Source organism: Bombilactobacillus bombi, from assembly GCF_003522965.1.
Taxonomy (GTDB): Bacteria; Bacillota; Bacilli; order Lactobacillales; family Lactobacillaceae; genus Bombilactobacillus; species Bombilactobacillus bombi.
In genome coordinates, this window is record NZ_CP031513.1 from 1,672,473 (window position 1) to 1,730,143 (window position 57,671).

A 57,671-nucleotide genomic window follows, 5' to 3' on the forward strand; every position below is an offset into this window, starting at 1 on the left:
CTTTTCATTATCAATAACATCAGTGGCAAATCCACCTAGTTTTTGATTTTGTAAAGCTTGTATTACGGCCTTAACATCTACGATTTCAGCACGAGCGGTATTAATAAGAACAGCTGTTGGTTTCATCAAAGAAATTAATTCTGCATTGACAAATCGATCATTTTTACCTGGGAAATAAGGAACATGCAAAGAAACAATATCAGCTTGTTGAAAAAGTTCTTCTTGGTCTACAAATTCAACAACTTCTTTAGCGGCATCTGATTGGAAAACATCATAACCTAGCACCTGAGCTCCTAAAGCTTGATAGTTCTGGGCTTCAGTTACACCAATACGGCCTGTACCAATAATACCAACTGTTAAATCATGAATTTCTTGACTAAACTCTTCAGTTTTAACTTGAAAATCTTTTTGCTGACTATTATAAGTAGCTAAACTAATATGGCGTTGTAAGGTTAGTCCCAGACTAAAAGCCAAATCTGCTACAGCATGGGGAGAATATGACGGTACTCGAGCTACTACTTGATTGTTGGCATGAGCTGCAGTTAAATCAATATGATTATAGCCAACAGTTCGGGTAAAGACATATTTAATACCCCAATCTTTTAATTGGTTTAAATTATCAGCATCAGCTACGCAATTAGCACGTAACAAAACTGCATCCATTCCTTGAGCAGTATCAATGTTTTCATGAGTCAATAACTCAGGGATTAATTTTAATTCATAATTATATTTGTTCAAATTTTTAAAATAATCAATCTCATTTTCGCGAACACCATATGCTGCGATTTTAAAAGTCATATCTTTTCCTCCTTAATATAATTTAGAAAATACCAGCAGATCCGACAATTGAAATAATTACAATCCAGATTGGAATCATAATCACTGCCCCTAAAGTTGATAAGAATGAGGCGTTAGATGTCATGACGGCTTCACGGTCAAATCCAATCGCATAAGAAGAAACAACTGCGGCTGTTGGAGTAGCCATCATAATAATCATGGTCGCTAAAGCAACTAAGTCAACAGGCATAATGTTGGTGATTTTTAGTACAAATAACAATACAAAGGTAATTAGCGGTACGATAACAGTCTTCATAAAGGTATAGTACCAAGAAGTTTTGTTTCTAGCAGCATCTTTAATACTGATCTCACCTAAGGTTGAACCAATAGCTAACCAAGCAAGTGGAGATGATAAACTGGCCAAGTATGTTAATGGTTTGAACAGCCACGGTGCAGTGACATCAATACGATAAAATGCTACATTAACAGCTGCTTTGGTAGTGGGATCAATACCGCCAATTTGAGGCATATAAGGCTGGATAATCCAAAGAATTAAACCTAAAAAAGTAGCCAATACTACGGGGTTTAAAAACATTTGTTTGACGTTCTTTTTATCCATTTTTAAACCGCTCATGACAATATAAGCGTATGAATATAAGAAAATACGATATCCAATATTAAAAATTGAAGCATACATTGTTCCTTTGGGTCCATAAATAGCAGAGACAATCGGAATACCAAAAAATGTTGTTGAACCAAAAGTGGTTAAAACACTTAAAACAGTTCGTTTATCACGATCTGAATAATTCAAATATAGTAACGGGGTTACTAAAATTAAAACAATATAAATGATAATTCCAAAAATTAAAACATTAATACCATGCTGCAGTGTTTTTTCATCGATGGGAACCATAAATGAATTAAACGCTAAAGCTGGCAATGAGACAGATAGTACTACTTTAGTCATCATTTTGCCAAATTTTCCATCAAAGATTCCCTTTTTTCGTAGGATAAACCCAAGTAAAATAATTAACAAAGTAGACGAAATAGCACTTATTATGTCCATATTGGTGAAAGTTTTTTGTAAAACTTTCGCTAAATTCATGATGCTCCTCCTTATATATTCCAATCTGTATTACAACTTAAGTATAACGAAATAACAATTTACTGGCAACCAATAACAATATTTGATAATCAGGTATGTGCCAACAGTGTAAACGATTTCTTTTATTAGTCAAAAGTTCATTAAATAACAATATATTATTGAAGTTGTCAGTGATTTTAAAGATTATTTTTAAATAAAAGTGTGCGGTTATATATTAATCATGTCCAGTTAGATAAACCATTATATTTTCTTTGTCATAGCGGTGGTGGGTTTCGGATAATTCAAAAGGAATATCATTTCCTAAAAATACTACTTGCTTTACTTTTAAAACTGGATCATCAATTTTACAATCTAAATACTTTTTGTCATCATTACTGGGTTTAGCGGCACTGATTTTCCTATAAGCAGCACCAATTTTTTGATGAAGTTGTCTTTCTATGTATTCATAGATAGATTCTTTTAGAACATTTTCATCAATACCTGGAATAACTTTGACAGGCATTTTCGTATACTCTAATGCATAAGATTCATTATCAACTATTCTTAATCTATGAATATCGTAAATCATATCGTGACTTTTTAAATTTAAATATTGCATATCGAGTTTATCAGGGTAATGAAAGCCAAAGCTAATAATTTTACTATTAATATTATGATTTTTACCCAATAGTTTAGTTGTTCCAACATATTGATCAATATTGGCATTAAACTGGGTCATTATTTGTGCATCAGCGCGAACAAATGTTCCAGAACCACGTTGTGTATAGACTAAACCAGTTTTAATTAGATGCTCTAAAGCTTTGCGAATAGTGACACGACTAGTGTTGAACTCCAAAGCTAATTTATTTTGCTGAGGAAAAGGAGAACCAGGGGGATAAACACCATCCTTTATTCTTTTTCTAAGGATATTTTCAATTTCCAAGTATTTAGGCAATAGACTCTCTTCATTTCACAGATATTTTGGAATTAATCCATTTAAATAATCCCAATTTAATATCATTATAAAAGAATTATATAAGCAAAACCAGTATTGATTTACAAATAAGTATTTACTTTTATAAATAAAAGTATATACTTATTTTTGTATAAAATAGCGTTTTCAAAGGAGTGTTTGCGAATGACAGTATTAAAATCTGATTTTTTCTGGGGTAATTCTACTTCCAGTATGCAAACGGAAGGAGCAATCAATGAAGGTGGAAAAGGTCAATCAGTGTATGATGTGCGACCATCTACAAAGAATGCATCTGATTGGAAAGTAGCAATTGATGAATATCATCGCTATCCAGAAGATATTTCCTTGATGAAAGATTTAGGTATGAATTTTTATCGATTTCAAATTTCTTGGAGTCGTGTGCAGCCTAAAGGTGAGGGTGAATTTAATCCTGAAGGAATTAAATTTTATCATGATTTGATTGATGAACTGTTAGCTAACAATATTCAGCCCATGATTTGTCTATATCATTTTGATATGCCGCTTTATCAAGCTCAACAATATAACGGTTTTATCAGTAAAAAGGTTATTAACCATTTTGTGACATATGGTAAAAAAATGATTGAGGAATTTGGTAATCAAGTCAAATATTGGATTACTTTTAATGAACAAAACTTGTACAGTACGCGCGAAGCCTTTAATTGTAGTGGGTACTTAACTGGTGAACAGTCAGTACATGATCTTTATCAAATTCAACATAATATTGTATTGGCACATGCACGGATTACAAATTATATTCATCAAAATTATCCTAATTTGTTAATTGGCGGAATGGAAGCGTTTCAGGAGATGTATCCAGCTACATCTAATCCGCAAGATGTTGCAGCAGTTCGTAAATGTAAAGAATTTAATGACTATAACTTATTGCGAATATTTACTGAAGGTCAATATTCTGATGAAGTTGTAGCCTTTATGAAGCAAAACTATCTAGCTGATATCTTACAAGTAGATGAATTAGCTGAAATTGCCCAAACTCGTAGCGATTTTATTAGTTTTAGTTACTATGCTACATCTTGTATTGATAGCAGTAAGATTCCTGTAGGGACAATTCCTAATGATTATAGCTACTTGGGACAAGCACATAATCATTATTTAGCAACTAATGAATGGAATTGGCAAATTGACTCTCAAGGGTTTTATGGTGTTTTAATGGATCTTTATAATCGGACACATTTACCAATTTTTCCAATTGAAAATGGTATTGGTGTACGTGAGAACTGGGATGGTCAACATCCAATTAATGACACTTATCGAATTCAATATCATCGCCATCATCTGCAAGCTCTCAAAAATGCAGTAGCTGATGGAGCTAATGTTATCGGGTATTTAGGTTGGGGTTTAATTGATATACCTAGTTCACAAGGAAATATGGACAAACGTTATGGTGTAGTTTATGTAAACCGCTCTAATCATGATTTAAAAGATTTAAAGCGAATACCTAAGCAAAGTTATTACTGGCTCCAACGTGTAATTAAATCTAATGGAGAAAGTTTATATTGAAAGTGTCTTGAAAGAAGGAAAATAAATGGCTACTCTAACTAAGAGTCGTGGGAAAAAATTTTTTGATAAATTTACTGCTGTATCTGTAAAGATTGGTAATGAAATACACTTGCGTTCTTTACGTGATTCATTTGCTGTTATTATGCCCTTGTTTATTTTAGCTGGCTTAGGAGTATTAATGAATAATGTGCTTTTCCCACAATTTGTTCATGGACAAAATTTAACTAACTTGCAATTATGGGGAAATAATATTACTAACGGAACTCTAAATATCGCAGGATTAGCTTTGGCTCCTGTAATTGGCTATACTTTAGCGATTAATAAACAATTTAAGAATGGAATACTTTCAGCAGTTATAGCATTAGCTAGTTTAATTATAATGATGCCTAGTTCAATTAAATTAACAACTTTAAAAGGTGCTAAAAATACATTAGTTACAGGTGGTCTATCTTATACTAATTTAGGTACAACAGGTATGTTTTCAGGAATTATTATTGGATTAGTAGCTACTGAATTGTTTATTTGGTTTTCTAAGATGAAGCATCTAAAAATTCATTTAGGAGAAAATATCCCTCCAGCAGTAGCAGCTTCTTTTAATGATTTAATTCCAGCAATTTTTACGTTAAGTATTTTTGCATTAATTTCTACTTTATTAGTTATATATGGTAATACTAACTTAATTGATTTAATTACAAACTTAATTCAAGAACCATTACGAAAATTTAATACTAGCTTACCAGGAATGTTGTTTATTTATAGTGTTGGTAATTTTCTATTTACCTTAGGAATACATCAGACTGTAATTAATGGCACATTATTAGATCCAGTCTTATTAATTAATATGAACAAGAATATGGCGGCTTATGCTGCTCATAAACATATACCATATATTTTGACTTATACATTTCGTGATGTGTTTGGTATGGTAGGTGGGACTGGCTGTACATTATGCCTTTTGATTGCTATTTTCTTATTTTCAAAAATGAAATCTAGCAAGGATATTGCAAGTTTAGCTGTTGCTCCAGGACTATTTAATATTAATGAACCGGTAATTTTTGGATATCCAATTGTATTTAATATTCCAATGATGATTCCTTTTGTGTTGATGCCGGTCGTTGGAGATTTGATTGCTTATTTCTTTACATCCATTGGTTGGATGAATCGAGTAGTTGTGATGGTTCCTTGGACGACACCTCCGTTACTTAATGCATACTTGTGTACTGCTGGTGATTGGAGAGCAGTACTAGTCCAATTACTTATTATTGTTATTGGGGTTATCTTTTATATACCGTTTATGTTTATGAGTGAAAAAGTTATGCAAAAAACGGCTCAACTACAACAATAATTATTTTATAAAATCCATTTTACTAGTTAAGTTTTAATGACAGCATATGTTTACTTTTACTATATCCAATAATTTATTAATTAGATTAGCAATTAACATAATAATTGGCTCGTCAGTACCTGATTGCATTTTTCTTAGTATAATTAGCAGACTATTATTTACAATTACTATATAATGAAAGGGTAAACAAATAAAACTTGAGGTGACAATTTTATGCGGATGTTAGGCGTTTCGGTTTATCCTGAGCAATCTACTTTTGCTAAAGACAAGGAGTACTTAGATTTAGCTCATAAATATGGTTATCAACGTGTGTTCACGTCGCTATTGCAATTAGTAGGCGATGACGGTGAAGATATTCTGGGAAAATTTAAACAAGTAGTGAATCATGCCAATTCTTTAGGAATGAAAGTTATTGTTGATATTAATCCGAGTTTGTTTGAATCTTTAAACATTAAATACGATGATTTATCCTTTTTCCACGAGTTAAAAGTTTGGGGACTGCGTTTGGATGAAGGCTTTAGCGGTCTTGAGGAAGCACAAATGACTCGCAATCCTTATGGCTTGAAGATTGAACTAAATATGAGTCGTGGAACGCATTATTTACAACAAATTATGGATTATGCACCTAATCCAGACAATTTATTGGGATGTCATAACTTTTATCCACAATCTTACACAGGTTTAAGTGAAGAAATTTTTCTAGATTATTCCCAATTATATCGTAAATTTAATATTCATAGTGCTGCTTTTATTTCATCCCATGCAGCTACAACTGGTCCATGGCCAGTTAGTGAAGGGTTACCGACTCTTGAAAGTGATCGCCAACGTCCAGTGACTTCTCAAGTTAATCATTTAATTCTAACAAATATGGTTGATGATGTGATTATTGGTAATGCCTATGCTTCAGAAGAAGAACTTAAAGCAATTGCCAGTGCATTTAAAGCTCCAGAACCATTTTTGCAAGTAGAATTCAATGCCAACATAAATGGTACAGAACGTAAGATTGCTTTGGACGAACTGCAATTGTATCGAGGAGATGCTTCCGCTTATCTTTTGCGTTCCACAATGTCACGCATTAAATATAAAGACGAAATTATTCCAGCACATGATAATGAAGCTGACTTTCAGCGCGGAGATGTAATCGTAGTTAACGATAAGTATGCCCGCTATAAGGGTGAACTCCAAATTGCTTTGTGTTCTTTCCCTAATGATGGTCGACGCAATGTAATTGGTAAGATTGCTGAAAGTGATCTAGCATTATTAGACTACATTAAACCTTGGAGCAGCTTTAAATTAGTAGAAAAATAAACATTAATGTTAATCAATGTCATGATTAGATTGTCTCATAATTATTAGTTAAACACTAATGATTGTGAGATTTTTTTATTACAGAAAGAAAGTGTTTTAATGATACAATTATCAGGAATATTGAGTGCATTTATTTGGTAAAGTGTTTTTTTCTTTGAAACAGTTTTCGAGTTTAAGGAAGGTGACAAATTGAGTTATATTATTGGAATTGACGTTGGGACCACAAATACAAAAGCTATTTTATATAATTTGACTGGAAAAGCCTTAGGACAAGCAAGCGCCAGTTATCCAATGTATCAAGATAGTCCCGATATGGCGGAAGAGGATGCAGAAGAAATTTTTCAGGCCAGTTTAAAAGTGATTAACCAAGTGATTATTAATGCTCAAGTTGCAGGAAATGAAGTAATAGCACTTTCCTGGTCTGCTCAACAGCATAGCTTATTAGCTTTAGATACGGATTATCATCCTTTAATGCGAGTAATGACTTGGGCTGATAATCGTGCCGCTGCGATTACGCAAGAATTGAAAGAAACCGGTGTTGGATTAAAGATTTATCAACGTACCGGTTTACCAATTCATCCCATGGGACCAATTTACAAGTTATTATGGCTTCAAAAGCAGCAAGCTCAACTTTTTCAAAAAGCTTCTTATTGGGTTGGCATCAAAGAATATTTGATTTGGCGATATACTGGAAAATTACAAGAAGAACAGTCGATGGCAGCCTCAACAGGCTTAATGAATCTACAAACTCTGACCTGGGATCCAAAATTGTTAGCTATTGCTGGAGTTAAAGAAGAACAATTACCACCACTAGTACCAATTACCACGAAAATTACGGGTTTACGCTCTAAGTATGCTCAAGCTACAGGTTTGAGTACTAATGTTACAACAGTAATGGGAGCTACTGATGGAGCCTTATCAACCTTAGGATTAAGTGGCTTACAAACTGATACTTTAACAATTAATATTGGCACTTCGGCAGCAGTTCGAACGGTTAGTCCGCAGCCAATATTGGATCAAAAAGCACGTTTATTTTGTTATCCGATTTTGCGTGGCCAATATCTTATTGGTGGTCCTTTGAATAATGGCGGTATTATATTTGATTGGGCTAAAAATGCTTTATTTAAGGATCAACAAACAACAGCTCAACTTTTAAAAATTAATGATTTTGATTTGTTAAATAAGATTGCTGCCACTTCACCTGTGGGAGCGCGGGGATTATTATTTCATCCTTATTTAGGAGGAGAGCGAGCGCCTTTGTGGAATGCTGATGCTCGAGGCTCATTTTACGGTTTAAATCGACATCATACACGTGCTGATATGCTAAGAGCAGTGTTGGAAGGTATTGTCTTTAATATTTATACAGTAGCAACCACTTTGAAGCAAATAGTTCCTGCGCCTCAACAAATTTTAGTAACTGGAGGATTTGTTCAATCGACTTTAGGTGGACAAATCTTAGCAGATGTTTTTAATCAAAAAATTAGTATTCCTCAAATTCATGAAAGTGGTTGTTTAGCTGCGATGTTTTTAGCGAAAATTGCTTTGGGATTAGAAACTGATTGGTCTCATATTCAAAATAATATTAATTTACAACAGACTTTCATACCAAATTATGAAGCTGTTCAACGATATCAGGAATTATTCCCTATTTATCTCCGGTTAAATAAGCATTTGTCTAATGAATATCAAGCAATTGCTAAATACCAACGTAAATATCAAAATAATTAAACAAATATAAAAGTTCATTATTGATAATTTGTCAATAATGGACTTTTTATTAATGTTTTTTTAGATGAAACACTTTTTGCTCTACAGCCCTTTAAGCAGGGTTGTTTTAATTTCTGAGTATGATAAATTAGTTTTTGTGAAACCGGTATCACTAGATACAATGTTTTTCAGGAGGCTAATTAAGTGGTAAATAACAAAAAATTAAGATCTGATTTTCTCTGGGGTGGTGCAGTAGCTGCTCATCAATTAGAAGGAGGATGGCAAGAAGGGGGTAAAGGTGTTAGTGTTGCTGATGTTATGACTGCTGGTGCCAATGGCGTAGAACGCAAAATTACTGATGGAGTACAACCCGGACTTTATTATCCAAATCATGAAGGTATTGACTTTTATCATCGTTATCCCGAAGATATTAAATTATTTGCGGAAATGGGATTTAAATGCTTTCGGACTTCGATTGCTTGGACGCGAATCTTTCCTAAAGGCGATGAAATTGAACCTAACGAAGCAGGATTAAAATTTTATGATGATTTATTTGATGAATGTTTGAAATATAATATTGAACCTGTGATTACCTTGTCTCACTTTGAAATGCCGTATCACTTAGTTCAAGAATATGGTGGCTGGCGTAATCGAAAGCTGATCGATTTCTTTATGAATTTTGCAGAAGTAGTCTTTAAGCGCTATCAAAACAAAGTTAAATATTGGATGACTTTTAATGAAATCAATAATCAGACTGATTATGATAATGACTTTTCGCTAATGACTAATTCCGGTTTAAAACCACAAAATGGCGAAAACATGGAAAAAACCATGTATCAAGCAGCTCATTATGAACTAGTGGCTAGTGCTCAAGCAGTTAAACTAGGACATCAGATTAATCCTAATTTTCAGATTGGTTCAATGATTGCTATGGTTCCTTTATATCCCGCAACATCGAAACCTGCTGATGTAATGAAAGCAGAACGTGCGATGCAGGCTCGTTATTGGTTTGAAGATGTTCAGTCTAATGGACAATATCCACTGTGGTTGCAACAATATCAAGTCAATCAAGGTTGGAATTTAGATATTACTGCAGAAGATTTACAAATCTTACAACAAGGGACTGTCGATTATATCGGTTTTAGTTATTATATGTCTCGTTGTGTTCAAGCTCATGAGGATGAACCATTGAGTTATAGTTACAAAGAAGAAAAGGATGGCGTTCCTAATAAATATGTCAAAGCATCCGAATGGGGTTGGCAAATTGATCCGGAAGGTTTACGTTATGCCATGAATTGGATGGCTGATCGTTATGATAAGCCACAATTTATCGTAGAAAACGGTTTTGGAGCGATTGATCAAAAAGAATCCGATGGCCGTGTACATGATCAATATCGAATCGATTATTTGAAAGCCCACATTGAACAAATGAAGTTAGCAGTTACAGAAGATGGTGTGGACTTAATGGGTTATACACCATGGGGTTGCATTGATTTAGTTTCTGCAGGTACAGGACAAATGTCTAAACGTTATGGCTTTATTTATGTGGATAAGGATGATGAAGGTCATGGCAGCTTAGAGCGTTCTAAGAAGGACTCCTTTGCTTGGTATCAAAAAGTAATTAAATCTAATGGTGAAAATTTATAATTTAGGATGTGAAAATAATGTCTGAAAAATCAAGTGATTTTTTAAATACTAAGTTAATTCCTTTCTTTAATAAGCTAGCTGCATCACGTCATTTGGTAGCTTTACGGGATGGAATGACTGCAGCTGTACCAATGATTATTATCGGCTCAGTTTTTATGATTATTGCTCAATTTCCAATTCAAGGCTACCAAACTTTTATGGCACATACTTTTGGTGCTAATTGGGCTACGATTGTACAATATCCGACTAATGCCTCTTTTCATATTATGGGTCTTGTTGCCGTAGCAGGTATTTCGTATAATTTAGCTAAAAGCTATAAAATTGATGCCTTTTCTGCAATGATTGTAGGAATTGGTGCGTTTATTTTGACGATTCCCTTAAAAACGGATAAAGCAGGAGACTTATGGGTACCTTTAAAACAACTAGACTCATCAGGATTGTTTATTGCTTTAATTGTTGGATTATTTATTACAGATTTTTATGTTTGGTTAGTGCATAAAAATATTACTATTAAGATGCCAGATAGTGTTCCACCAGCGGTAAGCAATTCCTTTTCATCCTTAGTTCCTGGAGCAATTTCACTATTGCTAGTTTGGGTAATTAGATTGGCTGTTGAAGCTACCCCAATGAAGAGCATACCTAACATTATTACATTTTTCCTAGAAACTCCATTGAGTCACTTAAACAACACACTACCAGGAGCTTTGGCTTGTGAACTTTTAATTTGTATATTATGGATTTTTGGTATTCATGGATCTAATACTGTTAGCGGAGTTATGATGCCAATATGGTTAACCGCAATGGCTCAAAATGCTACTGCTTTAAAAGCAGGACAAGCTTTACCTAATATTGTTACAGAACAATTTTATGATAACTTTGTTCATATGGGTGGATCTGGTGCTACTATTGGATTAGCTTTACTAATCGCTTTTACCTCAAAGAGTCAAGAATACAAAACGTTAGGTGAACTTGTTGTTGGTCCAGCTATTTTCAATGTTAATGAGCCAATTATTTTTGGTTTACCAATCGTTTTAAATTATAAAATGATCATACCGTTTATTGCTGCTCCGTTGACTAATGTAACTACAACATATTTAGCTATGAAGTGGGGCTGGGTTGCTAAAACAATGGGTGTAATGGTGCCTTGGACAACTCCGCCAATTATGTCAGGATATTTAGCTACAGGTCATATATCAGGAGCAGTTATGCAAATTGTCGAAATTATTTTAGATACACTTATTTACATTGTATTCTTTAAGAGTATGGATAGAGATAAGTTTAAACAAGAACAATTAGCTGCTCAAGCAGATTAATATTATTTCTTTATTGTACATTGTTGTGATAAAATAAATTAGAAACTAAGTGTAAAACACTTTAACAGTATTATTAGCTTGACAAGATATTATTAAAGGAGAATTTATCATGAGTGAAAAAACGATTATGTTAGTCTGTGCAGCTGGTATGTCAACTAGTTTATTAGTTAGCAAAATGCAAAAAGCTGCTGAAGAAAAAAATATTGATGCCAAAATCTTTGCTACATCAGCAGCTGATGCTGATACAAAACTTGAAAGTGATCATCCAGACGTTTTGATGTTAGGACCTCAAGTTAGTTATATGTTAGACGATTTTAAGAAACGGGTTTCAATTCCTGTTCAAGTTATTAATATGCAGGACTACGGTATGATGAATGGTCCTAAAGTATTAGACCAAGCTTTAAGTCTAATTAAATAAATTACTGAAGGGAATATTGAAATGCCAGAAGAAGATGCTAATTTACAAACGGTTATGGGCTTGATTATGAATGGTGGTAATGCCAAAGGAGCTGCTTTTGAAGCTATTAAAGCTGCTAAAGCTGGCAATTTGGATCAAGCTGATGCTAAATTAAAAGAGTCAGATAAATTTTTGGCAGAAGCTCATAATGCTCAGACTGATATGTTAACTAAAGAGGCCAATGGAGAACATGCTCCAGTTACTTTGTTGATGGTGCATGCACAAGATCATATTATGAATGCAATAACTTTCCGTGATTTAGCTGGTGAGATGGTTGATTTATATAAAAAATTAGAAGATTAACTTAATTGAAAATATTTTAAATGGAAAGTAGTAGTTGTTGAAAAATGGCTGCTGCTTTTTCATTTTATAATGTATATTTTTGAAATTAAAATTTGTTGAGGTAGTCAAATGATGCCACCAGGACCCAAATTCACTCCTACTGAATGGAAAACATATCAATTTATTTTGGCTAATAAAGAAAAAATAACTACTTTTAGTTTGAGACAATTAGCTTTGAAGCTTAATGTTTCTCCGGCATCAGTTGTAAGAACTATCAAAAAAATGGGCTATGAGCATTATCAAGATCTAAGCGATAAAATAAAAAGTGAGTTAAATATACAATTGGTTGATGATATAACTTTTCAGGCAAATTATTATTTCCAACAAAAGGCATTAATAGATAGTTACTTGCCTAAAATAAAAAAATTTAAACAATTAACCAAGAAGTGTAAAGACTTTATTTTTTATGGTATCGGAACTTCACATTATTTGGCTGCCTACGGAGCAAGACAATTTGTTAATAATGGTAAAAGTGCCTTTGTTATTAATGATCCTTTTTACCCCATAGATAGATTAGAGAATATATATCACAATAAGGCAGTAATTGTATTGTCTGTCAGTGGTGAAACAACACCTACTGTAGAACAAGTTGTACATTTTAGAACTCATGGTGCTACAATAATAAGTATTACCAATAATGCTGATAATAGCATTGCTAACTTATCTGATATTAACTTTTGTTATTTATTGGAATCTAAAGTAGTAGGAGAAGAACATAATTTAACCAGTCAAATTCCGGTAGTCTATATTCTAGAACGATTATCTCGTTCCCTTCAAGATTAATATTGAAACAATAAAAAACCCAGATAACAACAATATTAATTGCTGTTATCTGGTTTTTTAAAATTTATCTAATAACTAAAACTGAAATAGGAGAATGCTTTGCCATTGAAGCGGCTTGACTGCCAAAAAGTTTCTTTGGACTTTTCACATCTAAAGAACCAATAATTAAAAGGTCCGGATGATATTTAGGGATAACATCTTCCACAATTACTTCACCAGGATTTCCTTCAGCAATCACACCTTGAACGTCTTGTACGCCAGCGTCCTCAGCAACTTTGACATATTCTTGTACGTGTTGTTCCACGTCTTCGCGCTTGCCATGAATAAAGTCATCATCTAATACTTCATAAACATTCATATCATGATCTTCTAAAACAGTGACAATGAATAATTTAGCTCCAGTAATTTTAGATAGCTTGATTGCATACTTAAATGCTTTTTGGGCATCATCAGAATTATCTACCCCAACTAAAATCTTTTTTAAATCAAAATTTGGTTCTTCCATAATGGTGCTACCTCTTTTCGATTAGTTCAAACTATTTTCTAGTTTCTCTTCTTGCGCTTGCTTGAAACGTTTATTGCCTTGATAGAGTTCAACAATTGTCCATACTAATAGTAATAAAACGACAGCAATTGCTATATAAGCAATAATATTAGCTTGTTGTAATTGAGCAGCACTTGGGTGATCACCATAGAAACTAGCAATTTGGTCAGGTAAATTTTTCAGATTTAAGATAGTTAAAGCTATAACAGAGATCCAGCCCAAAACCTTAACCCACAAAGAGTTAGAGAAACGTTTGCCCATTTCTACTTTACTATCAGTAAACATCAAGAGCGGCAACATAGAAAATGGTAAAGCAAAAGCTAAGAAAACTTGGGAATTATTCATTAAATCATTTAACGCTTCGTGTTCTTCTACTGGTGGCTTACCACTAGTTAAGGCAACACAAATCAAAACAGGAATAACGGATATTAAACGAGTAATTAAACGCCGTAACCATAGTGGAACTTTCATGTGAATGAAACCTTCCATAATAACTTGACCAGTTAAAGTACCTGTAATAGTGGAATTTTGACCAGAAGCTAATAAGGCTACTGCAAATAATGTTGATAAAACACCAGTTTTGGCAACACTAGCCAAAATACCATTACTTAAAGTGGAAGTGTCTGAAAGTGCATGATACAAACCAAAGAAGGATGGATCTTTAACAGCACCAGACTTGAAAACCGCAACCCCAGTAATTAACAAGAGAGCATTAACAAAGAATGCAAAAGTTAATTGAATGTTGGAATCCCAAGCGGAAAATTTCACTGCTTGGGCAACGTCTTCTTCATCGTTATGATCAATTTTACGAGTTTGTGAAATTGAAGAATGCAAGTATAAGTTATGAGGCATTACAGTAGCACCAATAATACCCAAAGCACCACTAATCGGTGTTTGTCCACCGATATGAGGACTACTGGACATGGTTTTAGCAGATGGAATCAACCCAGTCAAAACTGCTCCCCAATCAGGATTGGATAAAGCTACTTGATAAACGAAAATAAATAAAATAACTAAAATTAATGCTACAACAATAGCTTCGATTTTTCTGAAACCAATTTTTGTTAAAAGTAATAAGACCAAAACATCAAAAACAGTAATGAAAACTGCAATTATCAGCGGGATGTTGAACAAGAGATATAAAGCAATCGCTCCACCGATAACTTCTGCGATATCGGTTGCCATAATGGCTAACTCGGTTAAAATCCATAAGACAATTCCTAAAGTTCGACTTGTTCGTGCTCTAATTGCTTGCGCTAAATCCATTTGCGTCACAATGCCAAGTTTGGCTGCCATGTATTGTAGTAACATCGCAATCAAACTTGAAATTAAGATGATGGACATCAATAAATATTGAAAATTTTGACCACCGGTAATAGATGTTGACCAATTACCTGGATCCATATACCCAACAGCTACTAAAGCTCCTGGTCCAGAATAAGCAAACAATGTACGCCAAAAGCCTTTGCCTTTAGGAACTTCAACGGTACCGTTGATTTCTTCCAAAGAGGGGCCATTAGCATACTCTATCAAGTGGTGTTTTTTCGTGGTTTCTTTTTCGACCACTACAATCCCTCCTTCTCATTTCAAAACATATCATACTCCTTATTTCAGTAAAATTAAACAAAAAATTAGGCATGCTTAAATTTTTTGAAAAATATTTTGAAATTTAATCTTCAAAAAGGCTAATTAATTCCTGGTTTTACTGGAAACAAGCGGGTGTAAGAACAATGGAAAGAGACTATATCCAGTTAATTAATACAAGCATTATAATTTGAAAATAAAAAAAGAGAGCTGAAACAATATTCTATTTCAGCTCTTATATAATCTTAAAATTCTTCATACTCTGCGGGATCTTGGTTTTGTAAACGACCATCAGGTCGATCCAAATTAGTAATTGTCTGCATTTGCTCACCAGAAAGCTGAAAATCAAAAATATTTAGATTTTCTATTTGCCGTGAAGTATGGGTTGACTTTGGTATTGGTAAAACTCCTAATTGAATTTCCCAGCGCAAAATAACTTGACCGATACTGCGCTGGACATCGTCAGCGATGCCAGCGATAATTGGATCATTAAGTACTGAACTAGCTCTTCCTAAAGGACTCCAAGCCCAAGTTAAAATTTTGTTTTGTTGGTCAAAAACGCGTAATTCAGGCTCAGAGAAGTAAGGATGCAGTTCAATTTGATTGACTGCTGGTTTAACACCAGTTTCAGAAATGAGCCGATTGATGTGTGCTGGTAGAAAATTAGAAACACCAATTTCTCTAACTAATCCTAACTTTTGAGCTGTAATTAAGGCTTGCCAAGCTTCCACATAAAGATTTTCTTTGGGATTGGGCCAATGAATTAAATAAAGGTCATAATAGTCTAAACCAGCACGATATAATGATTCTTGAATGGTGGTCAAAGCTTCTTCATAATGATGATGACGTCCTGGTAATTTGGAAGAAATAATAATCTGTTCGCGAGCAATTCCACTGCGCCGGATAGCTTCACCGACGGTACCCTCATTTTCATAGTTAAATGCAGTATCAATTAAACGATAACCACAATTGAGGGCACTATTAATCGCATTCACCCCTAAAGCACCGTTGAGTTTATAAGTACCAAAACCTATTTGTGGGAGAGACATCCCATTAGCTGTTGTTAATGTAGGTATTTGCAATTTTAACCATCCTCCTTTTAATATCATTTTCTGGCAAACGATTGCAAAGTGCAATAATTATGTTTTATAAACTATTTGGGAGTCAGTTGGCAAAAAACATGATAGAATTTAGCTATGGAGGTCACTTATTATGACTGGCTTATTAATTTTTTTAGATATTATGTTTATAGCAGTTTTTGGATTTAACTTGTATTGGCAGTCGCAAATTATTGTACCTGCCAAGTATAAATCTTCTTGTTTAATTTTAGCAGCTATTTTTGCGGTATGGATTTTATCGGGTCCCATTAATTCTTGGGCTTATATTATTATGGCAGCTGCATTTTTGACAGTTACATTGATGCAAGGAACTGGTGGAATTGGGGCTAAGAGACTTGTAACTAATGGTTTTTTTGCAACTTTGATTAATTATAAAAGTATTTCCCATGTTACTTTGATTCCTGTGCAAGTATTGCATGCTAAACCACAAGTTATTTCTATTTTTACTACAATTAATCGGCAAAACATTCAAATGACATTTAACCGTTCTGTTGATGAATTAAAGCAAGAATTACGGCAAGTGATACCTCAAAATATTGAAATTGAAGTTTCGCAATTATAATAGTTAAAGGCAGGTTTTGTTTACCTAAAATATAGGTTTATAAAACCTGTTTTTTGTCTGTTGGAATATTAGTAAAATAATCTGGGAAAGTTTTAATAAGAGTATCTTCTTCATCCAGCATCAGATGCAAATGATTGGCAATTAAACGTCGGGCCTCTTCAGGTTCATGATTTTTAACTGCGTTTAAAATATTCATATGCTCAGTAATTAAATTATCCCAAGGTAATTCTTCTACTTTTAATCTTAACATGCGAAAACGATTAAGTTGCATATTAATCGTTTGTAACCAATCCCAAACTTGTTGGCGACCAGTCATTTGATAAAATTCTTGATGAAAAGCCTCATCTTCTGCGAAGAACTTTTCAAATTGTTTTTTTTGTGAAAAAAACTTTTGATTGGCAATAATTGTATTTAATTTAGCAATGGCGAATTCATCATTAGTAGCAGCAGCTTCTTTAATAACTCTAGTTTCAATACTTTCGCGAATAAAGCGGGCACTAGCAGCCACTTTAAGGTCAATTTTTGTAATGTAAGTTCCTGACTGCGGAATTGCATCAATCAATTGTTCTTGTCGTAGCCGCAGTTAAATTCAAATTAAATAGACAAACTCATAAAGTATTAAAAAATGAAATTGCTCGCTTAGAGAATGGTGGCAAAAAAGAAGATGTTACTCCCGAGGCCAAAGATATTGTTGAAACATTAACAGGTGAAGCATACGAAAAAGTGTGGCCCAATAATCCTGAACTATAAATTAGGAGATTAATTATATGATTATTAAAATTAAAAATAGTCATTATCAGGTTAATATTGATTCTCATGGTAGTCAAATGATAAAAATTATTAATAAAGATTATCATTTTAATTATTTGTGGGATGGATTAGAATGGCCCAAACACGCTCCGATACTTTTCCCAGCTATTGGACGTTCAAATAATGACAGTTATATGTTAAATGGAAAAAAGTATTCAATGCCACAACATGTTTTTGCTGCTGATCAGGAATTCTCTATAATTAGTCATACTGAAGATCGGGCTATTTTAGAATTACAAAGTAAACAAGAAACAAAAAGCCAGTATCCATTTAATTTTAGATTACAGGTTATTTTTAATTTGTTGAGTAGTGGATTATCAATTAGCTTTATTGTTAAAAATTTAAATCAAGATGATATGCCATTTTCATTAGGCTCGCATCCAGCTTTTAAGGTTCCTATTGCAAATCAGGGTAGATTTGATAATTATTATGTAGATTTTGTAGGAAATAAAGAACCCTTAAAAGTCTATGAAATAATTAAAAAACCATATCCTTATCGAACAGGTAAGCTGGAGTCAATTAATACCGAAGGACTTCATACTATCAAATTGAATCATCAAATTTTTAAATCAGGATTAAGAATTATTCTAAATCATGATATCAATGAAGTGATTGTGCATTCGTTAAAAAATAAACATTCAATTTCATTAATGGTTTCAGATTTTGATAATGTTTGTCTTTGAACAAAAGAAGATAGTAATTTACCATTTTTATGTATTGAACCTTTTAATGTCTTGCCAGATATTTATGGAAATACGGTTGATTGGTATAAAAAAGAAGGTAACTTGATAATTAAACCTCAGCAAGAAGAACATATTCAATATGAAATAAAATTATCATAGATATAAAAACAGAGAGCTAGTGATTAACCATTACTAACTCTCTGTTTTTATATATTACAATATTGGTGACAATAATCTAGAAAATAATTGTTTAAATCTCAACCAATGAGACTGTTCGGCAATCATTTCCTTAGTTAAAAGAGTGCTTTGTTGCATATCTTCTTGAAAAATTTTGGTCATTTGGCGGCTAACATTTTTATCATAGAAAAAGGCGTTAGCCTCAAAGTTTAAACTATAACTGCGATAATCTTGATTCATTGAACCAATTGAACAAACTTCATTATCAAACACTGCCGTTTTAGCGTGCAAAAAACCATTGTTATAGATATAGACTTCAATTCCCTGCCGAGTAAACAAATTAGCATAAAATTGAGTTGCTCGATAAATAAAGGGATGATCAGGCATACTAGGAATCATAATCTTAATTTTGACACCAGAACGAGCAGCCACTAATAAAGCGTCAATCATAGAATCATCAGGAATAAGATAAGGAGTTTGTAAAAGAATGCTTTTGCGGGCATTCATGATTAAACTCATGAAACCACCTTTTAAAGTGTCAAATTCACTATCTGGACCATCAGCGACAATTTGAATAGGTGTAATGCCAGTTGATTTTTTTAAAGAAGTAGGGAAATATTTATCTTGAAAAAGGATTTTTTGATGATGTTTATCGACTGAAGCATTCCAATCTAAGATAAAACGTTCTTGCAAAGATAACGAGGCATAACCAAAAATGCGAACGTGAGTATCACGCCAATAGCCAAACTTAGGTTTAAGGCCAAGATATTGTTCTCCAATATTAAAGCCTCCTGTCCAACCAATGCAACCGTCAATGACAACTATTTTACGGTGCAAATGGTAATTAAGGCGGTTTTTAGTAACTGCATTTTGTGAAGTAATAAAAGGCATAACTTGCCCACCAGCTTCAGTTAAGGGCGCAAAGAATTTCTTATTAGCACCTGGGGATCCCCAACGATCATAAATAACTCGTACTTCGACGCCTTCTTGAGCTTTTTTGGTTAGTAACTGAACAGTCTTCTTACCTAAACTATCATTAATAAAAGAATAATATTCAATATGGATTGTTTCTTGTGCTTGCTCAATATCTTGGAACAACGCTGCAAATTTGGCTTTTCCATCAGTAAATATTTGGGTATTATTGTGAGTAGTAATGGGAGCATCTGCGTGGCTGTCAAAGAATTCTGCTTGGCGTTTGACCAGGTTAGTGGTTTCGTGTTCTGTATGGGGTCTTTTGCGCGCAACGTCATTTTGGACCATATTTTTAAGATGATCCAGCCCAATATGTTCTACGTGACTAATTGCAAACAGATTATCTTGTGCAATTCCACGGCCCAAAAATGCAAAAATAAAAAATCCCACGATAGGCAGCAGCATGAGTACAATCAGCCATGCTAAAGTAGCGGGAATGCTCCGTTGTCGGTGAAAAACAGTAATAATAGCAGCAATTGTGTTTAAAAGAATAACTATTAAAAAAATCCCGATAATCCAATTCATAAATAACTCCACAAATAAGTATTGATATTAGTTTACTGCAATTTACATAGTATAGCAGTATTTTAAGCAAAAAAATCTTGCCACTCCTGTTGATTTTTGGCATCAGGATTAAAATAGACCTTTTGAATATTTAATTGTTGTTTAATAAAGTAACGTAAACGAATTAAAATTTCTTGGGGTACCGATTGTTGAAAGTTTAAGTTTAATAGCAAACTTTTATTGGTGATATTTTGTAATTCAATGATACCAATCAAATTGGTCTTTTGTTTAGGGATGACTCCCCAAATTAATCCTTTATTAGCCATGATTTGTTGCATAGCTTGATTAGCATAACGGGCTGAAGTAGGAATGTCAGTTTTTAAAAATTCTTGAAGTGCTTTACCAGTTAAATTACTCAAAAATTCCCACTGGTAATTTTCTGTAAAAATTGGATGATATCGCTGTAATTGTTCCATTTAATCGCCCTCATCATTATAAATAAATTTATTAATTACTTGTAAGACACTCTTGTCATCATGCAATTGCGAGTGTTCACCGCTAGTTCCAACTGCATTGTATTCTACAAAACGTTGCACTTGGGGTTTTAAAATATACTTAATAGAACGTGCAGAGCTCACGGAAACATATTTATCGGTATTTGATGAATCATTCACATTGCCATAAATATTTAAAACTTCAGCATTTGCTGGAAATTTAATGCGATTAATATATGTCCAAAGATATTTTGGAGTCATAAAAGCTGGTTTACCTTCAGGACTTAAGGGATTAATATTAGGCAAATCGCCAAATGCTACGACGCCGTCAAAGGGACCAGCCACGAGTGCCAAATGGTTAATCTTGGGCAACGGCTTATTATAAGTGTTAATTAAAAACGAAACTAAAGCTACAGCACCTAAGGAATGTCCGACCGCATTATAAGTTTTAAAATGATAACGCTGGTATAAATCATTCAATATTTGATTAAACCAACGTTCAATAGTACCGGAAGGAATCCAACGATCTTTAAAAATTAACTGGATAATGGGAAATTTAGAGGTGGACCAATAGCCAGAATAGTGGATTTTACTGCTCCAATCGACAGTAGCTCGCAAAAATACGGGCGATTGAGTGAATTTTTGTGCTGAGGTTACCATTTCGTGAGTAGTATAATCGCCACCACGAAAGCCGTGAACATAAAAAGTTGGAATTTGATCTTCACTAGAGGTTACAGAAATTTCAGTGGGTAATTTACAAGTGGGTATGTAGGCAGAATGCTGCTGTCGAAATTTCCTTTGATTCCACATCCCCATGTTTGCGTCTCCTTGCTATTCTATCTTATAGAAGTTATCATACAGTTATTCAAGATTTAATTCTAGCGCAAGGTGACAAAATGAAAAAGTATTATGCAGTGAAAAAGGGGCGCCACCCAGGGATATATTCAACCTGGCCGGAAGCGCAACAACAAGTACAAGGTTTTAAAGGTGCAATATTTAAAGGTTTTACAGAATTAAGTGCTGCTCAATCCTTTATAAAAAACAATAAATCTTCATTAAAAGCTCCCGAAACGCCTGAGGTTTTACTTTACACTGATGGTGGCACTCGCAACACAGGTAATTATGCTGGGGGTCATGTAAAATCAACTGATAAGGCCGCTTGGGCTTATTTAATTAAAAGTCAAAATAAACATTATCAAGCTAGTGCTGGTCAATTAGGGGCAACTAATAATCAAATGGAGTTGCTGGCAGTTGTTAAGGGCCTCGAAAAATTAAATACTCTTAATTGGACACACAAAAATATTCTTTTAGTATCAGACTCACAATATGTTTTGAATGCTTTAACTAAGGGATGGTTAGCAGGTTGGCAAAAGCGAGGCTGGAAAAAAGCTGACGGTCAACCAGTTTTAAACAAAGATTTATGGCAACAAATATATAATCAATTATCAGCATTTACCAATTTACAATTTGCTTGGACTAAAGGACATGCTGCTAATGTAGATAATAATTTTGTGGATCAGCTTTTGAATCAAACAATGGATCAAATGTAACAATCCTTATCATTTCCGTTTTAGGGAGATTAATTAATAGTTTTGTCTAGTAGTCAATGATGATAAAATAAACTTCAGAGGGAGTGTGAAAGTTATGTGTTGGAAACACTATTTGACTTTAACGACAGCTACTTTGGCGTTAGTTTTAGGATTTCAAATGACTAACAGCACTAGTCAAGCCGCTACGTATAATTATCCAGTAGTGACAGTGACTAAAGCGCCTTATGCTAGTCTATATAATAGTGAAGGCGAAAGAGTTGTGGACCGTGTTTTACTAGCCAATACTGATTGGCGCGTAGGCGTTGTCCGCTATTTTGATGGAGGACCTGAAAATTTTCAACATCAATTGATGTATCAAGTATCCACTTCAGAATGGCTGCGGGCCGATCAAAGCCAAGCTAATTTTAATCCGCAAACAGGTCAGTTGTTACCAGTAGCGAATGTCAATGCTGATCAAAGTGCTTTAATTAATGCTATGTTGACTGAATTAAATCGGTTGCGGGCTCAAAATGGTTTACACCCACTAACCAATAATGCAGAATTGAGCGCTTTTTCGCAACGTCGAGCCGAAGATTTACGACAAAAAGGGTATTTGAGTCATGCAGGATGGTGGTTTGAAAGTCATCCAGTAGGCTATGCTGCTGAAAATATTGAAACGGCTTTTGATTTACATGACATCAATAAAACTGCCATTAACGCTATTGGTGAATTTTACGATGATCCTGGTAATCCTAATTTAGGTCACCGTAAAAGTATGCTGAATCCTTATTTTACGCAAGTAGGAATGGGGATTGTCGCTGATGGATACGGGCGTTTCTATGTTGTTCAAACTTTTTTGAAGCCAGATATTCAAGAAAGTGATGCCGCAGGAATTAAAGCGTATGAAAATTATGTAAACGAAAAAGGTGAACGAGCACCATATAATTCTCATTATGATCGTGCTGGTCAGGCCATTATTAAAAGACAAGATTTTAAATGAAAGTAAATAAGAGGCGGAACATATTGTTCCGCCTCTTATTTGTCGTTATCATTTAAAAGAGTAAGTCTTATTTTTCCTATTAATTAATGGAATAGGTTACTAAAAAAGTTGACGATACTAGTCCATAATTGCTGGAAAAAATTTTGATTTTGTGGAGTGTTAATTTTATTGAAGATGCCTTGAGCTTTACTTTTAATGGTATCACTTAATTTACCAGCTTGATTCTTGAAGTCGCCATTTTTTAATGCTCCTGAATTGCGGACCTGGATTAAAATGTTAATAATTTGTTGTTTTTGATTATCGGAAAGAACATTTTGCAGGTTATTGTCTTTAATAGTGTTATTGACGATATTGGTAATCTGGTTGACTGTAATATTAGGTCCAACTTTGGCCATTTCATTTTTAGCTTGCGCCACAGCGTTGTTTAATTGAGCGTCACTATAACCTTTTTGACCTTCATTTTGTTGGGTGATTTTACTGAGAGTTCCCATTTCATTTTGAGCAGCAGTAACTTGATCTTGGTTGAGCGAGTTGCCATTTTGGCTGAAAGCGGCATACACTCCGGCTAAAGCACCCGAGCCATCAATAGGAGTAGCTGATGTCACATAAATATTAGCATCAGTTACACCAGCAGTTAATGCGGCATTACGATATTGATTAGCCGTGATGGTTGTAATGTTATTTTTGCCATTGTAAGGGACAATTTCGACATTAATTCCAGAACCATGGCCTGTTTTTTCAATAAGTGCTGAAGACCAAACTCCTGAATTACTCGTAAAGTTATCCCCTGCTGGATTGAGATACTTAACTAAAGTATCACCATTAACAGTGATTTGCTGAGAATTATTATTATGAATTTTTTCTGATAAAACATCAACTGTACCTTGGTGTTGTTCTGGAGTTAGAGAAGAGCCCAATGTCATAATCGGAGTGTCCCAATTATCAGCCTTAACTGTTGATTCTAGTCCGAAAACACCTATAAAAGCCAATAGCATGGCTGTTAGTATACCTAATAATTTTTTCATTCAAAATCTCCTTCATAATTTCATCGCTTCAAGATAATTATAGCAGTCAGTGGTTCAAAGCACTATTAAGATACTGCAATTTAGGTAAAAGAGCATAAAAAGTTCTGAATTTGTTCAAGAATTAATTAAATCCAAAATGTTTTTAAAAAGGCAGAGCGTAGCTTTTGAACTAGCTTTTATGGTACACTTAAAGTTCTAGAAGTATAGATAAATTGGATTTTAATTAAGGAGAAAATCTATGAAGATTGTAGTTTTAGCTGGGGGCCGTAGTACTGAGCGTAACGTTTCTTTATCTTCCGGTGTGAAGATTACTAATGCTTTGCGTTCTAAGGGTTATAAAGTCGCTTTGGTGGATTTATTTTTAGGTAAAGATGTTCAAGATACTGAGATTGATGAGCTATTTACCACTGAACCTGAACAAGAGGACCCAACAAAAATCAGTGATGAGATTCTGACAGATGAAAAAATTAATGCCTTACGTCCAGGAAAAAGTAAAGCCTTGTTCGGCCCCAATGTTTTGAAGATTTGTCAAGCAGCAGATATGGTTTATTTAGGTTTGCATGGCGAAGATGGGGAAAATGGTAAGGTTCAAGCAGTATTAGATTTATTTGAAATTCGTTACACTGGTAGTGGCACTTTAGCATCAGGTTTGGCGATGAATAAGAAATTTTCTAAAGAAATTTTCCAACAAAATCAAATCCCAACAGCTCAATATATTGTTGCTGATCAAGTAGAATTATCTGCTTCTGAAATTCCATTTGATTTTCCAGTGGTTGTTAAGCCAGCTAATGGTGGCTCCAGCGTTGGGACTCACATTGTTAGTCGTGAATTAGATTTAGCTGCAGCATTAAAGGATGCCTTAAAGTTTGATAATGAAGCCTTAATTGAAGAATATATTCAAGGACGGGAGTTTTCAGTAGCTATTGTCGATGGGCAAGTTTTGCCACCTGTCGAAATTGTGGTAACTAGCGGCTGGTATGACTTCGAACATAAATTCCAAGATAATTCGGTGACTCATTTTATTACACCACCAGAATTAGATGATTCCATTCAAAAGCAAATGCAACGGTTAACTAAAGAAACCTTTGCTGCATTAGGCATGCAGAACTATGGCCGCATTGATTTTCTCGTGGCAGATGATACAGCTTATGTGATAGAAGCTAACTCTTTGCCTGGAATGACACCACGGTCTTTGATACCGCGCGAAGCAGCAGTTGTGGGCATTAGCTATGAAGATTTATGTGAGAAAATTGTTCAAAGTAAGTTAAGAATTTATGAACAACAAAATAATAATTAATTATTTCCAGAAAGAGCGAAATTAATTCGCTCTTTTTTATTATCAAAAATTGATTGTCATTGAAGGCGAGAGCGCGTACAATTTAATTGGAATATACCAATTGGGAGGAAAACTAATGAAATATTTGCATGCGGCAAAATTCTTTTTGCATAATACGACAGAAAATGGCGGTTATTTAGAAATAACTGATGATGGTAAATTTGGACATTATTTGCCAGAATCACAGCAGCCTACTGGTGAAATTTTAGATTATGGTCACGACTGGATTGCTCCGGGGTTAATTGATACTCACATTCATGGATTATTAGGTCATGATGTCATGGACAATGATGCGGCGGGCATTGATGCTATGGCCCAAGGGTTATTAAAGTGTGGTGTCACCTCCTGGTTGCCAACAACAGTTACAGGATCCAAAGAACAATTGCGCGATATTTGTGCTACTATCGCCCAAAATCAATCCCAATTTACTGGTGCTAAGGTAGCAGGTATTAATTTTGAGGGTCCTTTCTTTACACCTGAACATAAAGGAGCTCAAAATCCAAAATATTTTGGGGATCCTGATGTGGATACTTTTAATGAGTGGCAAGAAGCTGCTCAAGGTTTGTTGCGTCAAATTACTATTGCACCAGAACGTGATGGTGCTGTCGAATTTACACAAAAAGTGAGTGCAACAGGCGTTGTTGTTTGCTTAGGTCATAGTTCTGCTACTTTTGAACAAGCTAAAGCTTGTGTGGAGGCAGGAGCAACCACCTTTACTCATACATTTAATGCGATGAGTCCTCTAAATCATCGTGCACCGGGGATGGTGGGTGCAGCGATGAGTTTAACAGGTGTGAATGATGAACTGATTTGCGATGGTCATCATGTTAATCCTTATGCAGCCCGGATTTTAATTAATGTTAAAAGTCCAGAGCATATTGTTTTAGTGACAGATTGTATGTCTGCAGGTATGATGCCAGATGGAGATTATATGTTAGGTGAATTGCCAGTCGTAGTTGGTAATGGCACTGCACGCCTAAAAGATGAGACTCATAACTTAGCTGGTAGTATTTTAAAACTAAATGATGCTATTAAGAATTTAGTTGACTGGAATATTGCCACTCCAGAGCAGGCTGTCAAAATGGCTACTGCTACTCCAGCTCAAAGTGCTGGAATTGCCAATCATGCAGGGGCAATTTTACCTGGTCGCGCAGCTGACTTTATTGTCTTAGATCCACAAATGAATCTGCAAGCAACTTATTTAGATGGTGTTAGTCGCTATCAAGCTTAAATTAACAAGAGTTCAATTCTAATTTTAAAGGAATTGGACTTTTTTTAAAATATTTATGACAACCGGTTGACATATAAATGTAAAACGCTATAATAAATTATTGTAAGCGTTTAAAGAAAGCGCTATGCTAACCGGTTAGTCTAAATTAAAGAAATCGAGGCAGTCAAGATGAATTCAACAAAACAGCTGACCAAAACATTAAAAAATCCGTCCTATTTGCAAAGTTCATTAACGTTATTGTTATTCTTTGCATCTTGGGGTGTCTGGTGGTCATTTTTTCAATTATGGCTCACTTCCACGAAAAATGGCTTAGGATTATCAGGTAGTGCCGTTGGAACAATTTATTCGGCTAATTCAGTTGTCACATTAATTTTGATGTTTGTGTATGGTACTTTACAAGATAAGTTGATTATTAAGCGTTATTTATTGATTTTTTGTGCAACGCTTGATGCTTTAATTGGACCATTTTTTGTCTGGATATATGCACCATTATTGCACCATAACTTTGCTTTGGGAATTATTGCTGGTTCGTTTATGTTATCAGCAGGTTTTTTGTCAGCTTCTGGTATTTTTGAAGCTGTTTCAGAAAAGTTAAGCCGGCGGTTTAATTTTGAATATGGCCAAGCACGGGCCTGGGGCTCCTTTGGATATGCTGCAGTAGCACTGTTAGCTGGATTTTTGTTTCCAATTAATCCGCAATTAAATTTTTGGGCAGGGTCTATTTTTGGCGTCTTATTATTGTTAGAATTATTGCTATGGGTTCCTAAGATTGAAAGAAATGCCGATATATCTGATGATGCGGATACGGGTAATAAAACACCTAAGCTGAAAGATATGTTAAGTTTATTAAAAATCAAAGACTTATGGCTAATTATTATTTTTATTATGTTTACGAATACTTTTTATACTGTTTTTGACCAGCAGATGTTTCCAGATTTTTATACTAAGTTGTTTGCTACAGCAGCTTTAGGACAACATATGTATGGGATTTTAAATTCAGTGCAAGTGTTTTTTGAAGCTTTAATAATGAGTCTGGTACCTATTTTAATGAAAAAAATTGGCGTTCGTAATGCGCTATTACTTGGTGTAACCGTAATGTTTATTCGTATTGGTGGTTGTGGCTTGTTCCATGATCCTATAATAATATCATGTATTAAAATGTTACATTCCATTGAAGTGCCTTTATTTTCTTTGCCAATTTTCCGTTACTTTACGCTACATTTTGATACTAAATTATCGGCCACTTTATATATGATTGGGTTTCAAGTAGCTTCACAGATTGGGCAAGCGCTATTGTCTAATCCGTTAGGTTCTTTACGAGATAATATTGGTTATAGCAGTACCTTCCATATTATTGCATTGACTGTTTTAGTAGCTGGCATTTATGCTTTCTTTGTTTTGAAAAAAGATAATCAAGACGTTAATGGTGAACCCTTTATTCGTTCTTAAATAAAAAGAAGTGAGGTTTTATAATGACACAGAATCCAATTCAACTAACTAATTCGCGTTATCGACTGGGATATCACTTGATGGCACCAGCTGGCTGGATTAATGATCCCAATGGCTTTTGTTATTTTAAAGGATATTATCATATCTTTTATCAATATCATCCTTATTCGGCAGAATGGGGGCCCATGCATTGGGGACATGCCCGCAGCAAGGATTTAATCCATTGGCAGACTTTACCTACAGCCTTAATACCTGGAGATTCCGAAGATAAAGATGGCTGTTTCTCCGGAAGTGCGATTGTCAAAGATGATACACTGTATTTAATTTATACGGGTAATAATTATTATGACGATGGCGATCCTGATCATTATTGGCAAAATCAAAACTTAGCCTATAGTCAAGATGGGATTCATTTTACTAAATACGACAAGAATCCAATTATTGCAACACCACCAACAGATAATACTCAAAACTTTCGTGATCCGAAAGTTTGGGAACATGATGGCCATTACTATGTGGCTTTGGGCAGTCAAGATCAAGCCAAGTTAGGACGTTTATTATTATATAAATCAGATGATTTAAAACAGTGGCAATATTTAGGACCAATTGCACATTCTCAAAGTGTTGAACAAGAAGGTTACATGTGGGAATGTCCCGATTTATTCCATCTCAATGGACAAGATATATTGGTAACATCTCCTCAAGGAATTGCAGCGCAAGAACAGCAATATTTGAATTTGCATCAAACCGGTTATTTTGTGGGTGAATTAGACTATCAAGCACCAAAATTTAAGCGGGGTGATTTTCATGAACTGGATCAAGGACATGATTTTTATGCTGCCCAAACGATGCTAACGCCAGATGGTCGACGCGTTTTGATTGGTTGGTTAAATATGTGGGAAAGTGAAATGCCTGAACAAGTTGATGGCTGGGCAGGAGCTTTAACTTTACCTAGAGAATTAATTTATCAAAATAACCACCTTTATCAAATGCCTGTCGCAGAAACAAAGTCTTTACGGCAACAAAAACTGCGCGATGAACAACTTATGGTTCAATCTGAAACAGAATTAGTGAATAACCAATCTCAAGTTGAAATTAATTTGCAGTTAGACTCAACTAAAACAACTGCTCAGCATTTTGTTGTTCAATTTACCGATCCGCAAACGCACGCCAATGTTCAATTAGAATATGATTTTGCACAACAATTATTTACTCTCAAACGAAGTGATCGCTCTGATGCACGTTTTGCTCAATTACGTTCCAATGAAAAATTACAAATCCAGATTTTTGTGGATACCAGTTCATTAGAAATTTTCTTGAATCAAGGCGAATCTACCATCACGGAACGTTATTATTTTGACCATGCACCACAGATTAGTTTAACTAGTGACCAAGATCTGGCATTCAATTGCCAAATATATCAATTAGAAAAGCAATCGAATAATTATCAGATTAATGAATAATTGGGTATATAATTAAACTAACTATTCATTTAATGAGGGAAAAAATTGCCAAAGTTAGAAGATGTTGCTAAACGCGCTAATTTATCAAAAACCACTGTATCCAGAGTTCTCAATAAGCGAGGATATTTAAGCCAAAAAACGATTGATAAAGTTTATCAAGCAATGGAAGAATTGGATTATCATCCTAACGTTGTTGCTCGCCAACTTTATAAAAATAAAACTGATTTAATTGGGATTTTATTGCCCACCGTGGCAAATCCTTTTTTTGGTGAATTAACGGCTGCCTTGGAAGATCGCTTGTATCAGCAAGGTTTTAAAGTGATTATTGGTAATTCAATGAATAATCCACAAAAAGAAGCTGACTATTTGCAACAACTGTTAATTAAGCAAGTGGATGGTTTGATTGTGGGTTCTCATAATCAAGGCATTCAACAATATCGTCACGCAGGCTTACCAGTAGTATCAATTGATCGGATTATGAATCAAGATATTCCAGTGATTGCTTCTGATAATTATCGTGGAGGACAATTGGCCACTGAACGATTAATTGCTCAAGGCGTCCGAAAAATTATTCATACTAATGGACCGCATGATCTGGCTACTCCAGCCCAAAGAAGACGCCTTGCCTATGAAGATAGTATGAAAGAGCATAATTTACAGCCGATTACTTATGAATTGGATTTTAATATTAGCACTGTTGATAAAGATAAAGTATTTCAACGTATCTTTGTGGAGCATCCGGATGTAGAAGCAATTTTTGCCTCTAATGATACTGATGCTGTCCAAATTATCCAATTAGCGCAAGCAAGTGGCCGGCAAGTACCGCGCGATTTGTTAGTGATTGGCTATGATGGCACGCAATTGGTTCGCGAACTCGTACCACAATTAACAACAATTATTCAACCGATAGCACAAATTGCCCAAACAGCAGTGGAGGTTTTGCAACGGCGTTTGGCTAAGCAAACAACACAAAAAGAATATTTATTGCCTGTAAGCCTTTGGGCAGGCACGACAAGTTAGTTAAAAGTTTATAATAATTAATATACAAAAAGAGGACTTTTGTCCTTTTTTTAGTGTTTAAATATTGTCGGTAATTGGAGCAGTATACAAACTACGTAATTTTTGATAATCCGTGGCAGATAAACCTAAAACTTTTTCTTGAAAGTTATCCCACGATTGATAAATATCCAAAATGGCTACTTGAATAGCTTCAACTGCTGATTGGTCAGCCTTTGTAAAATTCATTTTTTTAATGGTGGCGTCATCAGGATTATTAAGAGCATTCAAATCAATTTTATTTTGATACATGAGATTAGAAAGAAGATAATCTTGTGTAATATATTCAGTAGGTACCTGCATTATTAATAAAAATAAAATTGCCATAATTCCTGTTCGATCTTTGCCAGCAGAACAATGAAAAACTACCGATTGTCCCGGTTGCTCATTACGTAATAAAATCGCAAAAAATTGGCGAAAGACTTGTTGGGCATGATGATCGAGGACAACTTGCTGATAAATACCTGGTAAGTCAGAATATTGATCTTTAGCTGGTAAGGCATAATAAAGCTTATCACTAATTCCATTAGCGGCGTACAGGGGAAGATGAATTGAAGTTAAAAAGTCAACTGGTGGATCGGGCCATTGTTGTCGCTCATAATCTGAACGTAAATCAATGCTATAACGTAAACCGTAATCTTTTAATTGTTGTAACTCAACGGGCGTTAATTTTGATAAGTAAGCGGCCCGCATAACTTTATGACTCCGAATTTGCCGCTGATCTTTCGTAGGGTAACCACCTAGTTCACGAAAATTATAAGTTTGGGAAAAGTCAAATATACGTTGCATGGAAAACCTCCTCAAAATATTTGTTTTAATCTTTAAGTTACGTTATGGTTACTTATAGTAATTTTAGAAAATTGTCGTTTTTGATAATAATTTTGGGTGATTATATGCTGCTTTTGTCCATTGTGATGCCTCTTTATAATGAAGAACGCTTATTGTCTCGCTGTTTAGAGAGTATTGAAAAACAAATTAATCCTAATTTTGAAGTCATTATGGTAAATGATGCTTCAACTGATAATACCGTTGCGGTTGCGCAGTCTTTTATTAAAAATAATCCTAACTTTAGACTTGTGAATCAACCCAAGAATCAGGGTATTTCAGCTGCGCGTAATCGCGGTATTAAAGAAGCTCGGGGACAGTTAATTACATTTTTAGACGGTGATGATTGGCTGGAGCCACAATATACGGACTATTTTTTGCAAAGTTTTAAAAACTATTCCATAGATATGGCTGTGTGTGGTTACTTTAAAGAATCTCAACATGGAACTATCAAAGTCTGGGGTAAACACGTCCAAGGTTTGATTAATCGAACTGAAATAATTCGGCATATCACAAAAATTTCTGGTCAAGTGATGGGTTATACATGGAATAAAGTATATCGCCTAGCATTAATTAAACAGAATAATTTAAAATTTGAAAGTGATCTTTCACTGATGGAAGACCAAGTTTTCAATGTTCAATATGCTACTGTTGCACAAAATTTTTATGTTCAACCACAGCCATTGTATCATTATTGGCAACATGTAAGAAGTGCTACTCATACTTATGATTTAGAAAATGCTAAAAGTATTGGCTTAGCCAATTATCGAATTGTCAAGACACTTTTGGATGTCAAAACCAATACCTCAGAAAAGGAGGAACAGGCCAATGACTGATATTGAAGAATATCTGAAACAAAATGTCTTTGGTAAACCCCAGTTAAAGCCAAATGAAAAAAGAAAATTTTTAGGTAATTTTCAAGAGCGGGTAGCTTTAGCTTTAACAGTGGCTCAAGTTCGTAATTTGAATAATTTAGTGGTAGTAGAACGTGTCATTAAGCAGTATCCTCAGTATCATCTCTTTATTAATGGGCGTTTATCGAGTACTTATCGTGTACAATTAATGACATTAGCTGTCAATAATAATTATCAGTTTACCATTATTGAACAAGCTCATATGCGCAGCGATACTAAGCCATTGGCAGAAAATGATATGGGGTTGGTAATTGCTGATGATCGGCATTCAATCGACCGACCAGTTTTGATTTAGCTAAAGGAAAAATAAGCATATATTACTGATGAAAGACAGGATCGTTGATGATTCTGTCTTTTTTGCATAGCAGCATGTAATAGCGATTTTAGAGGCTATTAGATTGGAATGTGAGCAAATTTATTGCTGTTTATTAGAATAAAGGTTGATTTGCTAATTATATTCAAGTAATATTCTAATTAAATATTAATTTTTTATTAATTTGTGGAGGAATGATTTTGAAAACTAAAACCAAAAGCGCCGGCTTAGTGGTGGCGATTGCGCTCTCTTTAATAATGATTAACAGCACTCCAAATTCTAATGCTCAAGCAGTCAATACTAAACAAGAAATTAGTTTATATTCTAATTCTGATATTTCTTCTTTAGATGTTTCTAAAGTTACAGATTCTAATACATTTACCCAATTAGATAATGTAGATGAAGGACTTTATCAATATGATAAAAATGGCAAACCAAAACCAGCTTTAGCAACTAAAACAATAATTTCTAATGATAAAAAGACTTATACAATTAATCTTAGAAAAAATGCCCACTGGAGTAATGGCGATCCTGTGACTGCTCATGATTTTGTTTATTCTTGGCGTCGTGCAGTTAATCCCGACACTGCTAGTGAATATATCTATCTATTAAGCAATTTAAAAAATGCTGAGGAAATTACTGCAGGTAAAAAACCAATTAATCAATTAGGAGTTGAAGCCACAGGTAAATATCAACTGAAAATCCAATTAAATAAACCTCAAGCTTATTTTAAGATGATTTTAGCGCGAGAAACTTTATTTCCATTAAACAAGAAAGTTGTAGAGAAATATGGCAAAAGCTATGGCACTTCTTCTAATAAAGCGGTTTATAATGGACCGTTTGTTAATACAGGATGGAATGGTAGTAATAGTAGCTGGAAATTAAAACCTAACCCTTACTATTGGGATAAAAAGCATGTTAAATTACAACAAATCAACTATTCAGTAGTAAAAGAACCATCAACTGCTTATAACTTATACCAAACTAATAAATTAGATCAAATGACTTTAGTTGGGGAACAGGCTAAACAAATGGCAGGTGATAAAGATATTGTACGCCGTCCATTAGCAGCTACTCAGTATTTGCAAAGTAATCTTAAAAAAGGTAATGGCTTAGAGAATAAGAATATTCGAACAGCAATTTCTTTATCTATTAACCGTAAACAAATTACTAAAAGAATTTTGGCTAATGGTTCCACTCCAGCATCAGGGTTTGTATCTCAAGGCTTAGCTAAAAATCCTAAAACCGGTAAGGATTTTTATAAAGAAACTTATGTTAAAAATACTGCTGATTATAATCCTAAATTAGCAAGAAAATTATTTAAAAAAGGATTACAACAAACTGGAAAAAAGAAAATAGAAATCACTTTATTGACAACTGATATCGACACATCTAAACAAGTTGCAGAATTCATTCAGGGACAAATTCAATCTAATCTGTCTAAGATTAAAGTAACAATGAAAGCTGTGCCTGCTAATAATAGAATTGCTGCTGTCTCTAAGGGAGATTATGACATAGTATTCCAGGGCTGGTCTGCTGATTTTGCTGATCCGTATACCTTCTTACAAATGTTTACTACCAAGAGTCCTCAAAATCATTCAGGTTGGTCTAATACAACTTATGATCAAGCAATTGCAGATTCTAATAATAAAGATGCCGCAAATAAACAATCTCGCTGGAATGATATGGTACTAGCCGAAAAAACATTATTAAAGAATCAAGGAGTGACACCACTTTACCGAATGAATAATGAAGATTTAGTTAATCCTAAACTCAAAGGAATTTTATATAACCAAGTTAATGGACATTATGTTTATAAAAATGCATATTTAACTAAATAATTGTGGAGGAATGAAGAACATGCAAGAAATAGAGGAAATTAAATTAGTACAACAATTTTCTAATTTGAATGGTGCTCCAGGATTTGAAATGGAAGTGGCTAAGTTTTTTCAACAGCAAGTAAAAAATTATGGTACTACCAAAATAGATGGGATGTTTAATAGCTATGTATCACGTCATGGCAATACTGGACATAGACCAGTGGTACAAATGGACGCTCATGCAGATTCAGTAGGTTTTATTACTCAAGCAGTTCGACCGAATGGATTATTGAAGTTTGTTCCTTTAGGCGGATGGGCACCAACCAATATTCCAGCTATGAGAGTTCGTGTTCGTAATCGTGATGGTCAATATATTAAAGGAGTAGTAGCTACTAAGCCGCCTCATTTTATGTCAGCTGCAGAAAAAAATTCAGTTCCACAAATTGAAAATCTATCTATTGATGTAGGATCAACTAGTCGTGCAGAAACTATTAATGATTTTAAAATTGATACTGGCTGCCCCATTGTTGTAGATGCAGAGTGTGAATATTTTTCTAACACTAGAATGTTTTTTGGGAAAGATTTTGATAATCGGGTAGGAGCTGCCGCTTTGGTAGATACTTTAAATCAATTAGAAGGAAAAAATCTAAATGTAGATTTAAAAGTAGCGTTGTCGACACAAGAAGAAGTGGGAACTCGAGGTGCGCAAGTAACTGTTAGAAATATTGATCCTGATTTAGCTATTGTTTTTGAAGGTTGTCCTTGTGATGATACTTTTAGTCCTGATTGGCTAGCTCAAACAGGCTTAAAACGTGGCCCCATGTTACGCGATATGGATACATCGTTTATTGCAAATCCATTATTTGAACAATACGCTGATAATATAGCTACGCAAAATCAGATTCCGCATACACGCTCGGTTCGTACCGGAGGTGGGGTAAATGGGGCTCCAATTTTATATTATCGTGGAGCACCGACAATTGTAATTGGCATTCCTGTTCGATATGAGCACACAGCATTTAATTGGTCATCTTTAGATGATTTTCAAAATGCTGTCCAACTAGCTGTAAAAATTATTTCATCTCTTGACACTGAAGTCATTAATAGCTTTAATGGAGCAGAATAATGATTTAGGAGATAAAATAATGAGTCGCGCACGCTTAATTACCTTAACAAATATGTGTATGATTACCAATTTTGCAGGTGAAATTTTAGTTCAGGATAGAAATAAGCCTACTTGGCCCGGAATTACCTTTCCTGGTGGACATGTAGAAGTAGGTGAATCTTTACAAGCAGCTATGATTCGTGAAGTTCAAGAAGAAACTGGCCTAGTTATTTCACACCCGCGACTTTGCGGTATTATGGATTTTACTACAGAAACTCAGGAAGGATATTTAGTCCTACTGTATAAAACGCAATCTTTTAGTGGTAAAATTCGGTCATCCAATGAAGGTGAAATTTTCTGGATTAATCCCCAAGATTTGCCCAAATATCATTTAGCACCTGATTTTTGGGAAATGTATCAAGTAATTATTAATGATAATTTGTCAGAATTATATGGTACTGGCAGTGGCAATACTTGGCAAACACAATCTTTGTAAAAACAATATAAAAAAGTTAGGGTAATTAAATATTATCCTAACTTTTTTTATTTTTTAAAAAATAACGAACGATAATTTCCCGTGATATTAAATATAGTGGATAAAAAAGAATTAAAATTATTAAACTATCTAACCAGATTGATCCTTGGAAAATATTGAGTATTTTAAAAGGTTTCCCCCAAACAGTGAAAATGAGAAGGTTTAATGCAAATAAGGTTATAAATATTAATAAAGTTCCACGATTGATAGGACGAGCAATAATCCAAAGGGCTGCAAAACCAATCAAACTAATGGTTAAAACCGCAAGAGTAGACGTTTGACTAAAAATTAAATGCTGCCAATGACCGTAACCAACTAAGGCAGTAACGACGAGAGTAATATCAATCGCGGCTGGTAAGGCTACTTGCATAACATTGCGAAAAAAACGACCAGCCGGTGGGGAAAAGTCGGGGCGCAAAGCTAAGAAGAACGTAGGAATACCAACAGTTAAAGCGTTAATGGGAGTCATTTGAGCCGGATAGAAGGGATAGCCGGTATGCAAAAAGATAAAAAGAATGGTTAACATGACTGAATACATAGTCTTAATTAAATATAAAGCGGCAACACGTTCGATATTATTAATAACACGGCGACCTTCATTTAAGACGTTAATTAAAGAATCAAAATTTTTATTTAATAAAACAAAATCAGCAGCATTTTCAGCAGCATCACTATTGCCAGCAATGGCAATACCGCAATCAGATTGACGCATTGCTAAGACATCATTGACACCATCACCGGTCATAGCGACTTTATGGTTTTGTGCTTGCAAGGCCTGAATCAATTTTTGTTTTTGCTCTGGTAAAGTGCGCCCAAAGATAGTATATTTTGCGGCTATTTTTTGCCAATCAACATGTTCATCTATGGTTGACATATCTATGGCCTTTTGACTATTAGGTAAGGCAACTTTTTGAGCAATGTTTTGGACAGTCGCAGGATCATCACCAGAAATTACCTTAATATTAATACCTTGTTGTCTTAGATATTCAAAGGTGTTAGTGGCAGTTGAACGGACTTCATCATTAATCAAAAGAAAACCTAGTAATTCTGGCTGAGAGATGGTTTCTGTAATCACTTGTTGAGATTGAATTACGGCTAAGACACGATATCCCTGTTGGGCAAAAGAATGGGCTGTAGCTATTTGTTGGGCATCTTGAAGCAAAAAAGAAGGTGCGCCAATGGCGTAATGCTGACCGTTACTCCAGTTAACAGCTGACCATTTACGAGCAGATGAAAAAGCTACAATACTAGCGATTGGGGGTAAATCTTGATTAAGTTCCTGAGCCGTTAAAATGGCTTGGGCAGTTTCGTTATGCTCATTAGTTGCTTGCATAATTTGTTGGCTAATAGTTAAAATCTGTTTTTCGTCTAACTCAGAAGGAATAATCTTACTTAATTGCAAATTACCAGTAGTGATAGTACCTGTTTTATCCAGACACAAAGTATCAACTCGAGCTAAGGCTTCTAGCGCAGTGAGAGATTTAACGAGGACCTTTTTTCGCGTTAAATGCATAGCTCCAACTGCTAATGCGACAGATGTTAAAAGGACTAATCCTTGAGGAATCATCCCAATAATTGAGGCAGAAGTTCCCAAAATTGCTTGATTGAGATTTTGATGTTTATAAAAAGTAACCGCAAATAAAATCAAACCTAAAGGAATAATAATATAAGTTAAAATTTTTATAATCCGATTGATAATATCCATTAATTGAGAAATATTATGGGTTTGTTGACGGGCATCATGAGCTAACTTGTTAGCAAAACTGTTAGCACCTACAGCCGTTAACTCCACCAATGCTTGTCCGCTCAAGACTAAGCTGCCAGAAAGCACTGATTCTGTGGGCTTTTTACTAATAGAATTCGATTCACCAGTAATATTGGATTCGTCAACTTCAATTTGTGCACTTTGACGAATGACACCGTCAGCAGGTAATTGGTCACCACGCTGCACAATAATTAAATCATGTAAAACTAATTCATCTTGAAATATTTTTTGAACTTGACCATTACGTAAAACTTGAATGGTTTGCCGATTTAAAAAGGTCAAGCGGTCTAATTGTTTTTTAGCCTTAATTTCTTGATAAGAGCCAATTAAAAAATTTGCCACTACTGGTCCTAAAAAGAAGAGATTCTCATAACTGCCAGTCGAAAAAATAATAATTGCCAAAATCAAATTAATAAAATTAAACAAAGTAAAAAGGTTTTTTGATAAAATCATAGTTACTGATATAGAATGATTAGCAACTTGATTAGTGTTACCATATTTAATTTGTTCTTGTACTTGAAGATCAGTTAGACCAGTATTCACATCAGTTGCTTTCATGCTGCACCTCAGTTCGATAGAATGATTAATAGCTTAATTTTAAGCTTAGATTATAATTTTTTTATGAAGAGGAAGAGAAATTGCTGCAAAATATTTTGTTTGATTTAGATGGAACTATTGTCGATAGCGGTGAAGGAATTATGAATGCTCTCCGCTATTCTTACCAAAAAGAAAACTTACCAGTGCCTTTGGAAAATGTGTTGCGTAAATTTATTGGCCCGCCGTTGGTTGAGAGTTTTCAAAAGTATAGTGATATTATACCAAACAGTGATTTATCACAAAGTTTATTAGCTGATTTTCAAGAATTTTATAATGAAAAAGGTTGGCAGCAATTAAGTCTTTACCCGCAGATTATTGAATTACTGACTAAATTACAGCAAAAAGGATGCAAAGCCTATATTGCTACTGCCAAACCCGAACCATTTGCGAAGAAAATCATTAATCATCTACAGTTGGATAATTATTTTCAAGGCATTTATGGAGCTGATTTAAGTGAGACTATGCATAAAAGTGACGTTATCGCAACTGCTATACGCCAAGCACAATTGATTGACTTACAGACCACAGTGATGATTGGTGATCGGGATACTGATGTAATTGGAGCTGCAGCTAATAATCTGAAAACGATTGGCGTTTTATACGGTTTTGGAACTCAAGAAGAATTAGAAAATGCTGGCGTCATTGCGACAATTAAGCAACCATTAGATTTACTATCGCAGATTGGAGTAAACAAGGATGAAAAAATTTTTTAAACGTCTACTAATCTTTTTAGTAATTGTTCTTATTTTAGCAGATTTCGGCGGTGCATATTACCTATTTAACTTTGCGTTTTCTAAAACTGGCTTTAGTGCTAAAAATAATAATAGACCTTTGACTAACTCTGAAGTTTGGGCAAAAAATCAACAGCAAACTACTTGGAACCAGACTAGTTCACAAGATGGCTTGCATTTAAAAGCTCGTTATTATCCAGCAGCTTCACCGACTAACAAGACCATGGTGATGATTCATGGCTTCGGTGATAATAGTATAACTTTGGGACCTTATATCCGTTTATTTCATCAAGCGGGTTATAATGTATTAGCTCCAGATAATCGTGCTCATGGTCGAAGCGAAGGTAAATATATTGGCTTTGGCTGGCTAGATCGACAAGATGTTCAAGATTGGATGCACCAACTAATTCAACGTCAAGGGCCCCACACCCAGATTGGTTTATTTGGTGTGAGCATGGGGGCTTCAACTGTTATGTATTATTTGGGGATGAAAGTTCCTCACCAAGTAAAAGTTGCTATCGCTGATTGTGGTTATGCTTCAATTAATGGGGAATTGACTTATGAATTAAAAACGATGTTTAATTTGCCAAGTGTACCGCTGATTCCGACGGCTAATCTATATGCTAAAACTTTAGCCCATTATAGTCTTTATGATGGTGACACCGCTAAAACTTTGAAACATAACCGAGTGCCATTATTTATCATTCATGGTGCTAATGATCATTTTGTACCGACCAAAAATGGCCGTTTGAATTATCAAAATGATGCTGGTCCCAAAAAATTATGGCTAGTTAAAGGTGCTAAACATGCACAATCCTATCAAAAGCAGCCACATCAATATCAACAAAAGGTATTAACTTGGACAGCTAAATATATAAATTAAGCTAGAATCTAATTATTTTTAAACAAAATCGTTTACATCATGTGATTTGGTGTTCAAATATTAGGATTTGCGGTAAAATAAGACTTGTATAAAAATGTTTCTTTTGTAGGAGGACAAAAATGGCGTTAGTAAACGGCAATGAAATTTTCAATAAAGCACGTGAAGGTAAGTATGCTGTTGGTGCATTCAACACTAATAACTTGGAATGGACTCGGGCAATCTTGGGTGCAGCTCAAGAAACCAACACTCCAATTCTAATCCAAACTTCAATGGGTGCTGCTAAATACATGGGCGGCTACGAATTATGTTTACACTTAGTGCAAGACACAATTAAGTCCATGGGTATTACTGTTCCAGTTGTTATGCACTTGGATCATGGTAACTATGAAGCTGCTAAAGAATGTATCGAAGTTGGTTATAACTCTGTAATGTTTGATGGTCATGATTTACCATTTGATGAAAACTTAGAAAAGACTAAAGAAATTGTTAAATTAGCTCATGCTAAAGGTATTTCTGTAGAAGCTGAAGTTGGTTCAATTGGTGGTACTGAAGATGGTATTACTGGTGCTGGTGAATTAGCTAGTGTTGACGAAGCTAAGACTTTGGCAGCAACTGGTGTTGATTACTTGGCTTGTGGTATTGGAAACATTCACGGCGTTTACCCAGAAAATTGGCAAGGCTTGAACTTTGATCGTTTGGAAGAAATTGCTGCCGAAGTTAAAACTCCATTAGTATTACATGGTGGTTCTGGTATTCCTAAGGAACAAATTGTTAAAGCTATTTCATTAGGTATCTCCAAGGTTAACGTTAATACTGAATGTCAATTAGCTTTTGCTAAAGCAACTCGTGAATATATTGAAGCTGGTCATGACGAAGATGTTGATGCTAAAGGATATGACCCACGTAAATTGATGGCTCCTGGTACAGAAGCTATTAAAGAAACTGTCAAATCACGTATTGGCTGGTTTGGTACACCATCTCTATAATTATAAATTTAAACTCAAATGCTCTGACAATTTTGTCAGGGCATTTTTTATTTTTCGAAAAAAGTTAAAATAATTGATCTCCACTTTGGAAATCTAATCCGGGATGATTATCAAAGCGAACGACACCGATTGCAATCTCATTTGGAACAGCTTCTTTGATTTTGGCAGTTCTCAAAATACCAAATCCTCCACAAAGTTCAATGGCCTTAATTCCTTGAGAAACTAAAAATTTAGCTGCTTTGACAGCATCGTCATAATTTTTAGCACCAATAGCCGTTAAATTAACAGTATCTGTATGAACTGTTTTGTAGTCATGAATAAAATCAGCACCGTCAGCCAAAAAAATAAAACCAGCTTCTAATTTCATAAGATCCTTCCTCAAAAATAATTATAGCATAATTGTTATCGGTTTCACTTGACTGGAATAATATTGGAAACTTAATTGCCAAACTCAAGATATTAATGCTGAACCAACTTTTGCAAAATATCTTTTATGAAAATAAATCTAGTATTTTCTTTTTAGAGTAATGGAATAATTTATACACTTCAATTCCTCCTTTTTTTTATAATTATTGAAAATAATTTTACTCAAGAAGATATTTCATTTATACTAAATCAAAATCTTCAGTTAGGAGATAGCACCTATGCTTAAAATGATTGTATTGCAATTAAGTATTTTTGTGTTAATTTATATCATTTCATGTGCTTTATTTGCAGCCATTGTGGCCATATGGATATCTTTGAGAAAGCACGGACACTTTATTGCCACATTCTGGGAAATATTTTTTGAAAAATTCGTAGAAATAATTAATCCTTTGAATTGGTGGGATTTGTTTTAGCATATAGAAATTCTTTCTAAAAGAATTATGACAAGAGTATTGAGATACAAAAATAGCTACTCTGCAGTTATTATTTCATTACTGTAAAGTAGCTATTATTTAGTTAAAATAAAATATATGGGTCAAATATAATTGATTACTTGCTAATTGGGATTATATATCAGATTTTGTTCCAGAATCTTTATTAATCAGCGACTGATTCAAGTGTCTGATTTTTTTTCTTAGGTGCATTTTTGTCCACTGTCACTTTAAATTTATTAACATAAGAATGTTCAAAATCAGTTACTTCTAAAGTATATTTGTCGAGATGGATAATACTTCCAAGATGCAGATTGGGATATTTATCAATAAAATATCCTGCTAAGGTGACAATATCAGTTTCTTTGAATTCATCAATATCAGTTTTAAAATAGCGCTCAAAATCGTATAAAGTAGTTTTACCACTAACTGCGTATGAACCATCTTCGTTTTTCACGATATACTCTTCTGAAACATTATCAACTTCATCTTTAACGGTGCCAAACAATTCTTCATAAATATCTTTGTCAGTAACAATACCGCTAGTACCACCGTATTCATCAACAACGACGACAATGGGCGTTTGTTTAGCGATCATTTGGTGCAAGATGCTGTGAATTGGCATCGTCTCAGGAACAGTAACGATTGAACGCAATAAACGGCTAATGGGCAACTTGCCATTGACTTGTTTTTGGCGAACTAAGTCATAGACGTAAACATAACCGAGAATTTTATCTTTATCATTATCCGCTACTACTGGAAAACGCGAGAATCCTTGTTGTAAATAATCTTTGACGACGTCATCAACAGTATCGGTAATATCAACCACATATAGGCGTGTGCGATCAATCATAATATCTTTGGCAACTTTATCGTTCAAGTCAAAGGCTCTTTGCATATACAGCAAATCATTTTTGTCTAATTGTCCACTAGATACAGAAGCTTGCGACAAACGTAAGATTTCTGATTGGGTAAAGACTTCACTTTCAGAATCTGCTGGTTTCATACCTAACATTTTGACAATACCAGTAGCTGAAATATTAAGCAGCCAAACAAAAGGATAGGCTAAAGTATGAAAAGCATGTAATGGTGTGACTGTTAACATCAAGATTTTCATCGGAAAATCAATCGCAATATTTTTAGGAACGATTTCTGTAATTACGACTTGGAGATAAGTTAAAAGCAATAAGGCAATAACTGAACTAATCGCATGCATGGAGGTAGAAGACTTTAAAGACATTCCTAAGACATTGTTAAAAAAGGCTTGTAAAGTATCTTCACCAATCCAACCTAAAATTAAGCTAGTTACAGTGGTTCCCACTTGGGTAGTAGAAAGATATTCATTAAGATTATTGACCATATATAAAGCACGTTTTAATTTTTTAGTATTGCCTTCTTTTTGTTCTAAAGCATCTTCAATTTGACTAGTACGAGTAGAAACTAAGGCAAATTCTGCCAAAATAAAGAAGAACGCTAAAATAAAAATTATAATGATCCAAATTAAATTAATAAATATCTGAGAGTCAGACAACTATTATTCCCCATTTCTAAAATTGGTTTTACTTCTATTATACCAGTGATTAAAGTTTTAGCCTATGCGGGTAATCAATATTTGTCAAGAGAACTAAGCAATTATTTAAAAAATTTAATTGTGAAGTTTTGATATTAAAAAAGACTGGAATTTTTCCAGTCTCCCTTCGATATTTAATAATAATTATTTAATAACTGCAACATAGCAAGTTGCTCCAGATTTGGTTTGGTAGTAAAGCCAAGTATAACCATCACCTACAACTTTGCCATTATAAAATACTTGTTGACCAGCGCTATAATAGCCAACGATTTTTCCTTTTAAACTAGGGCTGGTTCGGATATTAGTAGTTGTCGTAAAAGTATAAGTACCATAAGCAGCTGTTGGCGCAGTTGCCTTAGGAGTGGAAATCTTGGCAGGTGAATCTTGTTTAGTATTATTGAGAGGCACATAACAGATACTGCCTGAGTAAGAAATATAACGTAGCCAAGTAGCATTGTTAGCAGTGATTTTGCCATTATATACTACTTGTTGACCTACTTGATATTGGCCAATAACTTTACCATTCACATTAGTGTCACTATAAATATTAGTTGGCGTTTTAAAAGTGTAAGTGCCGGTCTCATTGGTAATATTATTTGTTGGTAATGATACTGAAGTTTTGGGTTTGGATGATACAGCATTAGAAGAATTATCAGACATTGGAACATAACATACAGTCCCAGAATACGAAGTATAACGTAGCCAAGTAGTCCCTTTTTCTTGGACTTTACCATTATAAACAACTTTTTGACCAGCTTGGTATTGTCCTACAACTTTACCTTGAGTGCTAGCATTGGTGTAGATATTGGTGGCATTTTTAAAAGTATAAATGCCACTTTCGGTGTTGCTTGCTGTGGTATCATGAGGTTTGGTCTTTGAGCTAGACTTAGTAGTTTGAACTGGATTAACAACAGGAGTAGTCATAGGTACATAACACACAGTCCCAGAATACGAAGTATAACGTAGCCAAGTAGTTCCTTCTGCTTGGACTTTACCATTATAAACAACCTTTTGACCCGCTTGGTACTGTCCCACAACTTTGCCATGAGCGCTAGCACTGGTGTAGATGTTAGTAGCATTTTTAAAAGTATAAGTACCACTTTCAATGTTGTTTGCTTGGGCCTCAATATGAGGAACTGGAGTAGGAACACTAGTGTTATTGCCTAAAACTTCTTGATCCCAAGCTTGTAAATTATTACTTTCAATAATTCTAATTAGCGCTTGCGCATAGTTTGAAGCAGTAGCATAACCATCTTGTTGTAATAGTTGAGCTACTTGGCGATAATCTTGAATACCTAACAAATTATGATAGCGAGAATTATTATTTAAAAAGATTCCGTGATCAGCCATACTTTCATCCCAGCTAGCATATACACGGAATTGAGAATCAATAGTGATATTAGTACCATTAACTTCTTCGCCGGTAGGTAAAACAATTGCTTGGCCATTATTGGAACCTTTGATACCAAAGAGATTATTATATTTTTGTGCTAATTGGGAATTGCCCCATCCTGATTCTAAAATGGCTTGTGCTGCTGTGATTGAGGGTAAAATCTGATATTGTTGCCAGCTATTAATTGAGCCCGCTTTGATTCGCTTTAAAAATTCAACTTGAGAAATACTACTATTAGTTGAAAATAAAGTAGCATTGTCCGTTGGTGTTATCGGTGTGGCATTAGTTTGACTGGCAGTCAAAGTTGCTGGAGATGGTTGGTTATTGCTAGCAATTGTACTATAAGTTGCAGAATCGTCTGTTTTATTATGTAAGTTAGAGTCAATTGATTGATTCGTAGTTTGGTTGGCACTTTGTTGCTCAGTTTCTGCTTTAACGTTTTGAATTGGCAAAGTGGCCAAAATGGTTGCAGAAGTAAGAACGGCTGACCACAGTAAATTGTTTTTTTTCATGATAGAAGTTGTTCCCTCCGAGAACTCGAATTACAAAATGTTATAAATATATCTGTTAAAATAATAGAGAAGCGTTATAAAATCTTAATATTATCTTAAGAATTAGTTTACCATATTAAACAATTTAGTTCTACATGAGTTAGATTAGACAATTAATTTATTATTGGAGAATAGAATTTAATGAAAAAGCCATTATATGTATCTTTAGCAAGTACTATTAAAAATAATATATCTAAACATCAATATCAAACGATGAAACTACCTGATGAACGCACTTTAGCTGAAGAATTTGCGGTCAGTCGCAGCTCAATTAAGCGAGCTATTCAATTATTAGCTGATCAAGGAATTATTTTTAAAAAACAGGGCTCAGGTAATTTTATTAATCCTTTATTTTTGAAAAATAAAACTGCTTTAGACTACACTGGCGATAATGTTGGCTTAACAACTTCAATTGTAACTAATGGCAAGCAGCAACAGATTGAAGTTTTGAACTTGGATGTTGTTAAGCCGGATGCTGCAATTAAAGAAAATCTCTTTTTAACAGCTGATGATTTTGTTTATAGTTTTAAAAGATTACGCAAATTAGATGAAGTACCTATTTTGATTGAGCAAAGCTATATTCCGGTTAAAGTATTTCCTCAATTATCTAAAAAATTGTTAGAACATTCTTTGTTCAATTACTTAGAAGATCAAGAAAACACAATCATTAATCGCGCCTATTTAGATGTCACTACAGAACCGTCGTCAGTGGAAGATCAAGATCTGTTACATTTAAAAACTACTGAGCCTGTAGGAATTATGGCAGGGATATTTTTTGTGGATGATGGCACGCCGTTTGAGTATTCGAGCATGCGATTACATTATCGTTATTTAAATTTTTCGACTTTTGTTAACTTAGGTAAATAAAATTGGAACGCACCAATTTTTTAAATGGTTGACAAATGATGAAGAACGGTTTATAAATAATGTGTAAGACAAATTATGGGAGGTCATTACATGACAGATTACAATAGCCCTGAATATTTTAGTCTCATGCATAAATATTTTAATGCGGCTAATTATATTTCCGTAGGTCAATTATATTTAAAAGATAATCCATTGTTGAAACGGCCCTTAAAAGCCAGTGACGTTAAAGTTCATCCAATTGGTCATTGGGGTACAATTGCGGGTCAAAACTTTATTTATAGTCATTTAAACCGTGTTATTAATAAGTACAATTTAAATATGTTTTATATCGAAGGACCAGGTCATGGTGGTCAAGTAATGGTTTCTAACTCCTATCTTGATGGAAGTTATAGTGAAATCTATCCTGAAATTACGCAAGATGAATCTGGTTTACAAAAACTCTTTAAGCAATTCTCTTTCCCAGGTGGTGTTGCTTCACATGCTGCTCCTGAGACACCTGGTTCAATTCATGAAGGTGGAGAATTAGGATATTCCCTTTCTCATGGTGTGGGTGCTATTTTGGATAATCCAGATGTGATTAGTGCTGTTGTTGTGGGTGATGGAGAAGCTGAAACTGGACCTTTAGCAACTTCTTGGTTCTCCAATGTCTTTATTAATCCCGTTAATGATGGTGCTGTATTACCAATTTTGAATTTGAATGGATTTAAAATTTCTAATCCAACTATTTTGTCTCGTAAAACAGATGAAGAATTGACTAAGTATTTTGAAGGTATGGGTTGGGAGCCAATTTTTGTTGAAGGCGACGATCCAGTCAAATTAAATCCTGTGATGGCTCAGGCTATGGATCAGGCTATTGAAAAAATCAAAGATATTCAAACTAAGGCTCGCCAAAATACTGCCGCTGAGGCTACACGTCCAGTTTGGCCGATGTTGATTTTCCGCGCTCCTAAAGGTTGGACTGGTCCTAAGGAATGGGATGGCGAACCGATTGAAAATTCCTTTAGAGCTCATCAAATTCCAATTCCAGTTGACCAAAATGATATGGAACACGCCGATGCTTTAACTGCTTGGCTAAAATCTTATCATCCAGAAGACTTATTTGATGACAATGGAACTTTGAAATCAGAAATTCAAGCATTGACGCCTAAAGGTAATCAACGAATGGCTAAGAATCCAATTACCAATGGTGGTATTGATCCAAAACCATTAGAATTACCAGACTATCGTGATTATCAATTGAAATTAGATCATCCGGGCAGTCAAGATGCACAAGATATGATTGAATTTGGTAAATATTTACGCGATTTGATTAAAAAGAACCCAACTACTTTCAGAATGTTTGGTCCTGATGAAACAATGTCTAATCGTTTGAATCATATTTTTGAGGTAACCGATCGGCAATGGATGGAGCCAGTTAAAAAGCCTAATGATCAATTTGAAGCTCCAGCTGGTCGAGTATTAGATGCACAATTGTCAGAACATCAATCTGAAGGCTGGTTAGAAGGGTATACATTGACTGGTCGTCATGGTATTTTTACTAGTTATGAAGCTTTCTTACGGGTCATTGATTCAATGTTGACACAGCACTTTAAATGGTTACGTAAAGCAGATGAACAATCTTGGCGTAATAAATATCCAGCCTTGAATGTTATTTCAACTTCAACATCTTTCCAACAAGATCACAATGGTTATACACACCAAGATCCAGGTATTTTAACTCATTTAGCAGAAAAGAAATCCAAGTATATTCGCGAGTATTTACCAGCTGATACTAACACTTTGTTAGCTTTAGCTGATCGGATTTTAAATGATGAAGAAGTTATTAATCTGATTATTGCATCCAAACAGCCGCGGCCACAATTTTATTCTATGGCTGAAGCTGAAGAGTTAGTAGACAATGGTTTGAAAGTAATTGACTGGGCAAGTAATGATCATGGTCAAAAGCCTGATATTGTCTTTGCTGCAGCTGGTACTGAGCCAAATATGGAAACTTTAGCTGCAATTGATATCTTGCACCAAAACTTCCCTGAAATGAAGATTAGATTTATTAACGTTGTAGATTTACTAAAATTACAAGCACCTAAGCATAATGAACGTGGTCTTAGTGATGCTGAATTTGATGGTTTCTTCACTAAAGATACTCCAATTATCTTTGCTTTCCATGGTTATGAAGATTTGTTGCGTGATATCTTCTTTGACCGTCATAATCATAATATGTATCCACATGGTTATCGTGAAAATGGTGATATTACGACTCCATTTGATATGCGAGTATTGAATTCTATGGACCGCTTCCATTTAGCACAACACGCTAGTGAGTTGGTTTATGGCGATAAAGCCAGTGATTTTAGTCAACAAATGGATCAAAAGATTCAAGAACATCATGATTATATTCGTGAAACTGGTGAAGATTTGCCAGAAGTTCAATCATGGAAATTCAAGGGATTTAATGATTAAATAATATAACTTTAGTTACTTCTTAGGCTCTTTAAAAGTTGATTATTCAGACTTTTAAAGAGCCTTTTTATGTTACAATACAATTTTTATGAATTAAAAACTTATTAAAAGTTTATATAGTAATAAAAACCGTAAAAGAGACATAAAGAAACGTAAAAAAGTTCAATAGTTCATAACCATTGATTGAAATCGATTGCAAATAGGCTTAATCTTAATAGTGAAATAAATACTAAACGTTGGAGGAATTATTATGGCTGATAAAAATATTAATAACGTAACTCGTGAAAGTTGGATAATGGATACTTTTCCTGAATGGGGTACATGGCTCAACGAAGAAATTGCAAATACTAAGGTTAAACCTAATACTTTTTCAATGTGGTGGTTAGGCTGTACAGGTATTTGGTTAAAAACAGCTGAAGATACTAATATTTTAGTTGATATGTGGTGTGGTACAGGTAAGCGCTCACACGGTACTGGCAAAATGAGAAAAGGTCATCAGATGCAAAGAATGAGTGGAGTGCAAAATCTTCAACCTAATTTGCGCAATAAACCATTTGTTATTGATCCATTTGCGATTAAAGATGTTGATGCTTTGTTTGTAAGTCATATTCATTCTGATCATTTAGACGTTAATACAGCTGCTGCTGTAAATAGTAACTGTCCACAAGCTAAATTTTATGGACCAGAACAAGTTTGCCAAATCTGGCAAAGTTGGGGCGTACCTGCCGAAAAAACTGTAGTAGTAAAACCTGGTGATGAAGTAACAATCGGTAAAACCAAAGTCAAAGTTTTAGAAGGATTTGATCGGACTGCCTTAGTTACTGAAGATGATCCTAACGTTCAACTCAAAGGTAAAATGCCTCAAGATATGAATAAAATTGCTGTCAATTACTTATTTGAAACAACAGGTGGCAACCTTTATCATGCTGCTGATTCGCATTATTCTAATATGCTAGCTAAGCATGGTAATGAAAATAAAATTGATGTTGCTTTAGGGGCATATGGTGAAAATCCTCGTGGTATCACTGATAAAGTTACATCAGTAGATATTTTACGGATGGCAGAATCTTTAAATACTAAAGTTATCATTCCTGTACATTATGATATTTGGACAAACTTTATGGCAGATCCAAAAGAAATTACAATGTTATGGAACTTTAAGAAAGATCGTTTGCAATACAAATTTAAACCATTTATTTGGCAAGTTGGTGGCCAATTTACTTATCCAAATGATAAGGACCGTTTGGAATTTAATTTTGATCGTGGTTTTCACGATGTATTCTCCATTGACAACGATACACCATTCCCATCATTCCTATAAGGTTGTGAAGACATGTTATTAGAAGATATGATCGAAAGAGATTTAGTGGATGTTAAAACCTCATCCCCAAAAGATTGGAAAGAGGCTTTAAAACAAGCTAGCGATAAGTTAATTGAGCATGGGTATATTAAGCCGGGATACACTGATGAGATAATAAACAATGTAGTTACTAATGGGCCATATATTGTAATTGTTCCAGGAGTTGCAATGCCCCATGCAATGGCCGAAAGCGAAAATGTGCTGGGAACAGCGATTGGATTTACCAAATTTCCTCAACCAGTAGTTTTTGATGAAAATAATCCAGATTCACATGCACAACTGTTTTTTACTTTGGCTGCACGTGATCCCAAAATACATTTAAAAAATATCAGTGATTTGTCAGAAGTATTGATGGCTGACGGTTTTATAGAAAAGTTATTGAATATCCAAAATGTTGAAGATTTTAAAAAAATAGTCAAAGAATACCAAGAATAAGTGAGGTGAACTAATATGCAGCAGTTTGTAAATATTCTGATTAAAATTTGGGAATATTTTGCGGCTAACATCTTAACACAGCCAGCATATATGATTGGTTTTATTGTTTTGCTAGGTTATATTTTAGAGAAAAAGCCCATTTATGAATCTATTGCCGGTTTTTTAAAAGCAGTTATTGGTTATATGATATTAATTGTTGGTTCTAATGGTTTAGTTAGCAGCTTTAGACCAATTTTAGCCGGCTTAAAAACAAGATTTCATTTAACAGCAACCGTTATTGATCCGTATTTTGGTCAAAATGCAGTTACTGAAGGTGTAGTTAAAACTTTTGGAAGAACTTTTGGTGACGTAATGTTACTCTTACTTTTTGCTTTTGTTTTTAATATTTTATTAGTTAGATTTCAAAAATATACTAAACTAAGAGCAGTTTTTACTACAGGTAACGTTCAAGTTCAACAATCAGCTACAGCTTTTTGGATTTTGCTATTTTGTTTCCCTAAAATGGGACGAATTGAAGTATTAGTAGTTATGGGCATTATTCTCGGATTGTATTGGGCAGTTGGTTCCAATTTAACAATTCGTTATACTCAAGATTTAACTGATGGTGGTGGCTTTGCAGTCGCTCATCAACAGGGATTTGGGATTGCATTTGTTTCGTGGTTAGCAGACAAATTTAAGGCACACGAAAAGAAAGTTCAAAAAGAAACTAAGGGCTTAGAAGATATTGAATTACCAGGTTTTTTAAAGATTTTTAACGAAAATATGGTTGCTACTGGTATTTTGATGTTGTTCTTCTTTGGAATTATTATGTTGGTATTAGGCCGTCCATATTTCAATCAATTGTATGTGTCTACCAAAGGTGCTTCTGGATTGGCTCCTAATGGAAGCTTTCTATTTTATATCTTAACTACTTCGTTGAGTTTTGCAGTTAACTTGGCTATTTTGCAGTTAGGTGTGCGGACTTTCGTGGGTGAACTAACAGAAAGCTTTACCGGAATTTCTGATCGTTTATTGCCAGGTTCTGTTCCTGGAATCGATGTGGCTGCGACCTTTGCTTTTGGGGAACCTAATGCAGTTACCATTGGCTTTTTATTCGGCGCTTTGGGGCAATTCTTAGCTATAGCTGCTTTATTAGTTCTACATTCCCCTACAATTATTATTGCTGGTTTTATTCCCCTATTCTTTGATAATGCAGCTTTTGGTGTTTATGCTAATAAGCGTGCCGGGGCTAAAGCAGCGATGTTACTACCATTTATCAGTGGGTTAATTCAAGTATTTGGAGCTGCATTTATTTCTAGCTGGATTGGTTTGTCTAAATTCGGTGGTTACTTAGGAATGTTTGATTGGGATACTGTTTGGCCATTCTTTACTATTTTGATGAAGTTCCTAGGTGTAGTAGGTATTATTGCAGTTATTGTAATTTTAATTGCTATTCCGCAATTAGAATATCGTCACGATCCCGACAATTACTTTTTAATGGTTACTGATTATGATAAATATAAAGAAAATATGGCAAAAAAGACTAAATAAATTTGGAGGACAAAATAATGAATGTTTTAGTATCTTGTGCTAATGGATCAGGAACTAGTTTAATGATGATGAAGAGTGTACAAAAAGCTTTTAAGCGACTCGGTATTGCCATTACTAAAATTGAACATACTAGTATTGCTGAAGGTAAAAGTACAGCAAAACAATATGATATTGTCTTTACACCTACGAACTTTTTAAATATGTTTGATGACGCTAAAGCTAGTGGTATTACGGTTATTGGTGTGAAAAATGTTTTAAATGATAAAGAAATTGAACAACATATTCGTGAAGAAACAGACTTAGTAAAATAACTTTGGAGGAAACTTATGACTAAACCAAATTTACAGGTTGCACTAGACAATAATACACTGGCAAGCGCTTTAGCAGATGTCCGTGAAGTGGGCGATATTGTCGATATAGTAGAAGCTGGTACAATTTTGATTCTTCAAGAAGGTACACAAGCTGTTAAAGCATTACGAGCATTATTCCCTAAAAAAACAGTAATTGCAGATACTAAATGTGCAGATGCTGGGACTACTGTAGCCAAAAATATGGCAGATGCTGGTGCAGATTGGATGACTTGTATTTGTTCAGCAACAATTCCCACTATGAAGGCTGCAAATAAAGAAATTTCAGAAATTCAAGTTGAATTATATGGAAATTGGACCCAAGAAGATGCTCAATCTTGGTTGGATGCAGGCATTTCACAAGCAATATATCATCAAAGTCGTGACGCTCTGCTGTCTGGTGGTTCCTGGGGTGAAAAAGATTTAAAAAAGGTTAAAATGTTAGTTGATATGGGCTTTAGAGTATCTGTTACGGGTGGATTGAATGTTGATACATTAAAGTTGTTCGAAGGAGTAGATGTATACACATTTATTGCTGGACGTGCAATCACTCAAGCTGATAACCCCGCAAAAGCAGCTCAGGATTTGCAAAATGAAATAAAAAGAATTTGGGGCAATTAAATTGTACACGAATAATTATATTATTGATTGTTTATATAATATGTCTTTTAATGTGCTTCACGTAAAAAGTTAAAGTATTCTAAGAATAGGACTGGGGCAATATAATTGTCCTAGTCTTTTCTTCTAAATTATAATAACGGCGGTTAATATTATGAAAAATTCAATTGCTAATGTGGATGCTCGTAGAGAAAGTATAGTATCTAAACTGCAACAAAACGAGCAAATGTCTGTAAAAAATCTTGCTCATGAATTTGCTGTATCTTTAGTGACTATTCGTCGTGATTTAAAAGCTTTACAACAAATGGGACAAATTACTTGGACTCATGGTCGTGTACAAGCCGTTCTCCAGCCGGATGCTGATGAGCTGCTAAACGATAAAAGTAGTATGAACCATATTAAAGATTGTATTGCCCAGGCTGTACCTGAATATATCAAAGAAAATAGCACTTTGTTTGTTAATTCGAGCTCGCTTTGTTGGCGAATGATTAATCAATTAGCTATTAAACCGTTAACAATTATTACTAATAATTTACGAGTTACTGAATGTGCGCGCCATCCCGAAACATCTATTATTATGACTGGAGGCGAAGTACGCTATCCTAAAGAGTCATTAGTAGGTACGATAGCAGTACAGTTTTTGGAGACAATGCAATCTGACTATACACTGATTGGTTGCGATGGTATTAGTTTGGATGAAGGCTTGACGACTCATAATATTTATGAATCACAAGTTAATAGTACGATGGTGCAAAGAACCAAACAAAAGGTGATTTGTGTAGCAGATTATCGTAAAGTTGGAGTGTCTAGCAATTATCATGTCGCTGATTTAGATCAAATTGATGTATTAATTACTGATACCTTTGCTAATGAACGGGTAGTACGTTCATTGAGAAAATCTGGAATTGAAGTGATTCAAGTATCAGTCTAAGTCAACCTGCGTGGCAAGTGGTTTTAATTAGAGTTAGGACAATTTTTTGTTCTAACTCTTTTTGGTCTTGATTCGGGTTTTGCTCATCTTTTTGAGCCGTTTATATTTATAAAGATTTTAATTTATATAAACACGAACAATTATCAAATTTATTTAAAAAATGTATTGATTTTAAAAAAGAAGCTTGCTATACTTAATTCCTAAATAATTATATTTACTGGAGGATTACATACTATGAAAAGGGCAGCCACTTTAACTGCAATAGTTTTAACATTCGGGTTAGTATTTGGAGGATGTAGCAATCAGAATAGTAATTCAAATACAAAAGAGCACCACACTGCGGCTTTGGTGACAGATGGTGGTGGAATTGATGATAAATCATTTAATCAATCAGCTTGGGAAGGATTAAAGGATTGGGGCAAACAACACGGATTGAAAAAAGGTGTTGATGGATATAATTATGCCCAATCAACCTCCGATGCAGATTTTATGCCTAATATTAATAAGTTAGTAAAAGCTCAATATCAAACTATTTTTGCCATTGGTTATAAATTAAATTCAGCAGTTGATACAGCTGCCAAGCAAAACCCTAAAACTAATTTTGCAATTATTGATTCAGTAGTACCTAATCATAAAAATGTTGCTTCAGTACAATTCAAATCCGAACAATCCTCTTATTTGGCTGGCGTAGCAGCTGCAAAAACTACGCAAACTAATAAAGTAGGTTTTGTGGGTGGTATTAAAAGTGATGTTGTAACTACCTTTGAAAAAGGTTTTATACAAGGAGTACATGCGGTTAATCCCAATATTAAAGTTGATGTTAAATATGTAGGAGCATTTACTAAAGCTGATGTGGGAAAATCTTTAGCAAGTGCGATGTTCAATAATAAGGAAGATGTAATTTTTCAAGCGGCTGGAGGTTCTGGAGCAGGTGTATTTAGTGCTGCTAAAGATAACCGCAAAAATGGTAAGAAAGTTTGGGTTATTGGTGTAGATCAAGATCAAAAAGCTGATGGAAAATATAATGGAGGTAATGTGACTTTAGCTTCAGCTGTCAAAAAAGTGGATACTGCTGTCTATGATTTGTCCAATAAATCAATGAAAGGTGAATTCCCAGGTAATAAGATTGTAACTTATGATTTAAAAGGTAAGGGTGTAGATTTAATTGATGATAATTTAACAACTACTGCTCAAAAAGCCGTTAACGAATATCGCCAAAAAATAATTAAAGGTGACATCACTGTCAAAGCCAAATAAAAGGAGTTCATCATGCCCAAAACAGTTGTTGAAATGCGACATATTACAAAAAAGTTTGGGAAATTAGCAGCGAATAATGATATTTCTCTTAGTGTACATGAAGGAGAAATTTTATCATTGTTAGGTGAAAATGGTGCCGGAAAGTCTACCCTTATGGGAATACTTTCTGGATTAATTCAGCCCACATCAGGACAAATTTTAATTAATGACAAGATTGTACAAATTAATGGGCCTAAAACTGCTAAAGATTTGGGAATCGGCATGGTACACCAGCATTTTATGTTAATTCCAGCCTTTAGTGTCTTAGAAAATATAATTTTAGGTGATGAGCCAAAACAACATTTTGGCAGAGTGGATTATGCAGGCGCTACTAAAAAAATTCAGCAATTAGCTCAAAGATATCAACTAGAAATAGATTTACAAGCTAAGGTAGCAGATATTTCAGTTGGTATGCAACAAAGAGTAGAGATAATGAAGGCACTTTATCGACAAGCTAATATCTTTATTTTTGATGAACCAACTGCTGCTTTAACACCACAAGAAATTCAGCAACTAATGAGAATATTTCGGGCTTTGGCAGATGAAAATAAAGCAATTATTTTTATTACTCATAAATTGAAAGAAATTAAAGAAATTGCCAATCGTTGTGTGGTTATCAGATCAGGAAAAGTAATTAATACTGTTGAAGTTAATAACACTTCAGAAGAGAAGTTAGCTGAGATGATGGTAGGGCGTAAATTAAGAAGTTCAATGGAAAAGATTACTATCAATAATCATCAGTTAATATTAGATATTCATGGTGTAAATGTTAGCTCTAAAGGACGAAAAAAAGTTAATAATCTGAATTTGCAAGTTCATAGCGGTGAAATTGTTGGAATTGCCGGGGTAGATGGTAATGGCCAAAGTGAATTAATTGCGGCTTTAACCGGTATGAAAAAAGTCACTGCAGGTTCAATTAAAATTAATGGGAATAATTTTGAAAATAAACCAGTCAGAAATTTTATTAAAGCTAAGGTTGGCTATATTCCAGAAGATCGACAATCTGAGGGACTAATTTTGCCGATGACGGTAGCAGAAAATTTGGTTTTAAAAGAGTATTATCATCCACCAGTCAGTCATTATGGCATACTAGATTATCGTTATTTAAATCGTTTTGCTCAAGAGATAATTCATGACTATGATATACGGACACAAAGTGAGCAAAGTAAAGCAGCTTCTTTGTCTGGCGGTAATCAACAAAAAATTGTTGTTGCACGTGAAATTAGTAGTAATCCGGATCTTTTAATTGCTGCTAATCCAACACGTGGAGTTGATATTGGAGCTATCGAGTATATTCATGAAAAGATTGTTCAAGAACGTAATTTAGGTAAGGCAGTATTATTAATAAGTTTTGAATTAGATGAAATTTTAAAATTATCTGATCGAGTGTTAGTAATGCATAATGGGGAAATTGTTGGTGAAGTTGCTCCTCAAAAGACTAATGCTCAAGAGTTAGGACTAATGATGGCTGGTCAAAAAACTCCAACTTCAACGGAGGTAAATAATTGAAAGTAAAAGAGCAAAAAACATGGATATTTCCTATAATAGCAGTATTAGCAGGCTTTTTGGTCGGCGCAATTGTAATGTTACTATTCGGATATAATCCTTTACAGAATTATTGGAATTTATTTGTAGGTGCTTTTGGAGGTTCTTACTCTATTGGTGAAACTTTACGTAATATGACGCCATTAATTTTAACTGCTTTAGGATTTGCCGTGGCTAGTAAGGCGGGATTTTTTAATATTGGAGGCTCTGGTCAATATCTTATGGGCTGGTTTGGCGCCATCATTGTTGCTCTTAAATTATCTTGGCTTCCAGGTTGGGTATTAATTTTTGTATCTGTTATAGCTGGGGCTTTATTAGGCGGACTGTGGTCAGCTATTGCCGGTATTTTGCGAGCCTATTGTGGCACTAGTGAAGTGATCACAACAATTATGTTGAATTATATAGCTCTTTACTTTGTTAATTATATGGTTAAGAATTGGTTAGCAACTAAAGGACAAGATAGTTCTGCAACTATTGTAGCTAAAGCCAGTTTACGCAGTAACTTTCTTGCGCAATTGACAGCTAATTCTACTTTACATTGGGGGTTCTTTCTAGCGATATTGGCCTGTATAGTAATTTGGATTTATTTTAATCGTACGAAGGCTGGCTTGGAGTTACGCAGCATTGG

General features: G+C 34.4%; 54 protein-coding genes (2 of these 54 cut by a window edge). 38 read left to right on the forward strand and 16 right to left on the reverse strand.

Annotated features, from left to right (window positions below; all coding sequences use genetic code 11):
* The 3 genes from DS830_RS08030 to DS830_RS08040 form a co-directional block, all read right to left on the reverse strand.
* On the reverse strand, nt 1-798 hold the 5' portion of the coding sequence (locus DS830_RS08030; RefSeq protein WP_118908948.1) for an NAD(P)-dependent oxidoreductase. 198 nt of this gene lie to the left of the window's left edge; 798 of the gene's 996 nt are visible here — the first part of the coding sequence; it begins with the start codon at nt 796-798; its stop codon lies off the left edge, out of view.
* Between the two features lie 22 nt (nt 799-820).
* Entirely contained in the window at nt 821-1,882 is a 1,062-nt protein-coding gene (locus DS830_RS08035) for an AEC family transporter (RefSeq protein WP_118908949.1), read from the reverse strand.
* Nucleotides 1,883-2,096: 214 nt separating this feature from the next.
* The gene (locus DS830_RS08040; RefSeq protein ID WP_240366801.1) at nt 2,097-2,804 is read right to left on the reverse strand and encodes a GntR family transcriptional regulator; all 708 of its coding nucleotides are present in this window, start codon (nt 2,802-2,804) and stop codon (nt 2,097-2,099) included.
* Nucleotides 2,805-2,999: 195 nt separating this feature from the next.
* On the opposite strand from DS830_RS08040, the gene DS830_RS08045 reads away from it, so the two are divergent.
* The 9 genes from DS830_RS08045 to DS830_RS08085 all read left to right on the forward strand — a co-directional run bounded on the left by DS830_RS08045 (nt 3,000) and on the right by DS830_RS08085 (nt 13,275).
* Nucleotides 3,000-4,373 (forward strand): glycoside hydrolase family 1 protein, encoded by a 1,374-nt coding sequence (locus tag DS830_RS08045; RefSeq protein ID WP_118908951.1) that lies wholly within the window; start codon nt 3,000-3,002, stop codon nt 4,371-4,373.
* 25 nt (nt 4,374-4,398) lie between these two features.
* Nucleotides 4,399-5,718 carry a PTS sugar transporter subunit IIC gene (locus DS830_RS08050; RefSeq protein WP_118908952.1) on the forward strand — a complete coding sequence of 440 codons (1,320 nt, stop codon included), beginning with the start codon at nt 4,399-4,401 and terminating at the stop codon, nt 5,716-5,718.
* Between the two features lie 213 nt (nt 5,719-5,931).
* Nucleotides 5,932-7,026 (forward strand): DUF871 domain-containing protein, encoded by a 1,095-nt coding sequence (locus DS830_RS08055; RefSeq protein ID WP_118908953.1) that lies wholly within the window; start codon nt 5,932-5,934, stop codon nt 7,024-7,026.
* A 189-nt stretch (nt 7,027-7,215) separates the two neighbouring features.
* Nucleotides 7,216-8,754 carry a gluconokinase gene (locus DS830_RS08060; protein WP_118908954.1) on the forward strand — a complete coding sequence of 513 codons (1,539 nt, stop codon included), beginning with the start codon at nt 7,216-7,218 and terminating at the stop codon, nt 8,752-8,754.
* Nucleotides 8,755-8,937: 183 nt separating this feature from the next.
* On the forward strand, nt 8,938-10,380 hold the full coding sequence (locus DS830_RS08065) for a 6-phospho-beta-glucosidase (RefSeq protein WP_118908955.1): 1,443 nt from the start codon (nt 8,938-8,940) through the stop codon (nt 10,378-10,380).
* 17 nt (nt 10,381-10,397) lie between these two features.
* Nucleotides 10,398-11,693, forward strand: a complete 1,296-nt coding sequence (gene celB / locus DS830_RS08070) for a PTS cellobiose transporter subunit IIC (RefSeq protein ID WP_118908956.1) — start codon at nt 10,398-10,400, stop codon at nt 11,691-11,693.
* Between the two features lie 109 nt (nt 11,694-11,802).
* Complete coding sequence (locus DS830_RS08075; protein ID WP_118899935.1) at nt 11,803-12,111, forward strand: PTS sugar transporter subunit IIB; 309 nt, start codon at nt 11,803-11,805, stop codon at nt 12,109-12,111.
* A 21-nt stretch (nt 12,112-12,132) separates the two neighbouring features.
* Nucleotides 12,133-12,453, forward strand: a complete 321-nt coding sequence (locus DS830_RS08080) for a PTS lactose/cellobiose transporter subunit IIA (protein ID WP_118899933.1) — start codon at nt 12,133-12,135, stop codon at nt 12,451-12,453.
* A gap of 108 nt (nt 12,454-12,561) precedes the next feature.
* The gene (locus DS830_RS08085) at nt 12,562-13,275 is read left to right on the forward strand and encodes a MurR/RpiR family transcriptional regulator (RefSeq protein WP_118908957.1); all 714 of its coding nucleotides are present in this window, start codon (nt 12,562-12,564) and stop codon (nt 13,273-13,275) included.
* 64 nt (nt 13,276-13,339) lie between these two features.
* Here the strand turns inward: DS830_RS08085 and DS830_RS08090 are convergent, their stop codons facing one another.
* The 3 genes from DS830_RS08090 to DS830_RS08100 all read right to left on the reverse strand — a co-directional run bounded on the left by DS830_RS08090 (nt 13,340) and on the right by DS830_RS08100 (nt 16,452).
* Nucleotides 13,340-13,780, reverse strand: coding sequence for a universal stress protein (locus DS830_RS08090; RefSeq protein ID WP_118908958.1), 441 nt, complete (start codon nt 13,778-13,780; stop codon nt 13,340-13,342).
* A 21-nt stretch (nt 13,781-13,801) separates the two neighbouring features.
* Nucleotides 13,802-15,385 (reverse strand): Nramp family divalent metal transporter, encoded by a 1,584-nt coding sequence (locus tag DS830_RS08095; protein WP_374957114.1) that lies wholly within the window; start codon nt 15,383-15,385, stop codon nt 13,802-13,804.
* 263 nt (nt 15,386-15,648) lie between these two features.
* Nucleotides 15,649-16,452, reverse strand: coding sequence for an aldo/keto reductase (locus tag DS830_RS08100; protein ID WP_240366860.1), 804 nt, complete (start codon nt 16,450-16,452; stop codon nt 15,649-15,651).
* 163 nt (nt 16,453-16,615) lie between these two features.
* Between DS830_RS08100 and DS830_RS08105 the strand changes: the two genes are divergently transcribed.
* Nucleotides 16,616-17,083 carry a hypothetical protein gene (locus DS830_RS08105; protein WP_118908960.1) on the forward strand — a complete coding sequence of 156 codons (468 nt, stop codon included), beginning with the start codon at nt 16,616-16,618 and terminating at the stop codon, nt 17,081-17,083.
* 37 nt (nt 17,084-17,120) lie between these two features.
* On the opposite strand, the gene DS830_RS08110 is transcribed toward DS830_RS08105, so the two are convergent.
* Entirely contained in the window at nt 17,121-17,645 is a 525-nt protein-coding gene (locus tag DS830_RS08110; protein WP_162887562.1) for a GntR family transcriptional regulator, read from the reverse strand.
* On the opposite strand from DS830_RS08110, the gene DS830_RS08920 reads away from it, so the two are divergent.
* Together DS830_RS08920 and DS830_RS08115 are read left to right on the forward strand one after the other, a co-directional pair.
* Nucleotides 17,633-17,833 (forward strand): hypothetical protein, encoded by a 201-nt coding sequence (locus tag DS830_RS08920; RefSeq protein WP_162887563.1) that lies wholly within the window; start codon nt 17,633-17,635, stop codon nt 17,831-17,833. The genes DS830_RS08110 and DS830_RS08920 overlap by 13 nt on opposite strands.
* Before the next feature lie 17 nt (nt 17,834-17,850).
* A complete protein-coding gene (locus tag DS830_RS08115; protein ID WP_118908962.1) occupies nt 17,851-18,576 on the forward strand; it encodes an aldose epimerase family protein in 726 nt (241 codons plus the stop codon).
* Nucleotides 18,577-18,789: 213 nt separating this feature from the next.
* Here the strand turns inward: DS830_RS08115 and cls are convergent, their stop codons facing one another.
* From cls to DS830_RS08130, 3 genes are all read right to left on the reverse strand, one after another.
* Complete coding sequence (gene cls, locus DS830_RS08120; protein WP_118908963.1) at nt 18,790-20,250, reverse strand: cardiolipin synthase; 1,461 nt, start codon at nt 20,248-20,250, stop codon at nt 18,790-18,792.
* A 62-nt stretch (nt 20,251-20,312) separates the two neighbouring features.
* On the reverse strand, nt 20,313-20,705 hold the full coding sequence (locus tag DS830_RS08125; protein WP_118908964.1) for a hypothetical protein: 393 nt from the start codon (nt 20,703-20,705) through the stop codon (nt 20,313-20,315).
* A complete protein-coding gene (locus tag DS830_RS08130; RefSeq protein ID WP_118908965.1) occupies nt 20,706-21,539 on the reverse strand; it encodes an alpha/beta hydrolase in 834 nt (277 codons plus the stop codon).
* Between the two features lie 80 nt (nt 21,540-21,619).
* Between DS830_RS08130 and DS830_RS08135 the strand changes: the two genes are divergently transcribed.
* Together DS830_RS08135 and DS830_RS08140 are read left to right on the forward strand one after the other, a co-directional pair.
* Nucleotides 21,620-22,273, forward strand: coding sequence for a ribonuclease H family protein (locus tag DS830_RS08135; RefSeq protein ID WP_118908966.1), 654 nt, complete (start codon nt 21,620-21,622; stop codon nt 22,271-22,273).
* Nucleotides 22,274-22,367: 94 nt separating this feature from the next.
* Nucleotides 22,368-23,252 carry a CAP domain-containing protein gene (locus DS830_RS08140; RefSeq protein WP_118908967.1) on the forward strand — a complete coding sequence of 295 codons (885 nt, stop codon included), beginning with the start codon at nt 22,368-22,370 and terminating at the stop codon, nt 23,250-23,252.
* 83 nt (nt 23,253-23,335) lie between these two features.
* Here the strand turns inward: DS830_RS08140 and DS830_RS08145 are convergent, their stop codons facing one another.
* Nucleotides 23,336-24,277 (reverse strand): DUF1002 domain-containing protein, encoded by a 942-nt coding sequence (locus DS830_RS08145; RefSeq protein WP_118899907.1) that lies wholly within the window; start codon nt 24,275-24,277, stop codon nt 23,336-23,338.
* 238 nt (nt 24,278-24,515) lie between these two features.
* Here DS830_RS08145 and DS830_RS08150 point away from each other — a divergent pair, with 238 nt between their 5' ends.
* The 5 genes from DS830_RS08150 (at nt 24,516) to DS830_RS08170 (ending at nt 30,776) form a co-directional block, all read left to right on the forward strand.
* A complete protein-coding gene (locus DS830_RS08150; protein WP_118899905.1) occupies nt 24,516-25,574 on the forward strand; it encodes a D-alanine--D-alanine ligase family protein in 1,059 nt (352 codons plus the stop codon).
* A gap of 115 nt (nt 25,575-25,689) precedes the next feature.
* A complete protein-coding gene (gene nagA, locus DS830_RS08155) occupies nt 25,690-26,844 on the forward strand; it encodes an N-acetylglucosamine-6-phosphate deacetylase (protein WP_118908968.1) in 1,155 nt (384 codons plus the stop codon).
* Nucleotides 26,845-27,012: 168 nt separating this feature from the next.
* Nucleotides 27,013-28,293, forward strand: a complete 1,281-nt coding sequence (locus tag DS830_RS08160; protein ID WP_118908969.1) for an MFS transporter — start codon at nt 27,013-27,015, stop codon at nt 28,291-28,293.
* A gap of 23 nt (nt 28,294-28,316) precedes the next feature.
* The gene (locus tag DS830_RS08165; protein WP_118908970.1) at nt 28,317-29,756 is read left to right on the forward strand and encodes a glycoside hydrolase family 32 protein; all 1,440 of its coding nucleotides are present in this window, start codon (nt 28,317-28,319) and stop codon (nt 29,754-29,756) included.
* Between the two features lie 45 nt (nt 29,757-29,801).
* Nucleotides 29,802-30,776, forward strand: coding sequence for a LacI family DNA-binding transcriptional regulator (locus DS830_RS08170; protein WP_118908971.1), 975 nt, complete (start codon nt 29,802-29,804; stop codon nt 30,774-30,776).
* A 57-nt stretch (nt 30,777-30,833) separates the two neighbouring features.
* Here the strand turns inward: DS830_RS08170 and DS830_RS08175 are convergent, their stop codons facing one another.
* A complete protein-coding gene (locus DS830_RS08175) occupies nt 30,834-31,601 on the reverse strand; it encodes a tyrosine-protein phosphatase (RefSeq protein ID WP_118908972.1) in 768 nt (255 codons plus the stop codon).
* Nucleotides 31,602-31,705: 104 nt separating this feature from the next.
* Between DS830_RS08175 and DS830_RS08180 the strand changes: the two genes are divergently transcribed.
* The 5 genes from DS830_RS08180 to DS830_RS08200 all read left to right on the forward strand — a co-directional run bounded on the left by DS830_RS08180 (nt 31,706) and on the right by DS830_RS08200 (nt 36,285).
* Nucleotides 31,706-32,473 carry a glycosyltransferase family 2 protein gene (locus DS830_RS08180; RefSeq protein WP_162887564.1) on the forward strand — a complete coding sequence of 256 codons (768 nt, stop codon included), beginning with the start codon at nt 31,706-31,708 and terminating at the stop codon, nt 32,471-32,473.
* The gene (locus DS830_RS08185; protein WP_118908974.1) at nt 32,466-32,846 is read left to right on the forward strand and encodes a DUF1694 domain-containing protein; all 381 of its coding nucleotides are present in this window, start codon (nt 32,466-32,468) and stop codon (nt 32,844-32,846) included. The genes DS830_RS08180 and DS830_RS08185 overlap by 8 nt, the downstream gene beginning before the upstream one ends.
* A gap of 212 nt (nt 32,847-33,058) precedes the next feature.
* Entirely contained in the window at nt 33,059-34,705 is a 1,647-nt protein-coding gene (locus tag DS830_RS08190; protein ID WP_118908975.1) for a peptide ABC transporter substrate-binding protein, read from the forward strand.
* 19 nt (nt 34,706-34,724) lie between these two features.
* Nucleotides 34,725-35,810 (forward strand): M42 family metallopeptidase, encoded by a 1,086-nt coding sequence (locus tag DS830_RS08195; protein WP_118908976.1) that lies wholly within the window; start codon nt 34,725-34,727, stop codon nt 35,808-35,810.
* Between the two features lie 19 nt (nt 35,811-35,829).
* The gene (locus DS830_RS08200) at nt 35,830-36,285 is read left to right on the forward strand and encodes an 8-oxo-dGTP diphosphatase (RefSeq protein ID WP_118908977.1); all 456 of its coding nucleotides are present in this window, start codon (nt 35,830-35,832) and stop codon (nt 36,283-36,285) included.
* A 37-nt stretch (nt 36,286-36,322) separates the two neighbouring features.
* Here the strand turns inward: DS830_RS08200 and DS830_RS08205 are convergent, their stop codons facing one another.
* Nucleotides 36,323-38,647 carry an HAD-IC family P-type ATPase gene (locus DS830_RS08205; protein ID WP_118908978.1) on the reverse strand — a complete coding sequence of 775 codons (2,325 nt, stop codon included), beginning with the start codon at nt 38,645-38,647 and terminating at the stop codon, nt 36,323-36,325.
* 80 nt (nt 38,648-38,727) lie between these two features.
* On the opposite strand from DS830_RS08205, the gene DS830_RS08210 reads away from it, so the two are divergent.
* The 3 genes from DS830_RS08210 (at nt 38,728) to fba (ending at nt 41,286) form a co-directional block, all read left to right on the forward strand.
* Nucleotides 38,728-39,399 (forward strand): HAD hydrolase-like protein, encoded by a 672-nt coding sequence (locus DS830_RS08210; RefSeq protein ID WP_118908979.1) that lies wholly within the window; start codon nt 38,728-38,730, stop codon nt 39,397-39,399.
* Nucleotides 39,383-40,300, forward strand: a complete 918-nt coding sequence (locus DS830_RS08215) for an alpha/beta hydrolase (protein WP_118908980.1) — start codon at nt 39,383-39,385, stop codon at nt 40,298-40,300. Before DS830_RS08210 ends, DS830_RS08215 begins: the two co-directional genes overlap by 17 nt.
* Before the next feature lie 119 nt (nt 40,301-40,419).
* Nucleotides 40,420-41,286, forward strand: coding sequence for a class II fructose-1,6-bisphosphate aldolase (gene fba, locus DS830_RS08220; protein ID WP_118899878.1), 867 nt, complete (start codon nt 40,420-40,422; stop codon nt 41,284-41,286).
* A 64-nt stretch (nt 41,287-41,350) separates the two neighbouring features.
* On the opposite strand, the gene DS830_RS08225 is transcribed toward fba, so the two are convergent.
* From DS830_RS08225 to DS830_RS08240, 3 genes are all read right to left on the reverse strand, one after another.
* The gene (locus DS830_RS08225) at nt 41,351-41,653 is read right to left on the reverse strand and encodes a DUF6506 family protein (RefSeq protein WP_118908981.1); all 303 of its coding nucleotides are present in this window, start codon (nt 41,651-41,653) and stop codon (nt 41,351-41,353) included.
* A 656-nt stretch (nt 41,654-42,309) separates the two neighbouring features.
* Entirely contained in the window at nt 42,310-43,674 is a 1,365-nt protein-coding gene (locus tag DS830_RS08235; protein ID WP_118899875.1) for a hemolysin family protein, read from the reverse strand.
* 183 nt (nt 43,675-43,857) lie between these two features.
* A complete protein-coding gene (locus DS830_RS08240) occupies nt 43,858-45,618 on the reverse strand; it encodes a glucosaminidase domain-containing protein (protein WP_118908983.1) in 1,761 nt (586 codons plus the stop codon).
* 180 nt (nt 45,619-45,798) lie between these two features.
* Between DS830_RS08240 and DS830_RS08245 the strand changes: the two genes are divergently transcribed.
* From DS830_RS08245 to DS830_RS08295, 11 genes are all read left to right on the forward strand, one after another.
* On the forward strand, nt 45,799-46,524 hold the full coding sequence (locus tag DS830_RS08245) for a GntR family transcriptional regulator (RefSeq protein WP_118908984.1): 726 nt from the start codon (nt 45,799-45,801) through the stop codon (nt 46,522-46,524).
* Between the two features lie 90 nt (nt 46,525-46,614).
* Nucleotides 46,615-48,981, forward strand: a complete 2,367-nt coding sequence (locus DS830_RS08250) for a phosphoketolase family protein (RefSeq protein ID WP_118899869.1) — start codon at nt 46,615-46,617, stop codon at nt 48,979-48,981.
* Nucleotides 48,982-49,231: 250 nt separating this feature from the next.
* Nucleotides 49,232-50,302, forward strand: a complete 1,071-nt coding sequence (gene ulaG, locus DS830_RS08255) for an L-ascorbate 6-phosphate lactonase (RefSeq protein ID WP_118899867.1) — start codon at nt 49,232-49,234, stop codon at nt 50,300-50,302.
* A gap of 12 nt (nt 50,303-50,314) precedes the next feature.
* On the forward strand, nt 50,315-50,776 hold the full coding sequence (locus DS830_RS08260; RefSeq protein WP_118899865.1) for a PTS sugar transporter subunit IIA: 462 nt from the start codon (nt 50,315-50,317) through the stop codon (nt 50,774-50,776).
* A 15-nt stretch (nt 50,777-50,791) separates the two neighbouring features.
* The gene (locus DS830_RS08265) at nt 50,792-52,306 is read left to right on the forward strand and encodes a PTS ascorbate transporter subunit IIC (protein ID WP_118899863.1); all 1,515 of its coding nucleotides are present in this window, start codon (nt 50,792-50,794) and stop codon (nt 52,304-52,306) included.
* Nucleotides 52,307-52,323: 17 nt separating this feature from the next.
* Entirely contained in the window at nt 52,324-52,617 is a 294-nt protein-coding gene (locus DS830_RS08270; RefSeq protein ID WP_118899861.1) for a PTS sugar transporter subunit IIB, read from the forward strand.
* A gap of 15 nt (nt 52,618-52,632) precedes the next feature.
* On the forward strand, nt 52,633-53,274 hold the full coding sequence (locus DS830_RS08275) for a 3-keto-L-gulonate-6-phosphate decarboxylase UlaD (RefSeq protein ID WP_118908985.1): 642 nt from the start codon (nt 52,633-52,635) through the stop codon (nt 53,272-53,274).
* Between the two features lie 151 nt (nt 53,275-53,425).
* Nucleotides 53,426-54,202, forward strand: coding sequence for a DeoR/GlpR family DNA-binding transcription regulator (locus DS830_RS08280; RefSeq protein WP_118899857.1), 777 nt, complete (start codon nt 53,426-53,428; stop codon nt 54,200-54,202).
* A gap of 234 nt (nt 54,203-54,436) precedes the next feature.
* Nucleotides 54,437-55,459, forward strand: a complete 1,023-nt coding sequence (locus DS830_RS08285) for a BMP family lipoprotein (RefSeq protein WP_118908986.1) — start codon at nt 54,437-54,439, stop codon at nt 55,457-55,459.
* Nucleotides 55,460-55,471: 12 nt separating this feature from the next.
* The gene (locus DS830_RS08290; RefSeq protein WP_118908987.1) at nt 55,472-57,007 is read left to right on the forward strand and encodes an ABC transporter ATP-binding protein; all 1,536 of its coding nucleotides are present in this window, start codon (nt 55,472-55,474) and stop codon (nt 57,005-57,007) included.
* Nucleotides 57,004-57,671 carry the 5' portion of an ABC transporter permease gene (locus DS830_RS08295; RefSeq protein ID WP_240366803.1) on the forward strand. It continues 418 nt past the right edge of the window, so the window shows 668 of its 1,086 coding nt (coding positions 1-668); its start codon is at nt 57,004-57,006; the stop codon falls past the right edge of the window. Before DS830_RS08290 ends, DS830_RS08295 begins: the two co-directional genes overlap by 4 nt.

Coding starts and splice junctions, on each gene's coding strand:
- DS830_RS08195 (WP_118908976.1), top strand. CDS start 34,725: ATGCAAGAAATAGAGGAAATTAAATTAGTACAACAATTTTCTAATTTG.
- DS830_RS08150 (WP_118899905.1), top strand. CDS start 24,516: ATGAAGATTGTAGTTTTAGCTGGGGGCCGTAGTACTGAGCGTAACGTT.
- DS830_RS08270 (WP_118899861.1), top strand. CDS start 52,324: ATGAATGTTTTAGTATCTTGTGCTAATGGATCAGGAACTAGTTTAATG.
- DS830_RS08165 (WP_118908970.1), top strand. CDS start 28,317: ATGACACAGAATCCAATTCAACTAACTAATTCGCGTTATCGACTGGGA.
- nagA (WP_118908968.1), top strand. CDS start 25,690: ATGAAATATTTGCATGCGGCAAAATTCTTTTTGCATAATACGACAGAA.
- DS830_RS08285 (WP_118908986.1), top strand. CDS start 54,437: ATGAAAAGGGCAGCCACTTTAACTGCAATAGTTTTAACATTCGGGTTA.
- DS830_RS08090 (WP_118908958.1), bottom strand. CDS start 13,780: ATGGAAGAACCAAATTTTGATTTAAAAAAGATTTTAGTTGGGGTAGAT.
- ulaG (WP_118899867.1), top strand. CDS start 49,232: ATGGCTGATAAAAATATTAATAACGTAACTCGTGAAAGTTGGATAATG.
- DS830_RS08145 (WP_118899907.1), bottom strand. CDS start 24,277: ATGAAAAAATTATTAGGTATACTAACAGCCATGCTATTGGCTTTTATA.
- DS830_RS08240 (WP_118908983.1), bottom strand. CDS start 45,618: ATGAAAAAAAACAATTTACTGTGGTCAGCCGTTCTTACTTCTGCAACC.
- DS830_RS08245 (WP_118908984.1), top strand. CDS start 45,799: ATGAAAAAGCCATTATATGTATCTTTAGCAAGTACTATTAAAAATAAT.
- DS830_RS08080 (WP_118899933.1), top strand. CDS start 12,133: ATGCCAGAAGAAGATGCTAATTTACAAACGGTTATGGGCTTGATTATG.
- DS830_RS08290 (WP_118908987.1), top strand. CDS start 55,472: ATGCCCAAAACAGTTGTTGAAATGCGACATATTACAAAAAAGTTTGGG.
- DS830_RS08140 (WP_118908967.1), top strand. CDS start 22,368: ATGTGTTGGAAACACTATTTGACTTTAACGACAGCTACTTTGGCGTTA.
- fba (WP_118899878.1), top strand. CDS start 40,420: ATGGCGTTAGTAAACGGCAATGAAATTTTCAATAAAGCACGTGAAGGT.
- DS830_RS08055 (WP_118908953.1), top strand. CDS start 5,932: ATGCGGATGTTAGGCGTTTCGGTTTATCCTGAGCAATCTACTTTTGCT.
- DS830_RS08075 (WP_118899935.1), top strand. CDS start 11,803: ATGAGTGAAAAAACGATTATGTTAGTCTGTGCAGCTGGTATGTCAACT.
- cls (WP_118908963.1), bottom strand. CDS start 20,250: ATGAATTGGATTATCGGGATTTTTTTAATAGTTATTCTTTTAAACACA.
- DS830_RS08200 (WP_118908977.1), top strand. CDS start 35,830: ATGAGTCGCGCACGCTTAATTACCTTAACAAATATGTGTATGATTACC.
- DS830_RS08045 (WP_118908951.1), top strand. CDS start 3,000: ATGACAGTATTAAAATCTGATTTTTTCTGGGGTAATTCTACTTCCAGT.
- DS830_RS08085 (WP_118908957.1), top strand. CDS start 12,562: ATGATGCCACCAGGACCCAAATTCACTCCTACTGAATGGAAAACATAT.
- DS830_RS08125 (WP_118908964.1), bottom strand. CDS start 20,705: ATGGAACAATTACAGCGATATCATCCAATTTTTACAGAAAATTACCAG.
- DS830_RS08205 (WP_118908978.1), bottom strand. CDS start 38,647: ATGAAAGCAACTGATGTGAATACTGGTCTAACTGATCTTCAAGTACAA.
- DS830_RS08185 (WP_118908974.1), top strand. CDS start 32,466: ATGACTGATATTGAAGAATATCTGAAACAAAATGTCTTTGGTAAACCC.
- DS830_RS08225 (WP_118908981.1), bottom strand. CDS start 41,653: ATGAAATTAGAAGCTGGTTTTATTTTTTTGGCTGACGGTGCTGATTTT.
- DS830_RS08265 (WP_118899863.1), top strand. CDS start 50,792: ATGCAGCAGTTTGTAAATATTCTGATTAAAATTTGGGAATATTTTGCG.
- DS830_RS08280 (WP_118899857.1), top strand. CDS start 53,426: ATGAAAAATTCAATTGCTAATGTGGATGCTCGTAGAGAAAGTATAGTA.
- DS830_RS08035 (WP_118908949.1), bottom strand. CDS start 1,882: ATGAATTTAGCGAAAGTTTTACAAAAAACTTTCACCAATATGGACATA.
- DS830_RS08115 (WP_118908962.1), top strand. CDS start 17,851: ATGATTATTAAAATTAAAAATAGTCATTATCAGGTTAATATTGATTCT.
- DS830_RS08105 (WP_118908960.1), top strand. CDS start 16,616: ATGACTGGCTTATTAATTTTTTTAGATATTATGTTTATAGCAGTTTTT.
- DS830_RS08250 (WP_118899869.1), top strand. CDS start 46,615: ATGACAGATTACAATAGCCCTGAATATTTTAGTCTCATGCATAAATAT.
- DS830_RS08100 (WP_240366860.1), bottom strand. CDS start 16,452: ATGTCTCTCCCACAAATAGGTTTTGGTACTTATAAACTCAACGGTGCT.
- DS830_RS08050 (WP_118908952.1), top strand. CDS start 4,399: ATGGCTACTCTAACTAAGAGTCGTGGGAAAAAATTTTTTGATAAATTT.
- DS830_RS08190 (WP_118908975.1), top strand. CDS start 33,059: ATGATTTTGAAAACTAAAACCAAAAGCGCCGGCTTAGTGGTGGCGATT.
- DS830_RS08175 (WP_118908972.1), bottom strand. CDS start 31,601: ATGCAACGTATATTTGACTTTTCCCAAACTTATAATTTTCGTGAACTA.
- DS830_RS08275 (WP_118908985.1), top strand. CDS start 52,633: ATGACTAAACCAAATTTACAGGTTGCACTAGACAATAATACACTGGCA.
- DS830_RS08180 (WP_162887564.1), top strand. CDS start 31,706: ATGCTGCTTTTGTCCATTGTGATGCCTCTTTATAATGAAGAACGCTTA.
- DS830_RS08130 (WP_118908965.1), bottom strand. CDS start 21,539: ATGGGGATGTGGAATCAAAGGAAATTTCGACAGCAGCATTCTGCCTAC.
- DS830_RS08160 (WP_118908969.1), top strand. CDS start 27,013: ATGAATTCAACAAAACAGCTGACCAAAACATTAAAAAATCCGTCCTAT.
- celB (WP_118908956.1), top strand. CDS start 10,398: ATGTCTGAAAAATCAAGTGATTTTTTAAATACTAAGTTAATTCCTTTC.
- DS830_RS08135 (WP_118908966.1), top strand. CDS start 21,620: ATGAAAAAGTATTATGCAGTGAAAAAGGGGCGCCACCCAGGGATATAT.
- DS830_RS08215 (WP_118908980.1), top strand. CDS start 39,383: ATGAAAAAATTTTTTAAACGTCTACTAATCTTTTTAGTAATTGTTCTT.
- DS830_RS08260 (WP_118899865.1), top strand. CDS start 50,315: ATGTTATTAGAAGATATGATCGAAAGAGATTTAGTGGATGTTAAAACC.